Genomic DNA, 57,671 nt, shown 5'->3' with positions numbered 1-57,671 from the left:
TTGCTTTTCTAACCTTATCAACCAATTCGTGTTCAGCACTTCCCTTTGTAGAAAAAGAGAGCATTGCCACAATCGGTTCTACTCCTACAAGGGTCTTCATAGTACGTGCTGCAGCTATAGCAATAGATGCCAATTCCTCGGCTGTAGGATTAGGTATAACACCGCAATCAGAGTACAGCAAGACACCATCAGCTCCCAGATTACAATTAGGAACAATCATTATAAAGGAGCTGGACACAACAGATACACCCGGTGCTGTCTTTATGATTTGAAATGCCGGCCTTAACAGATCAGCTGTAGCGTGTATAGCACCTGACACTAATCCATCAGCATCGTCTTCTTTTACCATCATACAACCATAATACATTGGATCTTTTACGATTTCCCTGGCTTTTTCAATAGTCATGCCTTTGTGTTTTCTAAGCTCATAAAATGCCTGGGCATACTCCTCACTCTTGGGGGAATTAGCAGGATCAATTATCTCTGCCCCCGATATATTTAATCCTTTCGCAGCAGCTTTTATTTCCGCTTCGTTCCCTAATAATACGATGTCAGCAATCCTTTCTTTTAAAGCAATCTCAGCAGCCTTCAAATTTCTGGCCTCTGAACCTTCTGCCAGAACGATTTTTTTAATGTTGCTCTTGGCTTTCTCAATAATATTGCCAATAACATCCATTTTATTGGCCCCTTTCACCACCAACATAATGTATACAGAATATCGAATTTATTTTATCACATTATAAAAATTTTTTCAAAACGCTTTTACTATATTTTTTGCAATTCATTTTTGCTATTTAAAAAATAATGAGATAAAATATATGCAAAAACATTCTGGGAGTGATATCTATGCATGTAATGGGAATAATCGTTGAATACAATCCCTTTCACAATGGCCATTTATATCATTTAAACAAATCCAAAGAAGTTACTGATGCTACCCATGTAATCGCTGTCATGAGTGGAAATTACATACAAAGGGGAGAACCCGCTCTTGTAGATAAATGGGCGAGAGCAAAAATGGCTCTATCTTGTGGCGTAGATTTGGTAATCGAATTGCCTTTTGTATATGCCGTTCAAAGCGCTGAAATCTTTGCTTATGGCGCAATAAAGCTCTTAGATAGCACTAATATCGTTGACAGCATATGCTTTGGCAGCGAATCAGGGGACATAAAGGCTCTGACAAAAATCGCAGAAATCCTGGCATATGAGCCCAATTCATTTAAAAGCAGCATAAAAAAGTACCTTAAACAAGGTCGTTCTTTCCCTGAAGCAAGGCAAATAGCAATTGCGGAGCACCTGAAAGCCTCCTCAAATATCCTGGCAACGCCAAATAACATCCTGGCTATAGAGTACATCAAAAACTTAATGAGATTAAATAGCAAGATAAAGCCGTACACTATCAAAAGAATTTCTTCAGGATACCACGATGTAGTAATAAGAGATAATATACCTAGCGCCACGGCTATAAGGAATATATTAAAAGCCAGCAATATGCATAAAATCAATGGCACTATGCCAGATATATGCTATGAGGAACTAATAAAAGAATTTAATAAAGGAAAAGGTCCTGTATTTATAGAAGACTTTGAAATGCCTATATTTTATACTTTAAGAAAAGTAAATAAAAGAGAACTTATGGAAATCCAAGATGTCAGCGAAGGGCTAGAAAACAGGCTGATAAAGTATTCCAGAGAAGCAGGAAATCTAAACGAACTTATAAGCCATGTAAAAACTAAAAGATACACAATGACTAGAATAAAAAGGATATTGATACATACCATGATAGGCATCAAAGAACAGGATTTAAAGATATTTAACGCCAATGGAGGGCCTCAATACATAAGGGTTTTAGGATTTAATGAAAAGGGCAGAAATCTTTTAAAACTTATAAAAGAACGATCTCAGTTGCCTATAATCACCAACGTAAGGAATACAGCTAAATACCCTGCGTTGATAAAATCCATGCTGGAGATCGAAGCAAGGGCTACTGATTTATACGTCCTCGGCTTTAAAAATCCACTAGAAAGAAAAGCGGGACGCGACCAGATGACGTCACCTATTGTTGTCTGATCCCCTTCTCTAATTTTAGTGTATATTCTAATTCATAATCCAGCTCTTTCTGTATATATTTATACTACAGCAATAGCATGGGGAGGATAAAAATGGGATACAAAGACAAATATGAAAATGTATTAACCACCATATTAATATTCTTGGTCACAGCAACTATCGTATTGCTTATTGTTTTTCCCAAAGAAACCCTGGGTGCTGCATCAGCAGGTGTAAAACTATGGTTAAACACCGTACTTCCTTCACTTCTACCTTTTTTTGTAGGTTCTGAACTCCTCCTCGGGTTAGGTGTCGTAAATTTTATAGGAGTTCTTCTTGAACCTATCATGCGCCCTGTGTTCAACGTTCCCGGTGCCGGTTCTTTTGCCATAGCAATGGGCTTTACATCTGGCTATCCGATGGGCGCAAAAATTATTTCAAGAATGCGAGAAGAAAAGCTGTGTACCAGAGCTGAAGCAGAAAGGTTGATGGCCTTTTGTAACAACTCAGGTCCCCTTTTTATGATAGGAGCGGTAGGAGTGGGCATGTTTAAAAGCCCTCTCCTGGGCTATGTGATCATCATATCCAATTATCTCGGAGCCCTAACCGTAGGAATTATATTCAGGTTTTATAAAAATAAAAGAGAAAAACATACCCAAATTAAAATAAATCTAAAAAAAGCCTTAAAAGAAATGATTGAAAACAGAAAAAAAGACGGAAGGCCTTTTGGTGAACTTCTCTCTGATAGCATAGTAAGCTCAGTAAATACCATACTCATGATAGGAGGATTTATAGTCTTTTTTTCTGTATTGATACATCTTTTGAACATCACCGGTTTTATATATGCCATATCAAAGGTCACGGGGATTATGCCTGCCTTTTTAAGCGGAATAGTAGAGATCACCGTAGGTGCATATAATATAAGCATATCTCAGGCGGATGAAATGTATAAAGTCGCATTAGCCGCTACCTTAATCGCATGGGGAGGGCTTTCTGCTCACGCCCAGATATTGAGTTTAATTTCAAAAACCGACATATCCTATTTCCCATTTCTACTATCAAAAATACTGCACGCCGTTTTTGCTTTCGGTTATTCGTACATCCTTTTGGCATATATAAACCCTGATATTTCAGTGTTTTATACCAATAACAATTCATGGCTAAAAAAATTCGAAGCCTCGTCAATCAATTTTATTTTTATAATTCTACTATTTTTATTTTTAGGCATCTCATACCACATGATTAAACATATAGTCCACCACACTATAAGATAAAAGGTCATTTTGCTCTTTTGATTATGATAGGTATCAACTCATCGGGAACCAGGCCTTTCAGACAACCGCCAAATTGGGCCACTTCTTTAATAAGGCTTGAACTTAAATAAGCATATTGGCTGCTGGTCATCATAAAAAGTGTCTCAATATTGTCATCTAGCTTTTTGTTCATAAGCGCCATTTGAAATTCGTACTCAAAATCCGAGATCATTCTCAAACCCTTAATAATCACACTAGCATTATTTTCCTTCATAAAATTTACTAAAAGACCTGAAAAACCCAATACCTCCACATTGGATATATCCTTCGTAACTCTTTTCAGCATATCTATGCGCTCTTCAATAGAAAACATAGGCGTTTTATTTGGATTTTTTAATACTCCCACAATGAGTTTATCAAATATTTTTGCACTTCTATTTATAATATCGATATGGCCGTTGGTGACAGGATCAAAACTACCAGGATAAACAGCAATCTTCACTATTTTCACCTCTCCTCAAATCTTTTATAAAAACTCACAGTTGTCCTTCCATATTGCTTTTGCCTGTATCTTACAAAAAAAGTAATTGTATCAGGCAAAAAATCTTTACTATCATGTTCCACGACAATGATGCCTTCTTCTTTTAACAAATTTTTCAAGCCTATATCCTCAAGAGTTGGAGTTATTAACCCCTTCAAATACGGTGGATCCATAAATATTAAATCAAATTGAGAATCCAATTTCTCCAGAGCTTTTTTGACAGGCATGCAGAGAACCGTCGCCCTATCAACTAATTTTGCCGCCATGAGATTTTTCTTTATAAACTGTACACTCTGTTTACTTTGGTCCACAAATACCGCTTTTTCAGCACCACGGCTCAATGATTCAATCCCCAATGCCCCGCTACCTGAAAATAAATCAAGCACAACTGCCCCAGGTATATATAATTGTAAGATATTAAAAATAGATTCTTTAATCCTATCTGCGGTTGGCCTCACATCAAGTCCTTCCGGGCAATACAATCTAACGCCCTTTGCTGTGCCTGATATGACTCTCATAATATTAACACCTCACATTTATTTTATCAACTATCATGTTTTTTAGCAAAATTTTTATTTTATATGTGTATAAAAGAGCATAAAATGTCAAAAATATAATTGGGAAGCAAAATTCCCCCAAAATTCTTCCTTCAATTTCTCCTCTCCCAAAAATCCAGGTGTCAGCACCTGGATTTTTAATTTTTCCCCTAAAAATTTAAAAAGGAATGATGCTCTAGAAGAGAATCATTCCTTTTTATCAGTTTAATCTATCAGCTCAATTTATCAGTTTAGCGATTTGTCTGATTAGCATTAGCTATGCTGGCTTCAGCCATTTCAATCATTTTTCTTACCATGTGTCCTCCAACAGCACCACAATCTCTAGATGTCAAATTGCCCCAGTAGCCATCAGCAGGAGGTTGAATGCCCAGCTCGTTAGCAACTTCGTATTTCCACTTGTTCATAGCAGCCTTAGCCTGACTTACTACTAAAGGATTTTTAGTTGCTGATCCTTGTGCCATTTATCTCACCTCCTTTGTGCTTGCATTATTAATATAACCATATAACTTGATATATACTCAGGAAATATATATCTGTATTTCTAATTTAATATAACGTCATCAAATGCTTTTGCAAATTTCTTTTTTAATGTATTTTTTATTAAACGATTTTCAGGTGAATTCATGGAAGGATCAACTTTTAAAAGATCCTCTACTGCTTCTCTGGCCTTCTTTAAACATTCAAAATCCCTGGAAAGGTCAGTAACCTTAAATTCAGGCATACCATGTTGTCTCACCCCGAGAAATTCCCCTGGACCTCTCAATAGCATATCCTTTTCTGCAATTTCAAAGCCGTTCTGTGATTTGACCATTATATCCATCCTTTTTCTTATATTCTCTGATGCCATATTTGATATCAAAAAACAATACGACTGGTGTTTTCCACGTCCAACCCTTCCTCTTAGCTGATGCAATTGAGCCAATCCAAATCTTTCGGCATTTTCTATCACTATGGCACTGGCATTAGGCACATCTATGCCCACTTCTATAACCGTCGTTGAAACCAGTATGTCTATATTCCCATTTGCAAAATCCCTCATAATCATTTCCTTATCTAACGGCGATACCTTGCCATGGAGCAAACCCAACCTGCAATCTTTAAAATATCTATTTTTCAAATACTCAAAATGTTCAACGGCGGATTTTGCTTCTATAACGTCTGAATCATTAATTAAAGGACATATAACATAGGCCTGTCTACCTGTTTTTACTATTTTGTGTATAAAATCATATACCTTATCGCTCATATCATCGCTTACGGCATATGTCAATACCTTTTTGCGACCCGGTGGCATCTCGTCTATAATACTCACATCCAGATCCCCATATAAAACCAGTGCTAGTGTCCTCGGTATAGGTGTGGCTGTCATTATAAGCATATCTGGATTCTGACCTTTCTGTGAAAGCATTGCCCTCTGTTTCACACCAAAACGATGCTGTTCATCTGTTATTACAAGCCCCAAATTATTAAATTTGACGCCATCCTGTATTATAGCATGAGTGCCTATCACAATATCTGTTTCACCATTTTCTATACTGAGCAAAATATCATTTTTTTGTCTGGCCGTTAAGCTGCCCGTCAAAAGAGCCACTTTTACATCACAACCGTCTAACATAGAGCATATATTCCTGTAATGTTGTTCTGCCAATACCTCTGTAGGAACCATAAATGCGGTTTGATAACCATTATAAGAGGACATCAATGAAGCAAGAACAGCTATTAAAGTTTTCCCCGAGCCTACGTCACCTAAAACCAACCTATTCATAATTCTATCACTGGCCATGTCTTCCTCCACCTGGCGCCACACCCTTTTTTGAGCATCCGTCATGGCAAAAGGCAACTTTTTGATAAAACTCTCAATTTCAGGTTTTCTGCTAAATTTTATACCTTTTTGTATTCTGTTTTCCATTTTTTTTAACATCATGCCTAATTGTAAAAAGAAGAGCTCTTCAAAAGCAAATCTATACCTTGCTTTCTCAAGTAATTCTTCACTGTCTGGAAAATGCATCTGCCTTAATCCCTCGTGGATCTCCATCAAACCATACTTTTCTCTAAATGAATCGGGAAAAAACTCTTCAACCACATCAATCTCATTGAGGGCATTTGCGATAATATTTCGCATTACTACAGGGCTTAAATCTTCTGTAAGTCTATATATTGGCACAATACCTGTACTCTTTTGAACCTCCGGTGAAAGAATCTGTACTGTTCCAAATCTTATACTTACCTTTCCCGTTAAAATGTATTCACTGCCTATTTTAAATTCATCCTTTTTATAAGGCTGATTAAACCAGACAAGGCTGGCATAACCTGTGCCATCATAAACAGGAATCTTTGTAATCGTAAGCCCTTTACGCGGTTTTATTTCCTGAGCAATACCTATAACCTTGCATTTGATGGTCTGTTTTTCACCATCGATGAGCCTAAAAATAGGTGTAACTTCCCTTAATTCATAATCTCTTGGAAAGTAATACAGGAGATCCTCTATGGAATATATATCTAATCTATTTAATAATTTTACCCTTTTAGGCCCAACTCCCTTAATATACTGTAATTCTTTCATAACTCTCACCTTGTCTTTTTCATCTATTATGTGTTAAAATAAAGGATGTTGAATTTTAAGGAGGTGTTAGAAATGGCAAGAGTATGTGATATATGTAAGAAAACGGCGATGACAGGGATGAAATACAGCCACTCCCATAGAAAAACCCACAGGAGATGGGAGGCAAATATTAAAAAAATCCGGGTGATCGTCAATGGTACACCCAGGAGACTTAACGTATGTACCAGTTGTATACGCTCTGGTAAGGTTCAGAGGGCCATATAAAAAGCGACAGCAGTCGCTTTTTATTTATTTTTTTTCGCTCTAAATATCCTCATCACCTTTTTGAAAATTTTAGTCATAGGGCATCTCATATAAAAGAATCTCAAAGCTCTCACCACCTTTGATCTAACGCTGATACAGCTCTAGACCAACACCCAAAATTACAATTCCCATCATTAAAAACCAAAGCCAGGATGGAACATTTAGTAAGATTATTAAAACCCCTATAAATATAACAGCTGCTCCAATCCATTTATTTGGGTTTTTTTTGCCTAATTTCATAGAAATCAGCTCCCAAATTCTTTTTGTAATATATTTTATTCTGCAAAATCCTATCTGTTACTAATCCCTTGCCATTATCGCCAGCAGCATACCTTCTCCTACTTTAATCCACGCTTTGTCTTCTGTAAAAACATTGCTAATACCACATGGCATATAGATATCCATGAAATCAGGCAATTGATAGTACAGGCCCTCGCTTTTAAGTCCCCTGGCATTTCCTCCAAAAGGAATGAGTGATATTATATCGCCTGGCTTTCCTTCTATTGTTTCTTCTCCCTTTATAATAAAAATCACATTGTGTTCATCTATTATCCGCCCTTTTATATTCCTGCGGCTTAATTCAGCAAGCATGTGGATATTTGCAATAGTATGATCCATTCTATACCCTATCCCGCCGATTATCACAATTTCATCACAGCCCATTTCCACAGCCATATTTACAGCCAGCTGGGTATCCGTAAAGTCCTTTTCCGCAGGATATTTTTCCACTTTAACTCCTTTATCAATATATATATTCAGCAATTCTCTGTCACATGAATCAAAATCACCTACTATTATATCGGGGCGTATATTTAGTTTGTGTGCGTATTCTATACCCCCATCAGCGCAAACACATATATCGTATTTTATATCTTTATAAAACTCAATATCATTTATCACCCCATGGGTTATTACAAGACCTTTCAAACTGCACCCCTGCCTTTTAATAATTCTACCGTTCTAGCCATATCATCGCTTTTAAAAATGCATGTACCCGCCACAATCACGTCAGCTCCTGCCTCTATGACCTTTTGAACATTTTGAGTATCAATGCCTCCATCTACCTGAATCAAAAAGTTTAAGCCTTTATTCTCTCTTAAAGCCCTTAAATCAGCTACCTTATCCAAGGTATATGGTATAAGTTTCTGCCCACCAAAACCTGGATTAACCGTCATAACGAGCACCATATCGCATAGTTCTACGACATAGTCCAAAACCGTTAAAGGTGTAGACGGATTTAATGCAATGGACGCTCTTACGCCGCTCTCTTTAATCCTATTTATCATCCTATCCAGATGAATGCAGGATTCTGCATGGACCGTAATGTTTTTTACACCCAATCTCACTAGATCATTAATGTACTCATCAGGATTGTCTACCATGAGATGAACGTCAAATGGCAAAGCACTCTTACCGACAATAGATTCTATCACAGGAATACCAAAGCTCAAATTGGGGACAAAATGACCATCCATTATATCTATATGCAGCATATCTACGCCAGCTCTTTCAGCGTTTAAAATATCGTCAAGTAGATTTGCAAAATCAGCCGCCAATATAGACGATGACAGTAAAACCATCAATCATATCTCCTTTCTTCTGCCATTCCCACTTCCTCCTGGATACGTAAATAATTATTATACCTTTCACTCCCTATTTTGCCTTCCTTTAGGGCTTCTTTCACAACACAACCAGGCTCCAAAATATGCAGACAATCTGCAAAACGGCATTTGCCTTCATAGGCTTTAAATTCAGGATAATTCTTTACCACATCTTTCCTGGTTAAAAAGTCTAAATCTATTGCTCCAAATCCAGGCGTATCCAATACATAACCCCCTGATTTTAATTGAAGCAACTCTACATGTCTTGTAGTGTGCTTTCCCCTGTTGGCTTTCACGCTTACGTCCCCTGTCTTTAAATTTAAATCGGGCTGAATTGCATTGAGTAAAGAAGACTTGCCAACCCCTGAAGGTCCAGCCAGAGCAGAAGTCTTGTCCTTCATGACATTTTCCAGCTCATCTATTCCTTTCCCATTTTTCGTCGAAGTAAATAACACTTTATATCCTGCTTTTGCGTAAATATCACCATAATAATGGCAAAGATCATTTTCATCTAGATCCACTTTGTTGATGCAAATTACAGCCTCAATATTATTAACTGCACACATAAGCAAAAGCTTATCTATATACAGTAAATTAGGATCCGGGTTGGTCACCGAAAATACCACAATAATCTGATCAACATTGGCTACAGCAGGCCTTATCATACAGTTAGACCTGGGGAGTATTTCCTTTATAAAGCCTTCCCCCTTGCCATTTATATCAATTTCTACGCGATCGCCCACCATTGGCTTTATATCATCTTTTCTGAAACGCCCTCTAGCTTTGCATTCATAAACTTCATTACCGGCTTTTACGTAATATAAGCCTCCTACGCCTTTTACAATAATACCCTTCAACGGAAATCTACCTCTCGTGAATCCTGTAATTTTCCATCGATGTAAAGCTGTAAAATCACCTTACCACTAGCCGAAACGGGTATGCTCAAAGGACTATCCGCATAGTTATTTATACCGTTATACACTACTGTAGACTGATTATTCTGCACCATGACCAGCTCTACACTCATAGGTTTGTCCGATTTAGGCAAATTTACAATAATATTCTTTGTAATCAGTTGTGGATTACTCTGTTGTCCTTGATTAGATGGCGCTTGCTGATTATTCTGTTGGCCCTGCCCTTGCGTTTGTTGCTGACCTGTTGGTTGTTGCGGCTGTGCAGGTTTTTTGCTTACAACAAGATCAATAGAAGTTCCTATATCAACCGATTGATTTGCATCAACAGATTGAGTAAGTACCACATCTTCAGGGCCGGTATCCTCTTGATATTTGACGTTACCCAGTTTCAGCTGGCTGTTTTGTAGCAAAGTCTTGGCTTCATCTAATTTTAGACCCACCAATGATGGCACAGTCACTTTATTAGGGCCTTTGCTGACCGTCAAAACAATTGTCGTGCCTTTTTTTACCGTTCCTGCATCAGGTGAAGGATACTGGGATATAACAATATTTTTAGGCCTATCATCATAGACGTATTTAATACTGCTATTTAGACCTGCATTGTCTAATCTTATCTGGGCATCCCTATAATCAATACCCGTCACATCAGGTATCGCAACCTTTTGAACCCCTTTACTTACGTATAATGTAACAACATAATTTTCTTTGACGCTGGTCCCATGCTCTGGGTCCTGCTTAAATACCACACCAGGAGAATACTGGTCATTATACATTTTAACCTCTTTCGCTTTTAAATGTTTCTTTTGTAGCAAAGATCTAGCATCCTCAGCATTTAAACCTATAAGAGAGGGAACGGTTATCTCTTTTACCCTCATTGAATTATTTAAATAATATACTCCTGCAGCTGATACCGCTCCAAGCGCAATCAACATAAGGGCCGTTATAGCAATGCTAATAAAAACTTTTCTTAATAAACTCTTACCCTTACCATTATTTTCATTTTTAGCATCACTGCTTCGCCTTTGAACCTTTTTGAGCATATCGTCATCTATCTTCATAACCCTTGTTGGATCGTCAAAAGAACTATCGTTGATCTTTACAAAATCGCCATAGGGATCTTTTAAAAAGCGACCTAAATCTGTTAAAAGTTCTTCTGCGCTTTGATATCTGGCGTTTTGGTCTTTCTGGGTGGCTTTCATTATTATCATATTCAAAGCGGGAGGTATGGACGGATTTAATTTTCTGGGCTGAATAATTTCTTCCTGAATATGTTTAAGGGCAACAGATATAGGGCTTTCACCATCAAAAGGCAACCTTCCTGTAACCATCTCGTATAACACGATACCTAGAGAATAGACATCTGATTTTGCATCTATATATCCACCTTTAGCCTGTTCAGGAGAAAAGTATTGGGCAGTCCCTATAATATTTCCAGTATATGTTAAAGTTGTATTACCTCCAGCTCTTGCTATTCCAAAATCTGTAACCTTTGCCCGACCATCATCTGTAATAAGAATATTTTGAGGCTTTACGTCCCTGTGTACAATACCTCTCTTGTGGGCATGATCCAGCGCAGAGGCTACTTGTCTCGCAATGTCAACGGCATAATCTACAGGTAGCGGTCCATTGTTCTCTTTAATAACCTTTTTTAGTGTTTTCCCGTGGACATATTCCATTACGATATAATATATCCCATCATCACATCCCACATCGTATATATTTACAATATTGGGGTGGGATAAACTGGCCGCAGCCTGTGATTCCCTTTTAAACCTTTCAATAAAATTTTCGTCGTTAGCATATTCAGGACGCAAAACTTTTATCGCCACATATCTATTAAGTAAATTGCACCTGGCTTTATAAACAATACCCATGCCGCCTTCTCCTATTTTTTCAAGCACTTCATATCTATTTCCCAGCAATCTGCCTATCACCCAACTCACCTCCCTTTTAATTGCTGTCAACTTTTGCTATTACAACAGTTATATTGTCATAACCGCCCTTATCATTGGCCGCTTTTATTAACTCATCACAAGCTCTGTCGGGTTCATTGTCATTAACGATATCCAGTATTTCCTGATCCGTTAACATATTAGTCAACCCATCTGTACAAAGCAATATAATATCGCCAGGGCTTATTTCATCAATGACTATATCTATCTCAATATCATTACAAGTACCCAAGGCTCTCGTTATTATATTTCTCTGGGGATGCACTCTGGCCTCATTTTCTGTTATACTACCCTGCCGTATCAATTCTGCCACTAACGAGTGGTCGTTGGATATCTGTTTAATTTTTTTGTCCCTGATGAGATATGCTCTGCTATCACCTATGTGACCTATAAAATACTTGCCGTTTTCGATCAATAACAAGGTGAGGGTTGTACCCATGCCGCTCATACTTTTATTTAAGGTAGCCTTTTTAAATACTTCTGAATTCCCTTCAACTATAGCCTCTTTTATAAATCTGATTATCTCGTAATCATCCTTAACCAGCTGTTTATAGTTTTTTTCAAAGTAATCTACTACCGATTTAATCGCAAGACTGCTGGCCACTTCTCCGGCATTGTGTCCACCCATTCCATCCGCCACGATAAACAACTTGAATTCATCGTCATTCTTAATATAATATCCGTCCTCGTTATTTTCTCTTGCATTTCCTACATCAGTTTTTCCCACTGCCTTCATCCTATCACCTCACTTACCTATACTGTTCATATAGCTTCTCCTGAGTTGTCCACAGGCAGCGTCTATATCGCTGCCAAGCTCTCTCCTCACAGTAGTACTGATACCTCTGTTCTGAAGAGTTTTGGCAAATTCCTGTATTCTCTCCTCACTAGGTCTCACAAACTGATTATTTACCTCATTTACCGGGATCAAGTTAACATGGCATAACATATCCCTCAATAGCCTTGCCAATTCCACAGCATGATGTATTGAATCATTAAAACCTCGTATAAGAGCGTATTCAAATGTTACCCTTCTATTCGTTCTCAACGTATAATATTTACATGCCTGCAATATGTCTGCAATACCGTATTTTTTGTTAATAGGCATTATCTGAGATCTAATTTCATCATCAGGAGCGTGAAGTGACACGGCTAAATTAACCTGCAGCCCTTCATCAGCCAATTTCATAATACCTGGCACAATACCGCAAGTTGAAATAGTAATATGCCTTTGCCCTATATTTAGACCATTATCGCTATTTATACACCTGACGAACTTCAAAACTTCGTCATAGTTATCAAAAGGCTCGCCGCTACCCATGAGAACAACCCTCGATATTTTATGCCCCAAGTCCCTCTGAGCTGCCAATATTTGTTCTATCATTTCACCCGACGAAAGATTCCGCTCCATGCCGTTTATAGTAGAAGCACAAAAAGCGCAGCCCATCCTGCATCCAACCTGCGTCGAAACACATTGGGTATAACCAAACCTGTACTTTATGACTACGGTTTCTATTACATTTTTATCTTTCAATTTCAACAGGTACTTTATAGTATTCCTATCTTTTGATAACTGCTTCTTTACAATAGACAATCTTCCTATATAGGCTTTTTCCTTTATTCTATTTTTCAAATCATTAGAAAATACTGTAATCTCTGAAATATCATTTATGCCCTTATAAAGCCAATTAATCAATTGTCTGGCCCTGTAAGCAGGTTCACCGATCTTCTCAAAAAATTTTTCTAACTCTTTCTCATTAAGATCGTAAAGGTCTATCATAATAATAATCCTCCATATTTATTTTCGCCTTAGGCAGGATATGAAGAAACCATCAAGACCATGGATATGAGGGTAAAATGATGTAGTTGATTCCAGTTCAAAATCTTTGTTTTCATGCAAAAACCTCTCTACCTGTCCCATGTTTTCTTCATAAGTAATGGTACATGTGCTATATACTACTAGACCACCACTTTTTACATACTTTGCTGCATTATTTAAGATCTGATGTTGTATACTGACGAGCTCTTTCTCATCTTCAGGCTTTCTGCTCCATTTTATATCAGGTTTTTTTCGTATAACCCCATATCCTGTGCAGGGTGCGTCAACCAAAACCCTATCAGCCTTATTTACCATATGCTGGTCCAATTCCCGAGCATCATATAACTGTGTCTTTATGATCTTTATGCCCAATCTCTCACAATTTTTCTGGATCAATGCAAGTTTATGCTCATATAGGTCTCTAGCCAGTATTATACCTTTATTTTCCATAAGTTGAGCTATATGAGTAGCCTTCCCACCAGGCGCACTGCATACGTCTACAATAAACTCACCTGGCTCAGGGTTTAAAAGATGGGATACCATCATAGAACTCTCACCCTGCACCTGAAAGAGGCCATTTTTGTATAAATCAAGTTTATCTATCCCTCTAATCCCATATACATAAAGAGCCTCTCTGGCATATTTACCTTTTTTAACCTCAATACCTTGTCCTTCCAGAGCTGTCGTAAGACCGTCTACATCCGTCTTTAACGTATTTACCCTTATAGATACGTCAGGCTTTTGATTGCTGGCTTCTAAAAAGCTTTTTACAAAATCGTAGTCATAATCTTTTAAAAATCTCTCTACCATCCACTCCGGATATGAATACTTTAAAGATAGATATTCAACGGGTTGAAGATTTTCATCAGGAAATTTTACCCCATTTCTCAAATACGTCCTTATAATCCCATTGACGAATTTAGACGGACCTATGCCGCAATATTTTTTTGTCAGCTCTACTGCCTCATCACAGGCCGCCCGAGGAGGAATTTTATCAAGATACATTATCTGATATATTCCCATCCTCAACAGATTTAAAACACGCAGATCAGGTTTCGTTCCCTTTTTAGCCAGTGAAACTATTACATAATCCAGAGTATTCTTGCGCTCAATAACCCCATAAACCAGCTCTGTCACTAGCGCCCTATCCCTTGAATCTAAACGGAATTTATCAAGATATTTTTTTAACGCCATATCTGCATAGGATTTATTTTCTTCTACATCCATTAAAACCTTAAAAGCTAATTCTCTTGCCTTCATCATTCTTCCCTGTTCCTAATAGCCAAAAGCCTCAACAGCTGTGCAATAGCCACAATTGTAGCAGCCACATAAGTCATCGCTGCTGCACTTAAAACGGCTCTAACCGGTTTTAATTCACTTTTTGTGATAAACCCCTCACCACTTAGCATGGCAAGAGCCCTATTGCTGGCATTAAATTCTACTGGCAATGTCACAATCTGAAATAATACAGCGCCGATAAAAAACAATATCCCGATATTTATAAGTGAAGGCAATCCAAATATAATACCTGCTATCACAAAAATCCACGTCAAATTAGAACCCAAATTTGCTATAGGCACCAGTGCATTTCTTACAGCCAGAGGCGCATAACCCTGCGCATGCTGAAGGGCATGACCGGTTTCATGAGCGGCAACTCCTATAGCTGCTATTGAACTACTGCCGTAGACGGCTTCAGATAACCTCAACACCTTACTTCTGGGGTCATAATGGTCTGTCAGACTACCAGGGATCATCTGAATCTCTACATCGTAAAGACCGTTTCTATCCAATAAGCTCCTTGCAACCGCAGCTCCCGTAAAGCCATAGCTGTTAGGTACTTCAAGATATCTAGCAAAAGTGCTCTGAACTTTCGCCTGTGCATAAAGTGCAAAAATAATGGCTGGAAGTACATATACCACATAGGTATAATCAATACCATAGAAAAAAGGCATAATTCACTCCTCCTTTAAAAAGAATTTAACTGCCTCTTCAACACTGCTTAAATTGACAGTGGTATTGAAACATGGACCATAAGGCCTTTCATTCAATATCCCCAACACAGGTATTACATTGACATCCTGTATTCCACTGGATAAATCCCTCTCGCACGCTATAGCCACTATAGCCATGGGTCTGTATTCCTGAACCTTTTTTCTGGCAAGAGTTCCCCCTGTAGCTATAGTCAGTTTTACACCGTATTTTTCAGAAATATCCAGCAAACCCGCTACCGCACACTTTCCGCAGCGAGCGCAATTTTTTACATCAACGGTTATCCTCCTATTACAACCCGACCACTGTAAGCAGTGGGGTGCTAATATAAGTATATCCTTTGGCTGAACATAAATTCTATTAGACCTTATAATTGTATTATTTATTTCTGCATAGGATGCCTGAACTCTCTCTATATCTAATTTTAGAAATCTGCACACAGGCATGACAACTGAAAATACCGTGCTAAGCAGCTTACTTGCAAAATTTCTAATAAACGAACTTGGCTTTTTACTAATAAGCGCGAATATTAAAATTGAGAGGGATATAAAAAGAGTAAGCATCACCGCAAAAAGCAATATAACCGCTATTGCCATAGCCGCCTTATAAATATAAATATTACCTCTGAGCAAAAGATATATTAAAGCAATTCCCGCCGCACCTAAAACAAGAGCAATCCCCAGCGCAATACCCAATAAAATTCTTTTCTTAGCTAACATCACCCAACAATTTTCCTTCCTCTATACGATGACCTCTTAAGTATTCCATGTAAGACATCTTCTTTGAATTCGGTTCCTGAAGTTCCTGTATGCTTATGCATCCTTCCCCGCAACATACCACAAGACCCTTCTTTTCGTCGGACATTATTACTTCTCCCGCTAGACCTGCCTTATGAGACTCTACCACCTGGGCCTTCCATATCTTCAACACTCGACCCTCATAATAGGTAAATGCACCCGGCCATGGATTTGTACCTCTTATCAAATTCACTATATCCTTGGCACTTTTATTCCAGTCGATTAGACCTGTATTTTTGTCCAGCATAGGTGCATAGGTACTCTCACTGTTATCCTGCGGAATCCTGTTAATTTTGCCCGATTCGATCATCTGTAATGTATCGTACAGCACCTTTGCCCCAAGCACCTTTAACTTATCATGTAGCGTGCCGGCAGTATCCTCATCTTCAATGTCCAGAGATTCCTGTAGGAGAATATCTCCCGTGTCCAATCCTGTGTCCATAAGCATGGTGGTTATGCCCGTGTTCTTTTCGCCGTTTATTATAGCCCAATTTATAGGAGCAGCACCTCTATATTTCGGAAGCAACGACGCATGAACATTGACACAACCATATACAGGGATATCCAATACTTCCTTACGTAATATTTTACCATACGCCACTACTACAATCAAATCAGGCTTTATATCCTTTAACATGCTTAAAAATTCATAGTTATCTTTAAGTTTTTCAGGTTGTATTACTTTCAAGCCATATTTCTGAGCTTCTTCTTTAACAGCAGGCGGCTTGAGCTTATGACCTCTCCCTTGAGGTCTGTCAGGTTGAGTAACTACCAGAGCCAAATCGGTATTCTCTGCTACAACTCTAAGGCACGGTACTGCAAAATCAGGTGTTCCCATAAAAACCGTCTTCATGGCCTTTTCACTTCTCTTTTACTCTTCTCATCTTTATCCACAAATCTTATCACCTTATCTATAAACAGCACTCCTTCAAGATGATCAAGTTCATGGCAAATAGCCCTCGCCATCAAATCTTCACCGGTCAATTCTATCCTATTGCCCGCCCTGTCCTGGGCTTCAACCTTTACCTTCTTAGGTCTCTTCACCTCGCCAAGGACATTGGGAATACTCAAGCACCCTTCTACGTCTACCTGTTCCCCTTCCTGTTCTACAATCACCGGGTTGATAAGTTCCACGATCCCCTCTCCGATATCTATTACTACCGCTCTTTTCAATATACCCACTTGAGGTGCAGCCAACCCGACTCCATTAGCCTGATACATAGTTTCTGCCATATCATCCAAAAGTTGCTTTAATCTGTCATCAAATTGATCCACCTTTTTGGCCTTCTTCCTCAAAATCTCATCATCGTATATTCTAATATTTCTTATCGCCAAATCCTTCTCCTCCTATATCAACGTAATATAATTTATATCATATGATATCAAAACGTCTTTGTCTAACATCGATTTTATTTTATCATAACTGCGATTTATAGTATACCTTAATATATCGCCGTTTTTGCTTTTCAATACGATATTCCACCTATATTTATCCCTCAACTTGTGGAGCATAGCTGGCATCGGTTTGAAGACCTGGATATCAGGTTCATTATATGTTTCTATTATATCATACAGCAACATGGATTTCTCCTTTACAATTTTATCATCAAATCCTGATAGTGTAAAAACAGCAAGTTCCGAAAAAGGTGGATAGTCAGATTTTTCCCGAAATGTGATTTCCCTCCTGTAAAATCCCTCGTAGTCATGGTTTTTCGCACATAAAATAGCATAATGATCGGGATAATACGTTTGTATGATAACCTTCCCTTGTCTATTACCCCTTCCCGCCCTACCAGCTACCTGAGTTATAAGCTGAAAAGTACGTTCCGAGGCATTATACTCCGGGAAATTCAAGGCTGTATCTGCCGTTATAATTCCAACAAGAGAAACTCCGGGAAAATCCAATCCTTTTGATATCATCTGAGTTCCTATAAGGATATCTGCTTCCCTGTTTTTAAATGCCGTGTAAATTTTCTCAAAAGAACCTTTTTTTCTGGTAGTATCCACATCCATCCTGAGAATTCTGGCGTCCGGAAATAGAGCTTTAACTTCTTTTTCAACCCTTTCTGTCCCCATACCAAAATATCTTATACTGTTTTGGCCGCAAGCAGGACATGATTTCGGCATATAAATGCTATACCCACAATAATGGCACTGCAATGTTCCATCGGCATGGAACGTCAAAGATATATTACAATGAGGGCATTTCATAACATAGCCACACAACCTACAGGATACAAAGGTGTAAAAACCCCTTCTGTTCAAAAATAAGATCAGCTGTTCTTTTCTCGCCAGGGTATTTTTCATCTCATCGTATAGTTCTTTGCTAAAAATCGATCTATTCCCGGACATCAATTCCTGCCTCATATCCACTATATGCACATAAGGCAGTTTTTTATTGTTAACCCTTTTCTTTAGGCGCAGAAGATTAAGATGGCCTTCAACAGCCCTATAATAGTTCAAAATCGAAGGCGTAGCCGACGCCAGTACAAGCACAGCACCTTCCAATTCGCATCTTCTTTCAGCTACCTCCCTGGCATCGTATTTGGGTCTCATGTCCGATTGCTTATACGTGCTCTCATGCTCTTCATCCACAATCACAAGACCCAGATTTTTAAACGGCGCGAACACGGCACTCCTGACTCCTACCACCACTTTCACTTTCCCATCCATTATCCTTTTCCATTGATCAATGCGTTCTCCATCAGAAAGTCTGCTATGTAAAACGGCTACATTATCACCAAATCTACCCTTAAAGCGCTCTATAGTCTGAGGTGTTAATGATATCTCTGGAACCAGCACTATGGCATCTTTTCCTTTTTTTATATTATATTCTATAGCCTGGAGGAATATCTCCGTCTTCCCGCTTCCCGTCACACCATGTATTAGGTATTTGCCCTTAGATGCGTCCATTCCCTTTTTGATCTCGTCCAACGCCTTACGCTGTTCAGCTGTTAACTCTAATCTTTCCGTTCTGCCGTAATTACAAGAGCTATATGGATTTTTTTCTGTATCTATATAGTACACATCGATAAGACCTTTTTCTTTTAAACGCTTTAAAACCCCATAATCACTGCCTGTTGCCTTTATTAACTCAGAAGCTTTTACAGGATTGTCACCTCTATTCAAAAGCTCTTTAAGAACAGCGATCTGTCTCGTATTCTTCTTATTTGAGAATATAAATTGTTCTATTTCTGCAATAGACACTTTCAATTCTACTACCATATGGGCCATTTCCATAGATTTTTTGACATCGACGGGCATAATACACCTTAAAGCTTCAACCAGATGACAAAGATATCTTTCTTTCATCCAGTAAGCCAGCACCAGTTGTTTTTCAGTTAACACAGGTTTTGAATCAATAATTCTCATAATGCTTTTAATCCTAGAACTATCAACATCACTTTTTTCCTTTACACCTACGATAAAGCCTTCAACAAGTCTTTTATTGAAGTCTACTACAACTCTGATTCCTGGCTTTACATCAATATCGTCGGGTACTGCGTAATCGTATATCTTATCCACATTGGATGAATTGATATCTATTATAACCTCCGCATACCTCAAAGCATTTCCCCCTAAGCAAAAATGGCCAGTTACCTGACCATTAGATTCGCCGCCAAATCCAATATAGCATGGGACAGATCATATTTATTCATTAACGGAAAATCCTTAATATCACCGTCTTTTGTTATTATCTTTACTATATTCGTATCCACTTCAAAACCAGCCCCTGGCTGAGTCACATCATTGATAACGATCATATCAAGATTTTTTTCCTTTATTTTTTTACTGGCATTCATCACGATGTTATCTGTCTCCGCAGCAAATCCTATAAGCACCTGTCTACCTTTTTTATCGCCTAATTCCTTTAATATATCCGGATTTTTACTCAGTCGAATTGTCATTTCGCTATCGTCTTTTTTTATCTTTACATTACTGTAGTTCATAGGTCTGTAATCAGCTACCGCTGCAGACATTATCACAGCATCTACCTCGTCAAAATATTGCAATACCTTATCTCTCATCTGTTCAGCCGTAGATACTCGCTCAAACATAACCCCTATAGGTGGATCTATTGATGTAGGTCCCGAAATCAGGATAACCTCTGCACCTCTATCTCTCGCCGCCTTTGCCAGCGCATAGCCCATTTTGCCGGAGGAATAATTTGAAATATACCTCACAGGATCTATAGGTTCTCTGGTAGGCCCTGCCGTCACCAAAATCTTTCTACCCACCAGGTCCTTTTTTACAAATAAAGATTTCACAAAATCTACAATGCTACTTATATCTGCCAGTCTGCCCTGACCAATATCTCCGCAAGCCAGCTCCCCTGACTCTGGCTGCACAAAATAATACCCATATTGCCGCAACAAATCAATATTTCTCTGAGTAATGGGATTATTATACATATTGACGTTCATAGCCGGCGCAATGACTACAGGAGCCTTTGTAGCCATCACAGTAGTCGTAAGTATATCATCAGCTATGCCCGAAGCTATTTTCCCTATAATATTAGCCGTAGCCGGCGCGATTAAAAATACATCCGCCCATTTAGCCAGGGATATATGTTCGATCTCCCAAGCCACCGGCTCCTCAAACATATCTACAGCCACTGGATTATTCGTAAGAGTCTGAAAGGTCAAAGGAGTTATAAAACGGGTGGCAGACTCAGTCATGATCACTTTGACTGAAGCACCTTCTCTAATGAGAAACCTCGCTAGTTCTGCAGCCTTATACGCTGCTATACCACCCGTAACCCCCAATACAACCTTTTTATCTTTTAGCATAATCATCATCCTTACAAAAATTTATTTAATGCCCACTTTGGTGCGTTCAAAGGTAATTTTGCCACCATTTATCTCATTTATAGCCACAACTACAGGATTGTCCGAGTCTACATCTACAAGTTTCTTATCACCTGCTACCAGCTGTCTCGCCCTCTTGGCGACCATAACCGCCAGAGTATATTTATCTTCAGATTTTTTCAGAAGATCTTTTATAGGTGGATATATCATACTAACCCCTCCCTTATATTTAGGTAATATTCTTTGTTTCTATCCACTCTGCACTTTTCTGCTATTATTATTGACTCAATTTTCTTTATTGCTTCCTCAACATCGTCGTTTACAACGACATAATTATATTTCGAAATATAATTTAACTCATCATATGCCGACTTAAACCTTTTCATTATCTCTTCTTCCGTCTCAGTTCCGCGATTTATTATTCTCTTTTTTAATTCCTCCATAGACGGGGGGAGTATAAAAATAAAAACACCCTCAGGGAATTTTTCTTTAACCTTCAAAGCGCCCTGAATATCTATCTCAAGGATAACATCATACCCTTCTTTCAGAGACTTCTCCACATATTCCCTGGGCGTACCATAATAATTATCATATACCTTTGCCCATTCTAACAGCTGGTTTTCCTCCACCATCTTTTGAAATTGTTCTAAATCCTTAAAAAAATAATTTTTCCCATCGACTTCGCCTTTTCTGGGCTTCCTGGTGGTCACCGATATACTTAATCTATACTGTTTATTTCTCTCACATAGTTCTTTGCAAATCGTGCCTTTCCCTGCACCAGAAGGACCGGATAGAACAATTAACAATCCACATTCCATTAACTTTACACCTCATTCTTCTTGATCCTCAGGTTCCTCAAGGATATTTTCATCTATATCAAAATCTTTGGAATTTAATCGATTGGCAACCGTTTCCGGCTGCACTGCTGCCAGTATAACATGGTCGCTGTCAGTGATTATAACGGCTCTCGTCCTTCTACCATAAGTAGCATCAATAAGCATGCCCCTGTCTCTGGCCTCTTGGATTATCCTCTTTATAGGTGCAGATTCAGGACTCACTATGGCTACCAATTTATTGGCTGAGATGATATTCCCAAAGCCAATGTTAATCAGCCTTATATTAGAACAATTCATAACCCAACCTGGTTCAAAAAACTTAACTGTTTTACAGTTAACGGCCTTCCCCTGACCAGGTTTTCCTCCTTTCAATAGAATTTACCCTCTCGGGCATGGAAAACAGGAAGACCTAAGCCCCGGGAGTCACTCCCGGACGTGGGAACTGCACCTTAAGGATACAGGTACAGCCTAATAGGCGGTCTGTGTTTACCTTAAGCCCCACGCGATCTATCAGATACAGCCTACCGGTTTGTCCCGATACCGGCTAAACGGGGTCATCTATATCAGTTTTTGAACACCATTCCTTACTTTCCTGCCACCTTCAGCCAGCTTCATTACTTGGAAATAGACAAAACTTATTTAGACAATTCTATTGAGCCGTCAAAAACAAACTCTGCAGGTCCATACATATAAACATTACCGTTATGAACCCATTCTATGCGCAAATCACCTGCAGCGAGATGAGCAGTTAATTTTTCAGGCGCCCTTCCACTTTTGCATGCAGCCACCGCACTAGCGCATGTCCCCGTACCACAGGCAAGCGTAAGCCCTACTCCTCTTTCCCATGTCCTTACGTATATATCGTCACGATTTCCTATCTTAACAAAATTCACATTGGTACCATGAGGAAATAATTTATGATGCTCTATAATAGGCCCATACTTTAATATATCTTCTACATTTATTTCCTCCATAAATACTACCACATGGGGCACACCCATATTTACATATGTAATATTAAAATGTCTATCACCCGCCTCTATTGGTAAATCTTCTATTGCATCATCAAATACAGGTTTGCCCATATCCACCATAACAGAATCTACTATGCCATTTTTAATATAAAGAGTAGGAATAATTACGCCTGCCAGTGTCTCAACTTCAAATTTATCCTTCTTTAAAATACCTCTCTCATATACGTATTTTGCAAAACACCTTATGCCGTTGCCACACATTTCGGCTTCACTGCCGTCTGCATTGAATATGCGCATTTTGATATCAGCAATCTGCGATTTTGCTACGATAAGAAGTCCATCAGCTCCTATACCAAAGTGCCTATCACATAACTTTTGAGCGAGAACAGTATAATCACTATATTTGCCTGTTTGTTCTTCTTCTATTATGATAAAATCGTTACCCAGTCCATGCATCTTTGTAAATTTCACGAAGCACACCTAACTTTCTTCAGTATTATATACTCGTTGGTCAAAATCTTCAAGTACCTTTCCCTTTTCTTAAGTATACTCTCTACTTTCTCTTTTTTTCTAGCTTCAACCACTTTTTTCACATTATTAAACCAATTATATAGTTTCTCCAGTCCATTAATCGTTATGATTCATCGCTATATTTATTTTATCTTTAAAGTCATATCATTGTCAATGAAATGATTTTAATATATAATTTGTTTTATACAAGGGAGGTGATATTGTGGCATTAGATGGCCTAACGCTTTATTGTTTAAAAAGTGAATTACGCCAGTTAATAGGCGGCAAAATCGAAAAGATTTATCAACCTGAGAATGAGATGATATCGATTTCCATTAGAAACAACAGAAAAAATTATAAACTAGTCATGTCTGCAGGCGCCAGCAACGCTAGAATTCACCTGACGGATCAAAACTTTGAAAACCCTGCAACTCCGCCTCCTTTTTGCATGGCTTTAAGGAAGCACCTGATATCAGGCATTATAAAAGATATTCGCCAGGAAGGCTTTGACAGAATCCTCCATATCGATGTGTTTACAAAGACAGAACTGGAAGATCCCGTTATTCTGACATTAACTATAGAAATCATGGGTAAGCACAGCAATATAATTCTATACGATCAGAATATGACCATACTTACATGTATAAAAAATGTCACTCCCGACATGAGCAAAAGACCTGTATTACCCGGCATTCAGTACCAGTCCCCACCTACTGTAAAAAAGCTATCACCTGACGATATTGACATAGACAAGTTTGCTGAACTTCTGGCGTCCACAAAAAAGATATCCGCATTTTTTACCGAAAACTTTGAAGGTATAAGCCCCTTGATCTCAAAAGAGATCCTCTTTAGAGCTGGAGTAGATGGTACTTCTCAAAAAGATGCTGCCATTTTATACAGCAAATTTAAAAGTATAATAGATAGTGTAAAAAATAAGGAATATGACCCCACATTAGCAATTGATATAAATACAGGAATGTACAGGGATTTTTCCTGTGTGAAATTAACTCATATGGCCCAGGAATGTACCATCAAAAAATTCGACAGCCTGAACGAGCTTTTAGACGAGTATTATACGGTTCATGAAAAACAATCCAGAATGTTGCAATTGTCCTCAGAACTTACAAGAATCATCAATACCAACCTTGATAGGTGCTATAAAAAGTTAAAAATCCAGCAAACAGATCTGTCAGAAGCTGAGGACCGAGAAAAATACAGATTATATGGCGAGCTCATTATAGCCAATATATACAATCTTCAAAAAGGCCAGGAATCTGCTGAATTGTACAATTATTACAATAATACCACTATAACCGTACCTCTAGACCCGGCATTAAGCCCTGCTGAAAATGCACAGAGGTATTATAAGCGATATAATAAACTAAAAAATGCGTACAGCGTAGTCTCTGCACAGATTGAAGAAACCGAAAAAGAAATTAATTACCTCGAAAGTCTGCTGACAAATATAGAACAGGCTGAAGATGAATCAGATTTAATGGATATAAAGGCCGAGTTGATAAAAGAAGGCTATATAAAAAGCAATACAAAGAAAAAGGAAATAGAATATAAGTCAAAACCCAGGCATTACAAACATGGCGATTTTGACATTTATGTAGGCAAAAACAACCTGCAAAATGATTATCTAACGCTTAAGTTCGCCAGAGCAGAAGATTTATGGCTGCACACCAGTAAAATACACGGCTCCCATGTTATCATAAAAGCATATGGGCGCAAAATCCCTGATGAAACGCTGGAAGCTGCGGCAAGGCTGGCAGCCTATTATAGCAAAGCACGACAATCCAGCAAAGTACCCGTAGATTATACTATAAGAAAAAATGTAAAAAAACCTAATGGTGCAAAACCCGGCATGGTTATATACGAAAACTATAAAACCATATATGTAAATCCTGACATAAAGGATATACAGGAGGCCTAATGCTTTTCCAGGCCTCTTTCCTTTTTCATGACGTATATAATTACAGCCATAAGAATGGCAAGTAATGCCATAACCCCAATAGTGACGGCGCTATAGCCCATAGCTTCATAAAGGGTGATAAATCCAAATAGTATGAAAATACTTGCAGAAACGATCTTTATTAAACCTTCAGATACTCTTTTAGAGAGGTAATCTCCTATTACTATACCAAGGCCATCTGCTATAAGCATGCCAAGTGTTGTACCTATCAGCACATAGACAGGACTATGGTATCTAGCTGCAAGGGCAACTGTAGCAAGCTGGGTTTTATCGCCCATCTCTGCCATAAAAAAGGCCACTGCGACGGTAAAAACGGGACCATACCTTGTATTTACCCTGTCTTCGCCTTCCAATTTATCGCCTCGTAATGTCCATAATCCAAAAAACATAAAAGACAGCGCTGCAGCTATCTGGACGACAGAAATAGGTATTACTTGGGCAAGATATGTACCTACAACAACAGCTAGAGCGTGGTTTAAGACCGTAGCGATAAATACACCTATCAGCACGCTCAAAGCGTTAAATCTGGTAGCAAAAGCCATTGATAACAGCTGGGTTTTGTCTCCCATCTCAGCCACCACTACCATAAACAATGCGGTCAAAAAAGCATTCATGTAATACATCCCTCCCATCGTTATTCTCTGCAAAATTAAAAGACCTATGTATAGCACATCAGCTATACATAGGTCTCGCTATTTATGACAAAGCCAGGTTTTAATTACCAGTATGTTGACTTTGTCGCGTTTCCGCTAGCTACTCCCCTATGTTTACATACATTATATCAAATGCATCAAAGCCCGTCAATATTTTATCTCATCGTCCTTCATTTTTACAGGCCGCACAGCAACAAAAAGCATTAGAAAACTACATTTTTGATCCATCTAGCAAACTATTTCAATACACTTTATATCCCTCTGTTTTTAATATTTCTATCAGCCTCTGACAATGTTCTTTATTTTTAGTTTCAAGGATCAACTCTATCTTAGCATATCCAACAGGGGCTTCATTGGTTAAACGGTTATGCATTACAGAAAGAACATTAGCGCCATTATCTGCAATTAAGTGAAGAAGCGTATAAAGTGTACCCGGTCTATCCTGAATAACGGTTCCAACAAACATTTTTCTTCCTTGCCTCACAAGCCCTTTGTCCATTACTTGCGATAAAATATTCACATCAATATTACCACCGCTTATAATTGAAACTACATTTTTATTCCTCACATCAATAAGACCGTTTAACAGCGCCGCGATGGATACAGCCCCGGCTCCTTCAGCAACAACTTTTGCCTTTTCTAAAAGCGTAAGTATCGCTTCAGCAATCTGATCTTCATCCACTATGACAATGTCGTCAACATAACTTTTGATTATTTCAAAAGTCAATTGTCCAGGAGCTTTAACTGCAATACCATCTGCAATAGATGTGATACACGCAGTTTTGGTTATGCTCCCGCTTTTAAAGGATTCATACATCGAAGGAGCGTTTTTAGCCTGCACACCTATTATTTTTACATCTGGCTTTATACTTTTCGCTGCAATAGCTATTCCAGATACAAGGCCGCCACCTCCTATTGGAACCACTATTACATCAGTGTCATAGAGATCCTCTAGAATCTCAAGGCCTATAGTTCCCTGACCTGCTATCACCATAGGATCATCAAAGGGATGGATAAAAACTGCTCCTGTTTGGCTCCGGATTTCTTCAGCTTTTTGAGCTGCTTCATCATAAATTTCACCATACAATATTACGTTTGCCCCGTAGCTTTCTGTGGCAGCCACTTTGGATATAGGAGCATGTTTTGGCATCACGATTGTAGAACTTATAGAAAAATTGCGTGCAGCAAACGCAACACCTTGTGCATGGTTACCAGCAGAAGATGCTATTACTCCTTTCCTTTTTTCCGAATCGTCGAGATGGGCAATTTTATTGTATGCCCCTCTCAGTTTAAATGAGCCGGTTTTTTGAAGATTTTCCATCTTCAAATATACAGAAGCACCTATGACATCACTAAAAGTTTTATTGTACACAAGTCCTGTTTTTGATATTATATTTTTTAAAACATCTCTCGCTTCTAAAATATCTTTTAATGTTACCATATTTTCTCCTTTATCAACTCGTTAATAAAATTTTTGATATTATCTGCGCGCTATCAATTCGATTTCCACCAGTGCATTTCTCGGCAACCTGCTCACTTCTACACAGGAACGGGCCGGGGGATTTTCACCGAAATACTTTCCGTATATTTCGTTTACTTTCTGAAAATCATCCATATTTGTAATAAATACTGTCGTTTTAATAACATTGTCAAATCCCATCCCTGCCGCTTCCAGAATAGCTTTTAAATTTTCCATGACCCTTACTGTTTGTTCTTCAATACCGCCATCGACCATCTTGCCTGTCTCCGGGTCTAAAGCTATCTGGCCGGATGTATAAAGAATATTATCAATCATAATTGCCTGTGAATAGGGTCCTATTGCCTGTGGAGCTAAACTGGTCTTTATTATCTCTTTCATAGTCAATTCCTCCTTTTACCATATATAAGTGTCTTTCGTCACAATATTGCAGACCTGATTCATGCCTTATATAAGAGATCTTCCATAATTTGCCCATCTTCGTCTATTATCCTGAAATTAAACCCAAATTCTCTGCCGCTGTAAGGTTTTTCGGCATAAAGAGAGCACTTTATCATAACTGTATTCCATCCCTGGTCTAACTCAACAGGATTTGATACCTCATTAATCAATATGTCTTTTGAGGACAACACTTCTTTACCATTGAGCCACACCTTCACACCCTTTTCTGAAGATATCTGTATATAACCTTTTTGAGCTTTAGGCGACCAAATCTTGCATTTCGCGTACGCTACGCCTTCTGTTATTCCATTTGAAACGTTTGTGCCACATTTTCTTAAATCTACATAGCCGAAGCAGTTAAATTCTCCGTCAAGTCGCTGCCATGCGAGATGCCTATCCTTATATGTATAAAACGGTGCATCTGGATTGGATTCTACTTCATATGTGATGTCCAGTCCTTTGTCTTCTATATTGTCAAAACTCCCAACTACGCTCCATCTTGTAGCGTATCCACTTCCTATATTCAGTGGTATGCTAGCTGCTTTGCCATCAATTTCAATATTTAGCGACCCTCTGCTTATAAGCGGAAGAGCATCCACCACGGCCTTTAGATACCACTTTGCTTCTGCAAAACCAGCAAAATTATCTTCAACCGACTTTTCTCCCTTTATAACTGTCCATCCGTATGGCTCTGTCAATTCTACTTTGTAGCTGTGTTCTGTATTGCTATGTATATCGTACATTGCCAATGTGACCATAGCAACCCCGTCTTCAGTTGTGTCTATATCTGCGCTGATTTTCACATCTTGTTTGCCCATAGATGGTATAGCTTGTGTGTCAGAGGGTATTACGCGAACATTTAACCCCTCATAAACTGAGACGCTACCAACCTGTATTTTTAATGTCATATCTTCCTCACAATAGTCCCATGTATCAACCGATAAGTCATTAACCTCGACTTTTAAGGGCTTATTCGAATGGTGAAGTATTATTTCATAATCTCTTATGTCTTTCATGCCTTTATAGCTTCCTTTTGCAGGCATTATTGTTATCTTTATCTCATCATCTTTTTCACACTTAATGGTAGTCTTGGCGTACTGGCCTTTTTCGTAATCGTATGTCTTTCCATCGTCTTCATACAATTCAAATTCAGCCGAAGGGCCTGGATATATGTGTAATATCAGCTTGTTTGTGTTTCCTTCTCCCACGTGCTGCTTCGCAGATTCCATTGGTATTATACTCCCGCTCTTTACAAACAGCGGTATGACATCCAATGGTGCGGGCACGGTAACCGTAGTTTTGCCTTGATACAGTTTCCCGCTCCAGAAATCGTACCACTGGCCCTCGGGCAGATAAACTTCCCATTTCCTTGCACCTCTTTCGAGTACAGGGCTTACCAAGATGCTCGGACCGAACATAAACTGGTGAGTCATTTCTACTGCTTTGGGATCGTCGGGAAAATCCATACACATAGCCCTCATAATCGGCCTACCCTCTTCTGTTACCTTTCTGGCGCAGCTGTATATGTACGGCATAAGCCTATATCGCAGCTTGATGTAATCTGTGCAGATCTTTTCTACGTGTTCCCCAAAGGACCATGGTTCATTTCCCGGCCTGGTGCCATGGGTCCTGAAAAGTGGGCAGAAAGCGCCCCACTCAAACCACCTTATATAGAGTTCAGGAGTAAATTCTTTGCCGGTGAAAAACCCGCCTACGTCTGTGGTCCAGTACTGCTGCCCTGACAGACATACTCCTTGCCCTATGACCACCTGATCTTTTAAGACTTCCCACGATGCGTCAATATCGCCAGACCACATTCCAGCGCCGTATTTCTGTATACCAGCGTAAACCGTTCTGGGCAGTGAAAATACCCTTTCGTTAAAATCGGAACGCTGTCCCTCGTATAAGCCTTTTGTCCACATGAGGGAATAGATGTTGTGGACCTTTTCTCGAGGACCTAAAAAGCTCATGGTACCAGGAAGGTGCTGTTCTATCTCGCCCATATCGGTCCAGTATCCCCTTATACCCTGTTGATAAAGCCTTTTAATCTCATTCCACCAGGCTTTTCGGGCCTCAGGGTTGGTGTGATCGAAAGTAGGTCTTGCACCTTCGGGCACATCGTTTAAAAAACCTGCTTCCTTAAATTTCTCATACTTTAAAGAGTTTTTTTCTACAAACGGATGTTGGGCTTGTAGCACCTTAAATCCCATATCGGCTAACTGTTTCAACATCCCCTCTGGATCAGGCCAATCCTTTTTAAACCACTCCAGATCGCCAAACTCTTTAAACCACAACCAGTCTATGATCAACACATCGCATGGAATCTTTCTTTCCCTGAAAGTTCTGGCAATAGAAAGAAGCTCTTGCTGGGAACGATACCTGTTTTTACACTGCATAAATCCCAGAGCCCACTTAGGCAACATGGGAGCATATCCCGTAAGCTGTGCGTATCCTTTTAGAAGATCATCTAATCTAGGACGACATATTATGAACAAATCTAAATCCCCGCCGTCCAGAAGTATCATCGTTTTATCGGGGGCAGTTTCCTGGATTTTTTCCCATGGCCATGGAGCAGGAGCCCAACTATCTGCCAGCTCATCGCGCTCGGCAATTTCAGCCTCTCCTACCGCAAATCGTGAAGGCCAGGGACTGTTGAGCAAAACCGCGTAGCCCTCAGAGGACATCATAAAGGGTATACCGCCATTTCCGCTTCTCCTGCCATGTCCCCATTGCTGCCACATCCTGCGTTCTCTATTTCGTTGATTAAGATTGGCCATAGGATCCTGTCCGAGGCCATATATTCTCTCTGTAGGACGTAAATTAAATCTGACAATTTTGCGAATACCATCTGACGTTAGAAAATTTGAGGTAGATGATAGGAGTTCGTTTCCATACATATCTTTAATCTTAAAAGTAAATGGGTCTAAAGTCACTTCTACTGTAATTTTCTCACTGGACAACTTAAACCGGTTATCGCTCTTTTCTAATGTAAACGATTTTTTGTCAGGCTCACCGTTTAATATGAAAGCCTCATCTGGTTGAAAGATATCTTTATCTGTATAGCGTATCCTCAATATGTCATCATCGGCAAAGGATATTTCCAGCAATCCCCCTGATTGGGGTATCAGGGTGAGAACGTTTTTACCTTCTATCCAGCTTTTCATAATTCCGATATCCATAAAATAAACACCTCTTTACATTTTTTATAACTTGTCTTTATAAGAAAAAACCCACCCTTATACCTGATCATTACCCATATTATAAAAAATCCTATATTATCAAGAGACAAATGCTTCACCCCTGGCAAAGTTAATAGAAGTGAGCACCTGTCTCTACCTTAAATCTCGTACCACCAATCAGAAATAGCTTTTCCTTCTGCAAAAATATCAGTTTCATTACTCATCTATTTCAATCTCATATTCCAGCGGATCTTTTAAACCCGCTTCTTTAAATCCCTTTAGCCTGAGTCTACAGCTATCGCATACCCCGCAGGCCTTCTCACCGCCCTTATAACAGGTAGTAGTCAGATGAAGCGGTGCACCATTCTGGTACGCCAACTTGATGGTCTCCGCTTTTGACAGGTTGATTAGCGGCGTAATTATTTTTATAGGCCTGCCTTCAACCCCTGCTTTTGTACCTACGTCAATCACCCTTTGAAATGCCTCTATAAATTCAGGCCTGCAATCAGGATATCCACTGTAATCCACAGAGCTGACACCTATATATATAGCCTCAGCCCCCACAACCTCAGCATACCCTACAGCATAGCTAAGAAAAATAATATTTCTGGCAGGAACGTATGTCACCGGTATTTCAGTGCTATCGCCTTTATAGTCAGGGACATCAATAGAATAATCCGTAAGAGCACTTCCTCCAACATTATCCATTCTGATTATTTTGTGGGATTTTACCCCATAATACTCCGCTACCTTTATTGCCGACTGCAATTCTCTAGAGTGCCTCTGACCATAATCAAAAGACAAAGGATACAGCTCGTATCCATCGCGGTATGCCACTGACATACATGTGGTACTATCCAATCCACCTGACAATAATACAACTGCTTTTTTCACCCTAAACACCTCGAATCCCAGGATCCCATATGTATTTATGCAATTGAAGCTGAAATCTGACATTATCAAGTTTATCCTCTATCATCCAATTGACTATCTCCACTGGCTCTATAACTCCATATACCGGCGAAAAAGTAATAATCCCTCTTTTGTAATACTTCTTTATAACATCTTTAGCCCAATAATAGTCGCTTTTATTTCCTATAACAAACTTTATCTCGTCATGGCTTCTTAAGTAGTTAAAATTCTCGTAATTCATGGAATTAGAAGAACCCGATGATGGTACCTTCATGTCCATTACAAATCTATGTCTATCATACAATTTAAACTGCGACAGGTCCACAGAGCCGTTGGTTTCAATAGATACTTCATAATCCTCCAACATATCTATAAGCCTCTGAACATCAGGCTGCAACAGCGGTTCACCACCTGTTATGCATACTCTTTTAATGCCTCTTCTCGCTATATCACTGTAAACCTGTCCTACCGTCATGAGCTGGCCTTCATCATATGCATACCTCGTATCACAATAAGAGCATCTGAGATTGCATCCTGTAAGCCTTACAAAAACCGTCAAATATCCCGTTGATGTGCTCTCACCCTGTATGCTTGTAAAAATCTCATTAACTTTCAACATCACCCATATCCTCTTTCGTCACCGTAGCATAGCTGGTAGGTGTTTCCCATAATGTCAATTGATACAGCTCAAACCTATCAGTCTTTAATCTGCCGTAAAGCTGATTCCACATCCATACGAGAATATTTTCACAGGTGGTATTAAAATCAAAAAGCTCATTTAAGTATTGATGGTCCAGCTTTTCAATTATGCACTCATTCACAATAGACTTCAAAAGAGTAAAGTCTATAACAAGGCCATTTATATCCGGTACCCCACTTACAGTTACTTCTAACTTATAAGTATGCCCATGAAGTTTTTCACACTTACCATTATAATTGATGAGATTATGGGCGCTGTCAAACTCAAAAACTTTTGTAACCTTCATATTCATCACCTTATTTAAGAATATCACGTAATAAATAATTAATCAATACTATTGATTTCACAATTGTATCCTATCAATAGGGCGGACTGCTTATACTAAAACACTATTGATTCTTTATCAATATAAAGCTCATTGCTATCACTGATATCACCATTGATATGAGCGGGATTACCTACTGTTTCTATTCTATACATACTCGAGCAATACCATATATTAGAAGGTTTTCGCTGCATAAAAGGCAAATCATTGCTCACATTCTCAAGGAGGTAATTCCAGTTTACATAACGATTAAAGTCATGAATAATATCAGTTATAACCACATTGCATTCAGCCAGCAGTGCACTTTGAAACTTATACCATTTATTGAGAGAAGCCTCTGCCGACGTTACACCAAAATAACCAGCGCAACCTTCACCTTTTAAAGATGTAATCCCCCGTCTTACAAAAAGCTTTAAAGCTTCCAATGTATCCGGAGGATCGGTAAGAAATGTATCAAATCGACCTACATATTCATCGGGAAGTTTTTTGCTCAGATCATGTAATCTTGCTTCTATAGAAAGATTGTGTTTTGAAGCTACATCATTTATAAACCTCACTATTCTCTCATCCACTTCCAAAACCATTATTCGATTAGGCAGTCCTGATAATGCAGCAGCTATACTTGTAAGGTCATCATCACCTAAAATTATTATATCTTTCCCATGCAGATCTCCTCTGTCGGCCATTAGTGCTATTCTCGCTACAGCAGTTTCTTCAGTAACATATGCCTGATCATATTTTAATACAGGCTCTGGTCTGCCGTCGGTTATATCCTTGAATTTCGAAAGCAGCGACTCAAAACCGTCAATCCGTACTCCTCGCCCACAGCAATATGGACATACATATTCAACCCTTGGCTTTATATTATGCTCCTCCAAAAAATTTACACCGCTTTCAGTAAGAGTTATGGTACCTTCTTTTTTTAACTCAACAAACCCCTCGTCTACAAGAATTTTTATAGTTTCCATAACCACAACAAAGGGTTTATTCGATAGACGGATCAGCTCCCAAAACTCAGATGTAGAACGTAGAGCAGATAAAATATTCTCAATATCTCTAGTCGTCGTACTTATTCCTGTACATTCTTTAACTTTTTGAGCTATATACTGCATCGAACACCTCCTACCTCATTTCCCAACAATCGATCAATAAATTTAGTTCATAAAAAGCTTATACAGTCCGCCCTAAATCCAAATTATAGACCCATGAATTATAATATAAAGATAAATAAAGGTAATGTCAAGCTGCCATAGAATTATCTAAAACACATTCAAATTACAAATTGAAGTTCATAACTCAATATACTTGCATTTAACATAAAGGGTTGATACAATAAAATCAGTCGATAAACATGGTAAAAATATGTAAAAGCGCTAAACATTTATGGCATGGTCGGTTTGTTATATAATGCTTTAGAAGAGGAAAATTAAAATGAGGGGGAATGTAATATGGAGAAAAACGCTTACCAGAAGCTCTTTGAAGTGCCTTTTACTAATGTAAAAATAGAAGATAAGTTTTGGGCTCCTAAACTAAAAAAACATAGGGAAACCACATTAAAAGTTTGTTTGGATAAATGCGAAGAAACGGGGAGGATTTCAAATTTTGCAAAAGCAGGGGGCACAATGAAAGGAGAATTTGAAGGAATATTCTTTAACGATTCCGATGTGTATAAGGTCCTGGAGGGTATTGCCTATTCACTGATGAATCATCCTGATCCTGAACTGGAGAAAAAAGCCGATGAAATCATTGACCTTATAGCTTCTGCTCAGCAACAAGACGGATATCTCATGACCTATTTTACCCTGGTAGAACCAGATAAAAGATGGACTGATATGAGTAAACACGAGATGTATTGTGGCGGCCACCTTATTGAAGCTGCCGTAGCCTATAAACAGGCCACCGGGAAAGAAAAATTGCTGAATGTAGCACGCCGGTTAGCAGACCACTATGATTCAATGTTTGGCCCAGGTAAAAGGCACTGGGTACCAGGACATGAGGAAATAGAACTAGCTTTAGTAAAACTATACCGTGAAACAGGCCAGGAAAAATATTTAAAATTGGCCTACTGGCTTTTAGAAGAAAGAGGTCATGGATACGGCAAAGGAGAAATTTGGGACAAACCCGATTGGGGCCCTAAATATTGTCAGGATGACAAACCTATACGAGAGATGACGGATGTCAGCGGCCACGCTGTCCGCGCTATGTATCTTTACACAGGAGTTGCAGACGTCGCTGCCCTGATAGGAGAAAAGGAATATGTCAAGGCACTTGATAGGCTCTGGGAAAGTGTAGCATTAAGAAACATGTACATAACTGGAGGTATAGGACCATCAAAATATAACGAAGGCTTCACTCACGATTATGATTTACCCAACGATACAGCTTATTGTGAGACCTGTGCTTCTGTAGGAATGGTGTACTGGAACCACAGGATGAATATGTTGCATGGAGATAGCAAATACGCAGATATTGTTGAAAGAGCCATGTACAACGGTGCACTGGCGGGGGTTTCGTTAAATGGTGATAGGTTTTTTTATGTAAATCCGCTGGAATCTGATGGGAACCATCATCGCCAAGAATGGTATGATTGCTCATGTTGTCCAACTCAAATCGCTCGGTTTATACCTTCTATAGGAAACTACGTATATTGTACCTCCGAAGAAGGAATATGGATAAATCTCTATATTGCCAGCAAAAGCACAGTGAAATTCAATAACAATACCGTAAACTTAACTCAGATCACAGACTATCCATGGGATGGCAAAATAGACATAATCGTAGAACCAGAAAAGGAAAACAAATTTGAGATCAATATGCGCTTTCCTGGCTGGTGTAAACATGCAAAAATCAGCGTAAACGGAACAACAGTTGAAAATCTGATCATCAATGCAGGTTATATAAAGCTTATGAAAAAGTGGCGCAGAGGGGATCTCATAACCATCGATCTGGATATGCCGGTTGAAAGAGTATACTCAAATTCAAAGGTGAAAGCCAATACAGGAAAAGTGGCATTGCAGAGAGGACCTCTGGTTTATTGCGTCGAAGAAGTTGACAATAAAGATTGGTCAAAGGTTTATGTGTCAACCGAAGCAAAATTTATTACCGAGCACATGGAAACCTTACTGGGTGGTGCTACGATAATAAAGATTTACAACCCCGGATATGAAAAACCAGTAATCGCCGTTCCCTATTATGCCTGGGACAATAGAGAACCGGGGAGAATGAAAGTATGGCTAGATGAAAAGCGCGATAATAGCGATGCGCTGTATATAAACGTTTCTCATTAATAAAGATTGGGGAGGTCAACAAAGATGATTGATAAAAAGGCCAGGATGATCCTGGATAAGGATTATAGGATTGGTGATGTCGACAATCGTATATACGGTTCTTTCATTGAGCATTTAGGGCGGGCGGTATACGGAGGTATTTATCAGCCAGACCATCCTGATGCAGATGATATGGGATTCCGCAAGGACGTAATTGAATTGGTCAAAGAATTAAAAGTCCCAATTGTTCGCTATCCCGGCGGAAATTTTGTTTCCGGTTACAATTGGGAAGATGGTATAGGGTCAAAGGAGAAAAGACCAAGACGGTTGGAATTGGCATGGCAGTCCATCGAGACTAATGAAGTAGGTGTAAACGAATTTGTGCAATGGACAAAACGTGTTAACGCTGATGTGATGATGGCAGTCAATCTGGGCACTCGTGGGGCAGATGAGGCACGAAATCTGGTTGAGTATTGCAATCACCCTGGCGGAACATACTGGAGTGACCTTCGAAAAGCTCACGGATACGCTGAACCTCATAAAATAAAGGTATGGTGCCTGGGCAACGAAATGGATGGGCCGTGGCAGATAGGGCACAAGACCGCACAGGAATATGGCCGCATCGCATGTGAGACCGCAAAGGTTATGAAGATGGTCGATCCTTCTATTGAGCTGGTAGTTTGTGGCAGTTCAAGCAGCAAGATGCCGACCTTTGGGGAATGGGAAGCTACCGTTCTCGATCATACATATGAATATGTCGATTACGTATCACTGCATACCTACTACGGCAATCAAGAAGATGATATAGGCAATTTTTTAGCTAAATCACTGGATATGGACGAATTTATAACATCGGTGGTGTCCATCTGTGATTATATAAAAGCTAAAAAGAGAAGTAAGAAAACCATTAATTTGTCCTTTGACGAGTGGAATGTATGGTTCCATTCCCATGATGCAGACAAAAAAATACAGCCCTGGACTGTAGCTCCGCCACTGCTGGAGGATGTCTATACCTTTGAAGATGCACTTCTTGTCGGTTGTATGCTCATTACTTTATTGAAACACGCAGATCGGATAAAAATAGCCTGCCTGGCTCAGCTTGTAAATGTAATTGCACCTATTATGACGGATAATAACGGTGGCGCATGGCGTCAGACAATTTACTATCCTTTTTTGCATGCATCAAATTATGGCAGGGGTTGCTCGCTAAAAGCAATCGTCTCATCTCCAGTTTACAATAGCAAAGATTTTAGTGAAGTTCCCCTACTGGAAGCTGCGGCTGTGCTAAACGAGGACCACGGTGAACTTACGATATTCGCAGTAAACAGAGATCAGCAGGATTCATTGCTTTTGGAGTGTGAGATGAGAGGATTTGAAGGTTATAAAGTTATAGAGCATATTATACTTGAAAATCAGGATCTAAAAGCTATGAACACTAAAGAAAATCCTTTTAATGTTGTACCTCACAATGATGGCAAAGCAGCAGTTGAGGATGGAGTAGTAAAAGCAATTTTACCCAAATTATCCTGGAATGTCATTCGCCTGGCAAATCGCAAAGGAACAGCTTTATAATAAAATAAGTCTTGAATATAAATTTTAATGGGGGGAAATCTTATATGGATATGAGCAGGAAAGAGCGCACTAAATGGTTTATGGAAGCTCGTTTTGGCATGTTTATACACTGGGGATTATATGCTATTCCCGCCAGAGGAGAATGGGTGCGTAGTCATGAAAAAATGTCAATAGAAGAATACCAGCCGTTTTTTGAAGAATTCAACCCTGTAAACTACGATCCACACAAATGGGCAAAAGCAGCTAAAGAAGCTGGCATGCAATATGCCGTAATGACCACCAAGCATCATGATGGTTTCTGCTTATTTGATAGCAAATTAACGGATTACAAAGCCACAAATACGCCGGCTGGCAGGGACCTGATAAAAGAATATGTAGAGGCATTTCGCAAAGAAGGCTTGCGGGTAGGTTTTTATTACTCGTTGTTAGACTGGCATCACGAGGACTACCCCGCTTATGGTGACAGATACCATCCCATGAGGGATAACGAAGCATATAAGTATAAAAAACATGATTTTTCAAAATACGTAGATTATTTACATGGCCAGGTAAAAGAATTATTGACCAATTACGGTAAAATCGATATCATATGGTTTGATTTCTCTTATGACGATAAGGTAGGAGAAGCCTGGAGGGCTACTGAACTGGTCAAAATGGTGCGTTCACTTCAGCCCCATATCATAATAGATAATCGCCTGGGTGGAAATATAAAATCAGTTAACCCTGAAATATACGCGGGTGATTTTGCGTCACCGGAACAAATAATTCCTCCTGAAGGAATTTTAGATGAAGCAGGCAATCCTATCCCATGGGAAGCATGTATTACTATGAACAATCACTGGGGATACTGCGCTGAGGACAAAGATTTTAAAACGCCCAAGCAACTTATCAGAGCCCTGGTAGAGTGCGTCAGTAAAGGCGGCAATTTGCTTTTAAATGTAGGTCCCGATGCAAAAGGAGAAATACCTGAGGAATCACTACAGATCCTCTCAGAAATAGGCAAATGGATGAGAAAAAACGGCGATAGTATCTATGGCTGTGGGCGAGCCGAGCTGCCAAAACCTGAATGGGGTAGATATACAAAAAAAGGAAATAAACTGTACGCACACATTTTTGACAGGGGTATAGGTCCTATCAGCTTAAAAGGTCTCAATGGCAAGATCAAAAAGGCTCGCCTATTATCTGATGGCTCTGAAGTAAATGTAAATGAACCATGGAATGCTACAGAATACAAAGATTACGCTTTTATAAACTTTGCCGGATCAAGGCTTCCTGATGACATCGATACGGTGGTAGAACTGGAACTTAAAGATTAGAGGTGATATTTTATGAGCTCACATGACATAGAAATCTTAAGCACATACTCTCCTGTGCTATTGTTTGACAGGAAAGAACCTTTTTTGCCTGTAAAAGTCGGCTATACTATATTCGAAGAATCCGGCAAATCTCCCTCTACGCCTCTATTTGTAGCTTTAACTGATGAAGAAAAATATGCTATAGAGTACGCAATATATTGGGACTACGATATTCAGCATCTATATGAGTTAGAACATGTGTGGATATACGTTGGCAAAGATGATAATGTATCAAGGGTTAAAGCCAGCTGGCATGGCATATACAATGAATTTCCCAATGACATCTTAAAATTCGATAGCAAGCACGTGTACCTTTATTCCCAGCCTGGCAAACATGCATTTTCTCCTGTTGTCGATACATTTTTCCATTTTCCGGGCGTAATAGAATCCTGCTCGGTTCTGGCAGGCACGGAGGGGTTACTGCTTACATCTGTTTTTCAAGGTGTTTACCAAAAAAGCGCTTTAAAAGATTATCTCGCTCGAAAGTATTTAGAAAAGTTTGCCTTTATCCCCTCTCTCGAATTTGACAAAGAGTACCGTTTTTCTGAGGATATGTTCGTCCGCTGGGAAGAATTGTATGAGTGGATACCAAAGCGCATAAAAGAATGTTTGTACAACATCTTTGATGAATTAATAAAATTATAAAGAAAGGAGATCTAATTTGAACCGCTTCTATTTAATTTTATTTTTGATCTTCACATCAATATTCACTCTCACTGCGTGCTCCCCTGGAAACCCAAAATATAATGTTTATACCGGAACAATTGAAGCCACAACAATAAATATCCAATCTGAAATTTCCGGACGAATAATCATTGTATATGTAAAAGAAGGCGACAAAGTAAAAAAAGGCGATAAAATTGCGCAACTCGATGTAAGGCAATATGAAGAGCAAGCAAAAGCCGCAAAGGCAGCGCTGGAAATAGCTCGGCTAAAATACGATAAAATAAAAACTATGAACACAACAGAATCTGACATAGCAAAATTAAATGTAGAACAGGCTCAGGCAGAATATTCCCTGACAAATTTAGCAGTAGAAAAAGGCACTATAATCTCTCCAATAGATGGTACCATAACTGCCGTATACTCAAACCCAGGAGAAATAGCTTCACCAGGAGGAAATATTGCACAATTATCTGACCTAAATAATTTATGGGTTAAAATATACATCCCTGAAAGGTATATTTACAAGGTTTCGCTAAACAAAGAAGTTCTCCTAAAAGTAGATTCATTGAACAGCTATATAAAAGGCAAAATCGTACATATTTCTTCTGAAGGTGAATTCACTCCAAAAAATACAGTGACAAAATCTGCAAAAGAAGACGTAGTTCATGAAGTGAAAATACTTATTGCTGTTGATAACCTTTCTATAAAAGTACCTGCGGGTAAAATATTTGGTCTCTTGGGACCTAATGGCTCTGGAAAATCAACTACGATAAGAATGTTGTGTGGCATTATAAAACCAACATCAGGTACTGGAACTGTCATAGGATATGATATCATAAAAGAAAGTGAAAAAATCAAAAAATCAATTGGATACATGTCACAAAAATTCAGCCTCTATGAAGACCTGACTGTAAAAGAAAACCTTGATTTTTATTCGAGTATCTATGGACTCAATAAAAAACAAAGAATTATAAAAGAAAAAGAAGTAATTGAAATGGCTGGTCTAAACGGAAAGGAAAAACAGTTGGTGTCGACATTATCTGGCGGCTGGAAACAACGCCTTGCTCTTGGATGTGCTTTATTACACAACCCAAAACTCCTCATACTCGATGAACCAACGTCAGGTGTTGACCCTTTATCCCGTAGAATGTTTTGGAATACCATCAGAAAATTGGCACAGGAAGGGCTATCGGTCTTGGTGACCACACATTACATGGATGAAGCTGAAATATGTGATTTTGTAGCATTTATGTTTGACGGCAAACTCATGACATTTGGAACTCCCGCTGATATAAAAAGTTCAAATAAATTAAATAGCCTTGAAGATATTTTTGTAAAATTTGTGAAGGGATGACAATGCATGGACATACATAGACTTTATGCCATTATCAAAAAAGAATTCATACAAATAAAAAGAGACAAACCAAGCCTGATCATATCGCTGGTGATGCCTGTAGTCATGTTATTTCTTTTTGGGTATGCGGTAGCAACAGAAGTAGAACATATACCTATGGCCGTTTTAGATCAAAGCAAGACCCAGGAAAGCAGAGATCTAATAAGGGCATATAAAAATTCACTTTATTTTGATCCAGATTACTATGTTGATAACATAAAAGATCTCGATATGCTGCTTGCCGAAGGAAAAGTGCGGGCTGCTTTAATCATCCCATCGGACTTCTCTCTATATAAAAGCAAGCCAACGCCTGTGCTCTTGAAAATAGACGGCTCAGACCCTACAACTGCAAGAACAGCACTATCAAGCGGGGTAATGGTTGCCCAATCATTCTCTAATAAGAATATAATTAATGATTTATCAAAAAAAGGTGTGCGCTTTCTGCCATCTGGAATAGATTTAAGAACCAAAGTTGAATACAATCCCAACTTAAATACATTGGATTTTACAATACCTGGTTTATTAGGACTTGTCATGCAAAACATCACTATAATCCTAACAGCATTTGCTCTTGTTAGAGAAAAAGAAAGGGGTACAATGGAACAACTTATCGTTACGCCAGTGAAATCCGCCGAACTGATGGTAGGCAAACTTATACCCTATATAATCATAGGGTATGCAGATTTTTTGATGGTGTTGGCATTGAGCGTGTACTGGTTCCACATACCTATTAACGGCAACATATACCTACTGTTAATTTTGGGATTTGATTTTATCATTTGTTCATTGGCAATAGGCATTTTAATATCCACAGTTGCAAAAACTCAGACACAGGCAATGCAAGGAGCTTTTTTGACTTTATTACCTACTATCATTCTCTCTGGATTTATTTTTCCTCGCGAACAAATGCCTGTTGCTATAAGGGCAATAAGCGATATTTTCCCTTTGACGTATTTTCTCGTTATATTAAGGGGAATCATCATTAAAGGCATAGATGCTAACATTCTTTCGCAGCAAATTCTCATAATGACTATCATTGGTGTGGTTCTTCTAATAGCTGCCGTGTTAAGGTTTAGGAAGAGACTTGATTAGGAACACAATTATCGCCCTTAATTATTGGCGTTCAATTGAAAATCAATTGAACGCCAACCAATATTCCATATTGCTAATATTTAACTGTAACAATCCGCTCTACTGTTATGATATTTAGAAACTTAGCGGTCTCTTTCTAATCCTCTTTAGAGTAACTTCACCATGTTTTTCTGAAGAAAAATCTTTTATTTCTATAATGGCGTTACTTATCAAATCAATGATGGCCATATCTGCGATGTGATGAACCTTTGAGCAGAATTTCAAATAATCTCCTTGCGCTGTTTCATCAGAAACCTCTGTAATCCAGTCTACCGTTGTGACGTTAGGATAGCGATGAGCAGCATGCCTGCTGGATTGTTCAGGTTTACATGCAACCCAATAAAATATATAGTTCTTATAATAATCTGCCGGAAACATTTTAGGCATCCAGCTGCTTGCATACTTTTCAAATCTATCCTTCCAGTCCAGTTGCCACTTTACAACTTCTCCATCTTCATTAAGCCGCTCGGCTACTTTTCTTTGCATCTGCTCAAATACTTCTTTTTGGTATTCGAAACCAGGTTTATCCAAATAGTAAAAATATCCATAAAATATTCCTCTGGGAAGCCAGAACCCCCTAAACCACGGCGCTACATATCCAGAAAATTGCTGATCCCATTCATGAGAAGGAACTCCATGGTTATCGACCAACACATCGGGTAACCACTTTCTCCAGACTCGTGGTACTGCTTCGCTTTCTCCGTACTTTGTCTCCTTCCAGTAGTCATTAGCAATCTCTTTACCCACCGAGTTATATCTTGCCACGTGAAGTTTCCATTTAGGATTTTGCTTTTGCAGTTGGTAGTGAATATAGCTTCCGTCGGGATTTTCCATAGGAATAATAGTAAGATTTATTTTTTTAAGGTACTCTCTATAGCGCTCATCTGTTATAAATTTTTGAATCAACATAAACGATGAATTCGTACTCGACACTTCATTAGCATGATGCCTGTTGACTATCATATAGGTAGGTTTATAGTTTATTAATTTAGTCCTGGAACAAAGGCTTACATTAAACTCAGAGGTTATGTCTACAGCGTAAATGCTCCTTCCTTGATAAGACCTGCTGACCTCCCATATATTCACTTCAGGGATATTTTTAAGCTGATTTATAATTTCAATATAATCCTCATAACCTATAACTTTATCTTGTGGGATATTTAATCGACTTTCTGAAAGCTTCGGATACTCATAACAACCTTTGTCATCTCCTCCTTTTACATTTATTTCATATAGTAAAGTGCGTCGAGTTGTATCATATAAATTGATCTTAATTTTATTTAACGAGCGCGCCGCTGCCTTTAAAGTTCTGGTTCTCAAGCCACTGTTGTAAAGCTCACAAAAAGTCTCTAGCAGCAGAGAGATCCTTTCAAAATTATCCTCAGCAAAAACATCTACTTCCAGTTCTTGTATTTCTCCATTTTTCATACCAATTCTATCAACTCTGATAGAATAACTGTCTAGCTTTTTTATTTGATATAAATCATCTTCAATATAGAACCTTGGACCTGGATATTTTTCTGAAGATAAACTAACTTTTATACTAGAAGGTTGACCATTTCTCTTCTCAATATATGGCAGTATCAGTCCCGGCTCTGACAAAGCCTTCCCTATACTTCTTTCCCCAAAGGTTTTAAAAAAATCTAGTGCCACAAAGTACATATCTTCATGCAGTGCATCCAAAGCAGATATCCTGTCTTCTCGAATATTAAGGTCATAGTCCGGCTCGCTTGCATAAATCTCCATTTTTAACTCCTTAAAAAATGGTTGTTTCTCTACTGCAGGTTGTCCATTGGTCCTTTCCAGTACGTAATTCTTGCATCTGTTTAAAATCTCCCGCTGGTATATATCCCATATATGTTCCAGGTCAGTCTTTATATTTTCATCGACTATTACTTTTCCATTGACGCGCACTGTAATCCATCCCGTTGAAGGATGAACCTTTCCTATTTTAGGATACTCATCTAGGTAAGGCCTTTCCGAATATTTTACCTTATAACAATCTCCTAAGATTATTTCCCCTTCAAAATTTTTTACTATTATTTCATAAGTGGCATCATCATCCTCAAAAGTTTCAAAACGGATTTTTTCTCTATCTATATTCAATTCCTTTGCAAGTAAATCGTCAACAGGATAGATTTCCTGCAACCATCTTATTGGTAAGTCAAACCACTTTTCATCATCGCCATTATAGGAATCATAACTAGGCAGGGCTCCCTCAATGCTGCCCCAATCATCCTTGCCTTCTCTTAAAAATCGCTTGAATCTTATAAGGATTTCTCCAATCTTGTCTTGCACATTCATTTCCTTTATTTTAGGTACAATTTTCTCCATTATCCAGCTGAGACCCTGCTTATAAGAACAATAGATATCAATCTTTTCTAAATGCGCGCCTTTCTCTTCTAGCCTTTGACGTATTTCGTCTTCCAATTTATTCCTTACCTCTTTTTCCTCACTCAAAAGCCCTTCTATTACAACTCTGTCACCCTCACCAATTCTCGGGTATACTTTTTGTTCCAAGATTTCCTTAAACTTATCAACTTCCCAAGGTATATCATAATACTTTTGCCATACTATCTGTTCATCCTTATATGAATTAAACTCAATATTTTTTAAGTTGAATTTGTGCTTAAAATATGCTCTAACGTCAAAATATGATTTGCTATCAAGACCACTATCACTTTTCTCAAAATAGCACTTGACTTCTTTCCCGGCAACCTTCCCTTCAAGAGATCTTAATTCTGCTGCCAATGCCGTTATCTGGCCATCTAAAGTTGTCCCACTTAGCACCTCATTGATTGTCTGCTTTAAGTCATTTATTGCCAAATCTTTATTCTTATCCAAATAAGGAAGTACTTCAGAAAAACAAATCGATGTATCAAGCAAGTCTTGCTTTTCCCCGCATATTAATACAACATCACTACCGTCGTCATGCAAAACCTTGATTTGACTAGTATAATCATTTTTCCCTTCGCTATCACTGCCATTTATGTACCGCTCCGCAGTCCGACCTATAAAAATGGAAGTCTTACATCCTTTTTTAAACTCTTTTTCACAGCACACTAAAGGAAGTGTGATGCCCACAGTTTCAATTCCAAGTCTCGCTGCCACATTGCTGGCGGCAATAACCTCATAATCATCAGCTTCATCGGGAATGACGATTTTACAAGAAACGCTATCAGGTATAAAATCTCCATCGGTATCTTCCAGTAAACCACCAATTTCATACAAATTGCAAACGTCAATATAGGATTTTGAAGTGTTAAAACAACTTTCTATTCTGCAACATTCAAAATCTCTACTATTGCTTAATTCATGCCCCTTAATAACCACGCTCCTCTCTTTAACTCCGTCACTCAATAAAAGCTCCGTTTCACCCACAAAATTCCACATAAATTCCTTTAAATTTTGTTTTATGCAATCCATGGCATAATCTATATTTTCAGCGACTAAAAGAAACTTGCAGCTGTAAATTCCTTCATACCTGTTATCAATAACCAGCTTTATGAGTTCAGCCTTTTTTACAGGCAATTTTCTTAAAATACTCGCTTTTACCTCATCGAATTTTAAAGCCCCTTCCTTGACCTGCCATACATAAGGAAATCTAGCATATAAATAACTGCCCCCATATTCTAGGGCTTTTTCCGAAGAAGACTTTATTAGCACTGAACTTTCTGTTTCATCCCTAACCAATTCTATTGTAACTATATTATCAGCCCATTCATCGTCGCTGTTCTCAAGTTTAATATAGATATTGACGCCTGGTAGCTTTGATATTGCAGTCACTTTCACAACTGGCAAATTTAATCCTGTTGTTTCAAATCCTATTCTTGCAGCGAGATTTGCTGCTACCTTCTTTGCTGAAATACTTGAATTCTCATCTAAAATAATGCAACCTTTCATACTATCCGCAAGACCATCTTTATTAAAATCGTTGAATATACCATTTATCGTAAATAATTCTTCCAAACTTTGCATCAAAATACCTCCAGTCTATATCATTAATTTATTTATTTTAATATATCCTCTATCCTATGAAATATCAAGCACTTCAAATTGCAATATTAAATGCAAAACTTTTTAAAGATTAATAAAACTATAATTTGCTAAACATGGTTTAATATAGATAGGATACGCGTAAAAAAACATAACATGATGTATCCAAATAAGATGCTTCCCAAAAAAGTATCCTTAAATGTCTCTTCCCCTCTATGAATTTTTTTAATTATACTTATCGTGTTAAAATATAAAGCCATTGCTGATACCACTAAACTTACCAAAATAAAATAATCCCAAACCATAGTTTTATCCCCCCCTCTTTCCCATTAGGTATTATCAAAGAGGAAAAAGGCACTCAAATGTAGAAAAAAATCTCACCGCAAAAAAATAAAAATACAAAGGAGTATAAAGTCTTATGTTAAATATTCGACACATAGTAGGTGCAGTCCTTCTTTTTTGTAACGGATTAATAAAAATAATCAATGAAAGCAAAGATTTTTATGAACTCGAAAAAGGAGTATATAAACTCTGCCAAAATGCCTGTAACCAAATTTTCGTATATAGGTGTTGACAAAATGCTTTTTGTTTGATAGAATATAGAACTGTCAGGGCGAGAGTTGCTGAATGCTTGATTAAGCGCCATTAGCTCAGTTGGTAGAGCAGCTGACTCTTAATCAGCGGGTCTGGGGTTCGAGTCCCTAATGGCGCACTACTATTTATGCGGGTTGGAAGGTTTTAAAAAAAATAATAAAAGGTCGAATTTCTGCCATTTTCCTACTTAAGTTTATTGAGAGCGGAAATTTTGTTAATTGCTACAAAATTTCCGCTACTTTCATTTTCTCTTATACTACAACCCGTTCCAAAAAACTTACAAGTTCATTGAACGTTGTCACTTGATAAAAGCCATCTATGTGCGGTTTGTACCTGCTCATTATTGTCGACTGTATCCCATTTGCTTTGCTTTACGTGATTTAGCCACGTTTATCATTCTAAAAAGTCAAGCTATTATAGTTTATTGTTTTTGCAATCATTTGCTTTACTTCATTATCATTAGGCCATCCAATTAAATCTTTCAAATCATGTTCAATCGCATACAAATCTAACCTCTTACCTAAATTCTTAAATTCAAATAGTTCAGGATAAAATTCATGAAACCATTCTAAAAGTTTTGCATAATCTTCTTTTTTGGCAAATTTTCTAAATTCTTTAGACATATATTTTTTTGGATACTCAGCCATTCTTCTTATAGTATCCAAAGCGAAATCAATAGAAGATAAGTTTGTTCTTTCAAAATCCAAAATTCCGACAATTATGTTACCCTGAATCAGGATGTTGTCAAAATGCGCATCCCAATAAACTAAAGCGATTTTTTGTTCAGTTAAGACATTATGATTTTCTTTTATAAAGTTCTTGATTGCTTGTACAAATTCCGTCGATATAATTTTCTTATCTTCAATTTTCTTCAAGGAATTCTGGATTTGATCAAGTATTCTGTCATGCCAATTGACCGAAGAATTTAATTTAAATCTTTTTGTGAACTCTTCATAAGAAGATTTGTTAATTACTCTTAAAATTTCACATAGTTGTCTTATTATATCCCTTCTCTCGGAATTACTCATCAAATGCCATTTTGAATACAAATTATCTCCCTGAATTTTGGGATATATCATGAAAAATTTGTTATAAACCTTCTTAGAATTGTCATATACACTGATTTGTGGAACAGGGATTTTATCCTTGAAGAAATCATAGAAAAAAACCTCTTTCTCAAAATTATCTTCGTTTTCTTCATCCTCACAAACTTTAAGAATAAACTCGTTATTTATTAAATATACTTTGTTTGTGAAACCAATTTCGATTTTTTTGATTGATTTAACTTCTCCTAAGTTATTTTGAAGAAAAATTTGTTTTACGATTTTCTCATCCATATGAATTCCTCCCTCATATCCATACTGGATAAGCAGTTTCAGTAATTTTACAAATTGGGCGCCATCATCTCCTGTAACCTTATCTTTGTAATTCAAAATATCATCAGTTACTTCAGTGTGCTTTAATAGCTGGGCATTTTTCATCGTTCGAGGCTTTCTCTCTAATTCATCGAGATGCTCTATTTGTATCTTATCTCATTACAGCTATAAGCTCTTTCATAGCCCTGACCTCAGTACTTTATTTGGCTCAATTTTATTTTAGCATATATATGAATAAAAGATAAAAAAATAAGAGCCATAAGGCTCATTAACGCATCAACAAACAAAATGAAAAGCTCCATCTTCACTTTCACTGAAAAAATCTCCATAAGTTAAACTAAAGACACTATCCCATCTGCCTTGATGCAATTTGCGCGAAATGTCACACCTGTTCTGTATGAGCTTACCCAACACACCCGCTCCTGCTATATCTCCCTGTATTATAGCTCCATAGATAATATTTCCCTTATACACCACCTTGTAATAATACCCGGGGCCATCACATACCGCGACATCGTAGCTACTATCAGGCGGTTCAGCATAACCATAGCTTATGGTGGGCAGGCCAAAAAACTTCATGGAATTTTTAAAAGCAAAGTTATCTTCAAGGACCTTATTTATCCCTACCATATTGTATGCCGCCACCTCCCCTTGCCTTACAGCCACAGGCCAAATCGGCGTTAGTGTGTATTGCCTTATAAACATCTCATAAGACTGACATACGTCACCAGCTGCATAAACATCCTCTATAGAGCTTCTCTGATGTTCGTCTACCAAAATGCCTTTTTGAGTTTTAAGCTGTCCCCCTTCCACCTCGGGAAAACTGGGCTTTACACCTACCGCCACGATTATCATATCGGCATCAATTGTGCTGCCGTCGGATAAGGCAACTCCCTTCACGTCCCCTGTAGCGCTATAAATTATTTTTGAAATCGCCTTACCCGTCATGATTTCTATCCCTTTTTCTCCAAAAAGCTCCTCGTAATTCTGAGCCGCTTTTTGGTCCAGTTGCTGAGGCAATATATGCTCTTTCATCTCCACCACAGTCACTTTAACTCCGCGTCTATTAAGGCTTACTGCTACGTCCAACCCTATAAGGCCTCCACCGATCACTACAGCGCGTTTGCACGCCTTAGAGGCTTCTTTGATCCTCTGGGCATCGCCTATGTTTTTTAACGTAAAGATGTACCTGCCTTTTTCCATTCCTTCATGTAACCCTTCCAAAGGCGGAACAATAGGTGTAGAACCGGTAGCTATAAGGAGCTTATCGTATGTATACTCTCTTCCATCAGAAGCAATAACGCGTTTTTCATAAGGCTGAACCTTTACTATCTCGGTGCCCTTTATCCACTGTATCTTGTTCCTCTCAAAAAAATCATCTTCCACAAATGTCATTTCATCCAAAGACCTGTCGCCGCTGATAAAAAGGTGAAGCATACAACGGGAATATACCATCTGATCCTTTGAAATTAAAGTTATATCTCCTTCCCTGTCTAATTTCCTAAGATTTCTCGCGCAACTCATTCCAGCAGCGCTGGCACCTATAATCACATACCTCATGAATATCCCCTCACTTTAAAACTACATCGATAAGTTGAATGGCCTCTGTAGGACAGCTTTCCACGCAGGCAGGGGCTTCCTCTCCCACGCACATATCGCACTTTACAGCAGCAGTCCCATCCCAGTTAGGCTTGATCATGCCATAAGGGCACGACATAACACACATAAAGCAACCAGCGCATATTTCTTGATCGCAGATTACATATCCCGTTTTCTCATCCTTCTTCAAGGCGCCGGACATACACGCCTTTACGCATTCCGGATCATCACAATGTCGGCAGAAAATAGGTATAACCCTTCCCTGGTTATCTAAAACAATCTGGTTGGTAAACTCATTGACCTCATCCAAAAGATCCAGCTCCAACACCGAGCGTACGCCTGCATGATGGGCCATACATGCCAGGACGCAGTTCATACAACCCTGGCATGCATCTGGCTGTACATATATCCTCTTCATCTCCAACACCTCTTTACAGTCCCAGCTGTTTCCTGCGCTCCAATATAATAACTTCAAGCTTATCGGCAGAGGACTTTACATCTCCATCCACTATCAGTCTTCCTCCGGTAATGTCGGGTAATTGCTCTGTCAAAATCTCTGTCACCAGCTTGCTTCCCGCTATAAAAGGAGGAAGTGCTAGATGCAAAGGCAATCCCAGCGCCAACCCGAAAGCGCCGTCTGCCAACGCCTGCTCTTCTAACCATTGAGGAGCTGATAACACCAGTGGCAACTGTGGAATATCTATATTCAGCATTTGAGCCAGCTCCGCTGCCACCATCTCCAACCTACCTATAGCCAGACACGGCCCGAAATTCAATACAGGAGGAATACCCAAAGACCTGCAAACATCTTTTAGACTATCACCAGCGAGCTCTACCGCGTCAGGCGACATAAGCCCGCAATTTTCCAGGCCTCCACTGGTGCATCCTGCAGACAACACCAGTATATCTCGCTTTATAAGCTCCTTGGTCAGCTCTACTGTGAAGACATCGTGGCCTATGGCGGTCAAATTAGAACACCCTACGATTCCCGCTATCCCCTTAATCCTGCCGGAGGCGACGAGATCCATAAGGGGCTTATAGCTACCACCTAAAAATTCTTTAAGCGACATCTCGCTTACCCCTGTCAGGGAGTTTTCATAACCGTGATCAGCAGGCACATCTATACTTACTCTGCCTCTCCTGGACTTGTAACTGGCCACGGCTTCTTTGATAATCTTATCAGCTATTTCCTGCGCCTTTTCGGGACTGTACTGAATCAGATCTGCATTGGCTTTTTTAGTCACGTCGTCTATGCATATCTGCTTTACCATGTACTTATCAGCAACGGTCTCAAGGCCTGGAATAGTACAGTTAAACTCGGACACCACTAGGTCTATCGCTCCTGTAGCCAACACTGCTTCGCTGGTAAAGTTGTTACCGACGTGCCCTGCAAATATTTCCTCAGCGTGCTCACCCCTTAACTGGAAGTCCTGGCCCACACACGTGCAACCTATAAGCCTGAAACCTTTAGCCCCGGCCTCCGCAGCCATTTTCTTTACATCTTCATCGCCCAATCGTTTCAGCAAAACACCAAAGAGCGACTGTTGATGGCCTGTAGGCATTATGTTTATGTAATCAGGATCTATAACCCTGAATCCTACAGCTGCCGACCTCAATACAGGTTCTCCCATCATTATATCGTTAAGCTTATTGGTCAGCGCTAAACCATAAATCCCTGTCGCTATGCCCAACCTCAGCACATGCATCAGCATATCCACAGGATCGCTGGACAGATTGGTGCTGCTCTTGACCACAGCGTCAAAGACCTCTGACTTAGCACCGCCAGGCAGAATGCCCAGCTTACTCCACTTCTCATACCTCATCTCAGGTGCCATATACTTTAGCATTTCCATTTCTTGCTCCCTGGGCTTATAGAGATCTGACATCACCATATCTGCCAGCCTTGATGCCCTTTCACTTTCACTTTGAGCTTCTATTCCTAGCTTTTCCGAAAGCATTTGCAGCGTTCTGACTCCTTTTAATTCCATATCCATCTGCCCTGTAGCTATCTTTTTGAGGTTGTTGGCCGCATTTTCTACCACATGTAGATAACATCCTGCACCTGCAGCTACCGCCCTCAGGAAATTGCGCGCTACGATAGTATCTGCGTCAGCCCCGCATACTCCTCTCTGGTGTTTAGGCGTAATCCTACAAGGTCCGTTGGCACACAGCCTGCAACATACCCCTTGAAGACCAAACCCGCACTTTACATTCTGGCGCGGCTTTCGATGAAACGATGTCTCTAAGTCCTTTTTACTCCTGATAAATTCGCCTAACCTTTCATCAGCTGTTTCACAAAGTGTGCAAATTTCCATATATATCTCCTCCTACATTGATATTAAAGTATACTATTTTAGTATACTATTATTGACAAATAAAGACAGAAACTGAAATCAGTTTCCATCCATCTTCGCTAGCGTAGCAAAATCATATTTTTCAAACTCTCTAGACACCACATCCATAACCGAGCAAAAAGCCCTGTGTACCGCGCAGTAACCTGTAGCGTTTTTATTACAGGCAGCAGGATCTATCTGACACCGGGTCAGCGCCATGGTACCTTCTACCGCTAGTATTACGTCTTTCATGGTAATACTTTCAGGGCTTTTTGCCAGACTGTAACCTCCGTTTTTACCGCGAGAAGACTCAATAATACCTGCCTTTATTAAGTCCCTGCATATCTTGAGCAAAAACCTTTTTGGTATTTTCTCCGCCTCTGAAATGGCGTCAGCTTCTACCATCTCGCCTTTTTTCCTCGAAAGGTGAAGGACAATTCTCAATGCGTAATCCGATGCCTGCGTAAGCCTCATCTGCTCACCCTTATCTATTTATAAAGTATACCAATTTGGTACACAATTATTTTATATCATCGTTTTTTATTTGTCAACATCTTAGTATACATCAGCCAATATAGCCCTATTTTCTGAGATGTAAAACATCGGCTACACGCCTTATCACCATGAGGTACTGGAAAATCTTTTCCCACACAATGGTCATCAGGCTCTGTAGCCATGCTGACTCAAACCACAAAACAAAAGTTTGTGATAAAATATATAGAAGAACTTTTAAGAAAGGAGATATATCCCTATGAAAATTGGTATTATAAGTGATACTCATGGAGATTATAGATCATGGGAAAAAGCGTGGAACTTTTTAAATAATGCAGATGTTATTTTTCATGCAGGCGATGTACTATACCATGGGCCACGTAATCCAATTCCTGAAGGATACGATCCAAAAAAACTTTCTAATGCATTAAATACCTGTTCTATTCCTTTGCTCATTGCTCAAGGAAATTGTGATGCCCATGTAGACCAAATGATGCTTGATATTCCTATACAAACACCCTATGTTTTCTCTATAATTTATGGGAAAAGATTCATGATTCAACATGGGCACAACATTTCCGATGAAGATATACATAATCTAGTTCGCAGGTATAAATTAGATTTTTTTATAACAGGCCATACGCATATTCCTCTATTGAAAAAAATTGATAGCTGTATATTGATTAATCCTGGTTCAACCTCTCTTAGCAAACGCGAAGATAAAATCAATTCGCTAGGACTTATTGAAGATGGAACTGTTAGAATAATAGACGTAGAAACAGGAGAAAATATTCTTTCTTTGAATTTCAATGTGACACCTCATATCCCCTGAAGGAGATAGGCTTATTTCTGGCCTAGCTCTCCAGGATCATCGGTTTTCGCTAGCAAACTCCTCCATATATGCTTACGCGCCATATGCCATCGCAAAGATATTTTGCGGCTATACCGGTGCTACCGCACGGTATGCTTTATTCCTCGTTCTGCTTGTTTCGGCAGAGATGGTACCTGCCGTACCTACGTAATAGGTGTCCCCACAAACATTCATTTCTCGTTGTATTTTGATAATTACCTGCCGAATTTAAGTTAAAATATCTGTTTTTTTAAAGAGGTATTGAAGCTTTTTGCTTCAATACCTCTTTGTGTTTTGCATTTTCTCTTTTTGTGCCGTAAGCGTTGGATGCAATCACTTGTAAGCTTAAACGGACTGTAAGCTTTAAAATGTTTTAGCGACTTCCTGAGCTCGCTTTATTGCCTCTGACACTATTTTTTCCACATCTTCTCCTATTATATCCAGCTTCTCTGCTACGATGGTTTCTACTTCAATTCCCATAAAACCAAATATTGTCTTTATATATCTGTTTGCCATTTCAAACCCTGCAAAAGGTCCATGAGTGTATTCTCCGCCAGTGGCCATGATGTGAATGGCTTTTTTGCCCTTCATCAACCCTACAGGCCCTTGCTCTGTGTACTTGAACGTTATACCTGATACTGTTATGTAGTCGATGTAGGCCTTTAAAATGGAGGGAATACCCAAGTTCCACATAGGAGCAGCTATAACGTACTTATCAGCTTCTGCAAACTGATATGCGTATTTTAATATTGGATGGTCTTTTGAGCTGTCAGTTTTTGGCCCAAATATGCTGTTGATGTCATCCAGCGTCAAAAAGTGTATTTTTTCTTTGTACAGATCTAAAGTGATGATCTCATCTTGAGGATTGTATTCTCTATAGGTTTCTATAAATTTTTCAGATACCCTGAATGTCCTTGATACATCGTCATTTTTGGGGTTTGCTTTGATGTACAACAATTTGCTCATATTTGTTCTCCTTTCGAAAAATCTTTGGTTTAAAAATTGACTTTTTTAAGCACTTTACCAGATATGTCGAATAAAAATCCTTCTCCGTGCTCTATATAAAACACCTCAAAGGTTGGATTATCCGCTGATTTATAAATAGCTTTTATACTTGGGTTTTTATCTAGCACTGCCTGTTTTAAACTTAAGTCATCAGTAAACACTACTTTGCCTGATAATCTGACACTGATCATGTCACTGGATGTACTTGTAAATTCAGCATAGGGGTTTTTTTGCAGCTCTCTATATACATTTTTAGTATTAGATGTACAAAAATAAAATTTACCATCTTGTTCAAATTGAAACTGCCATGGCCTTACCTTGGGCTTTCCATTGTCTACAGTAGCAAAAGCGCCATTGGGGTTTTGAGTCAAAAACTTAACTATTTCCTCCATTATTATTCGCCTCCACTTATTGATATTCTTTTGATTTTCTAATAAAATGATAACGAATAATATTATTTTTTACAAGTACGACAATTTTTTATTCGTAGTATAAAAAAACGTACTATAAAGAGGTGTAAAAATGGAATTAAGAAAAGAATTGTTAAATGTAAAATGCCCTATAGCTGTAACTCAATGCATAGTTGCTGGCAAATGGAAGCTTGTCATAATATGGCAGCTTAGAGAAGGGCCCAAGCGTTTCAATGAGTTAAAAAGGCTTTTGCCCGATATAAGGCAAGGGTACTTGACGCAGCAGTTGAGGGAATTGGAGAGGGATGGCCTTATACACAGGAAAGTGTATAACGTGGTACCGCCGAAAGTGGAATATTCGCTGACCCAAATAGGTATTAAATTTCTAAAGGTCATGGATCAAATGTATGAATGGGGTAATGAATACATCGAATTTTTAGAAAAAGAAATCAACTTTAGCAATAGACCAGTTTAACTTGTTTTTTCTCAGGAATTATTTCCCGTCGTTTGACAACTTGCCGCCTATGTTAACATAATAATAAGATTTCGCCTTTTTCTTATTTGCTGAATGGCTTCGATAGCTTTTTGCACATCCTTTTCTGATATCTGCTGTGACTTTTCCCTGCCTCTAAAGGATAAGGCTTCTACAATAAGAAGCAAAAACCTTACTCCTTTAGAGGTAGGTTTTCCTGTCCACAAGAGCTTTACTAAAAAATTTCTAAAGTGATTATTCAAAACGCACCTCATATGGTCTCATCATTTCGTGGTCTTCATGTTCTAATATATGGCAGTGCCACGGATATATGCCGGTATAATCGCCAAAGCGTGCAATTATTCTTGTGATCTCCCCGGGATTGGCTCTTACAGTATCTTTCCACCCCCGCTCATTTAAATCCGGTTTTACTCTTGGACCAGTAAACACAACTTCACCGGTAGCCTTATAGTGATCCACATTCATCGACACTTTCTACTAATTTCTGATCTCTCACTTTAACAGCAGAACTCTCTGACAGCCATTCAATACGGCATAAGTGGTGGGGTATTCTGGAATTATCATGCACAAAATAAGGATATCCAACTCTAAACTGCATAATCTGGCCTGTGGTATCCGGATCTGGGGGATTACCGTCTGGAAACGGTGTTGGAGCATCATTGAGCAGTAGTATTTTTTCTCCTTCATATCCTGAGAAATCTACAATGACATCTGCCCGCTCAGCCGGCGCTAGAGTAATAGTGGTTACCTCAACAGACCTTTCTAATAAACCGACATCTGTTCCTATTTGATAGAAAGACTGACCTGTGGAAAATCTTAATCTATAAAACCTAGAATTAGAGCCGTTTAAAATTCGCAAACGGTATTTGCGGGGTTCTACATTTAAATAAGGCCAAACTTTGCCATTTACTAAAATTGTATTGCCAAAAAATTCCGGGACAATCGAGGGGTCAACTCCTGGCACAGGGGGCTCTGGCTGACTCGGGTAAAAAAGCGAACCATCTTTATTGAACGATCTATCCTGTATTACAAGAGGAATTTCGTGCTTTCCCCTTGGTAAATTCAAAGATCTCTCATGTTTATCCCTTATATAATACAATCCTGCCAAACCAGCGTATACATTAAGACGCGTAATTCCCAACGCATGATCATGATACCATAGCATAGCAGCTTCCTGGTTATTGGGATAGTAATAAACACCAGTAGAAAAAGCTGGCCCAGTTTCTCTGTATTTTCTTGTAAACCATGCCTCAGGATGGCCATCACATACCGCAGGCACATTTCCTCCGTGCAGGTGCACAACAGTCCTAACTTCAGGTGTATTCATACACCCATGAACCGTATGATCTACAGGCAGTAGATGCTTGTTAGGAAGGCTATTTATCCATTTCACTGCGATTGGCCTATTCCTCTCTGCCTCTATTATAGGACCAGGGTAAGATCCCTCATATCCCCATACAGTGGTTTCAGGAAAATACCTATGGAGCCTCTGTTTAATTTGTTTCATCCGAATTTCATAGTATGGTATATGCCAATTTTAACTCCAAGATTTTAGTCCTCTTTTGAAAGCAGGATAATTTTATCAAAGGGAAAATGAAGATAAAAAGTCCTGTTTTTTAAATTCTTTAGTTCCTGGCTTTTCTCCTTAGGCAATTCTACCTGAAACATCCATTTGCCACATTTTACTAAAAAAGTCTCTGAGAAAACCCCTTTAATTATGTCCACAACAGCGCACTCACAGGAGTTTTCCACAGGAGATGTAAAGACCTGCAGGTGATCATTCCTTATGCACGCTATTATATCACGATCAATGTACTCTCTTCTTTTAATTGCCCGCAGCTGAAAGAGTCCAGTGCTTATCACATAATAGCTCTGGGTTTCTTTTAATATCCTCGCTGTGAACTACATCGCCAATGAATTGGCGAGCTTCGTGCTCCCGATGAAACCTCGATGAAAGTCCCATCGGTACGCAACTGGGGTGTCCAACCCCACTACTGCCGTGATAGGTCTCCCTA

Annotated in this window: 56 protein-coding genes, 1 tRNA gene and 1 pseudogene (1 of these 58 running past the window's edge); 14 read left to right on the top strand and 44 right to left on the bottom strand. The window is 38.8% G+C overall.

What is annotated here, in order from left to right; translation table 11 throughout:
* Positions 1-676, bottom strand: partial view of a phosphate acetyltransferase gene (gene pta, locus BUB87_RS07335; protein ID WP_073343481.1) — the 5' portion only. Its footprint begins 317 nt before the window's first position; only the first 676 of its 993 coding nucleotides appear in the window; it begins with the start codon at positions 674-676; the stop codon falls past the left edge of the window.
* A gap of 170 nt (positions 677-846) precedes the next feature.
* Here pta and BUB87_RS07330 point away from each other — a divergent pair, with 170 nt between their 5' ends.
* Together BUB87_RS07330 and ylbJ are read left to right on the top strand one after the other, a co-directional pair.
* The gene (locus BUB87_RS07330; protein WP_073343479.1) at positions 847-2,070 is read left to right on the top strand and encodes a nucleotidyltransferase; all 1,224 of its coding nucleotides are present in this window, start codon (positions 847-849) and stop codon (positions 2,068-2,070) included.
* A 92-nt stretch (positions 2,071-2,162) separates the two neighbouring features.
* Positions 2,163-3,323: a sporulation integral membrane protein YlbJ gene (gene ylbJ / locus BUB87_RS07325; RefSeq protein WP_073343476.1), complete on the top strand. Its 1,161-nt coding sequence runs from the start codon at positions 2,163-2,165 to the stop codon at positions 3,321-3,323.
* A gap of 4 nt (positions 3,324-3,327) precedes the next feature.
* On the opposite strand, the gene coaD is transcribed toward ylbJ, so the two are convergent.
* The 4 genes from coaD to recG form a co-directional block, all read right to left on the bottom strand.
* Complete coding sequence (gene coaD, locus BUB87_RS07320) at positions 3,328-3,804, bottom strand: pantetheine-phosphate adenylyltransferase (protein WP_073343472.1); 477 nt, start codon at positions 3,802-3,804, stop codon at positions 3,328-3,330.
* 5 nt (positions 3,805-3,809) lie between these two features.
* Positions 3,810-4,361 (bottom strand): 16S rRNA (guanine(966)-N(2))-methyltransferase RsmD, encoded by a 552-nt coding sequence (gene rsmD, locus BUB87_RS07315; RefSeq protein WP_073343470.1) that lies wholly within the window; start codon positions 4,359-4,361, stop codon positions 3,810-3,812.
* 269 nt (positions 4,362-4,630) lie between these two features.
* Positions 4,631-4,861: an alpha/beta-type small acid-soluble spore protein gene (locus BUB87_RS07310; RefSeq protein WP_073343467.1), complete on the bottom strand. Its 231-nt coding sequence runs from the start codon at positions 4,859-4,861 to the stop codon at positions 4,631-4,633.
* Between the two features lie 80 nt (positions 4,862-4,941).
* Positions 4,942-6,963 carry an ATP-dependent DNA helicase RecG gene (gene recG / locus BUB87_RS07305; RefSeq protein ID WP_234945988.1) on the bottom strand — a complete coding sequence of 674 codons (2,022 nt, stop codon included), beginning with the start codon at positions 6,961-6,963 and terminating at the stop codon, positions 4,942-4,944.
* A gap of 72 nt (positions 6,964-7,035) precedes the next feature.
* Here recG and rpmB point away from each other — a divergent pair, with 72 nt between their 5' ends.
* Positions 7,036-7,227 carry a 50S ribosomal protein L28 gene (rpmB, locus tag BUB87_RS07300; protein ID WP_073343462.1) on the top strand — a complete coding sequence of 64 codons (192 nt, stop codon included), beginning with the start codon at positions 7,036-7,038 and terminating at the stop codon, positions 7,225-7,227.
* Positions 7,228-7,350: 123 nt separating this feature from the next.
* Here rpmB and BUB87_RS14365 read toward each other — a convergent pair whose 3' ends face one another.
* The 18 genes from BUB87_RS14365 to dapF form a co-directional block, all read right to left on the bottom strand.
* Positions 7,351-7,506 carry a hypothetical protein gene (locus tag BUB87_RS14365; protein WP_159432377.1) on the bottom strand — a complete coding sequence of 52 codons (156 nt, stop codon included), beginning with the start codon at positions 7,504-7,506 and terminating at the stop codon, positions 7,351-7,353.
* A gap of 60 nt (positions 7,507-7,566) precedes the next feature.
* Positions 7,567-8,193 carry a thiamine diphosphokinase gene (locus BUB87_RS07295; RefSeq protein WP_073343460.1) on the bottom strand — a complete coding sequence of 209 codons (627 nt, stop codon included), beginning with the start codon at positions 8,191-8,193 and terminating at the stop codon, positions 7,567-7,569.
* On the bottom strand, positions 8,190-8,846 hold the full coding sequence (gene rpe, locus BUB87_RS07290) for a ribulose-phosphate 3-epimerase (RefSeq protein ID WP_073343457.1): 657 nt from the start codon (positions 8,844-8,846) through the stop codon (positions 8,190-8,192). The genes BUB87_RS07295 and rpe overlap by 4 nt, the downstream gene beginning before the upstream one ends.
* Positions 8,846-9,724 carry a ribosome small subunit-dependent GTPase A gene (rsgA, locus tag BUB87_RS07285; RefSeq protein WP_073343455.1) on the bottom strand — a complete coding sequence of 293 codons (879 nt, stop codon included), beginning with the start codon at positions 9,722-9,724 and terminating at the stop codon, positions 8,846-8,848. The genes rpe and rsgA overlap by 1 nt, the downstream gene beginning before the upstream one ends.
* Positions 9,721-11,715, bottom strand: coding sequence for a Stk1 family PASTA domain-containing Ser/Thr kinase (pknB, locus tag BUB87_RS07280; protein WP_073343452.1), 1,995 nt, complete (start codon positions 11,713-11,715; stop codon positions 9,721-9,723). The genes rsgA and pknB overlap by 4 nt, the downstream gene beginning before the upstream one ends.
* A 16-nt stretch (positions 11,716-11,731) precedes the next feature.
* Positions 11,732-12,469, bottom strand: a complete 738-nt coding sequence (locus BUB87_RS07275) for a Stp1/IreP family PP2C-type Ser/Thr phosphatase (RefSeq protein ID WP_073343450.1) — start codon at positions 12,467-12,469, stop codon at positions 11,732-11,734.
* 9 nt (positions 12,470-12,478) lie between these two features.
* Positions 12,479-13,510 carry a dual-specificity RNA methyltransferase RlmN gene (rlmN, locus tag BUB87_RS07270; protein ID WP_073343447.1) on the bottom strand — a complete coding sequence of 344 codons (1,032 nt, stop codon included), beginning with the start codon at positions 13,508-13,510 and terminating at the stop codon, positions 12,479-12,481.
* Positions 13,511-13,528: 18 nt separating this feature from the next.
* The gene (gene rsmB, locus BUB87_RS07265) at positions 13,529-14,809 is read right to left on the bottom strand and encodes a 16S rRNA (cytosine(967)-C(5))-methyltransferase RsmB (protein WP_073343445.1); all 1,281 of its coding nucleotides are present in this window, start codon (positions 14,807-14,809) and stop codon (positions 13,529-13,531) included.
* The gene (locus tag BUB87_RS07260; RefSeq protein ID WP_073343442.1) at positions 14,809-15,501 is read right to left on the bottom strand and encodes a zinc metallopeptidase; all 693 of its coding nucleotides are present in this window, start codon (positions 15,499-15,501) and stop codon (positions 14,809-14,811) included. Before BUB87_RS07260 ends, rsmB begins: the two co-directional genes overlap by 1 nt.
* 3 nt (positions 15,502-15,504) lie before the next feature.
* Positions 15,505-16,257, bottom strand: coding sequence for a DUF116 domain-containing protein (locus BUB87_RS07255; RefSeq protein ID WP_073343440.1), 753 nt, complete (start codon positions 16,255-16,257; stop codon positions 15,505-15,507).
* On the bottom strand, positions 16,247-17,188 hold the full coding sequence (gene fmt / locus BUB87_RS07250) for a methionyl-tRNA formyltransferase (protein ID WP_073343438.1): 942 nt from the start codon (positions 17,186-17,188) through the stop codon (positions 16,247-16,249). The genes BUB87_RS07255 and fmt overlap by 11 nt, the downstream gene beginning before the upstream one ends.
* A complete protein-coding gene (gene def / locus BUB87_RS07245; protein WP_073343435.1) occupies positions 17,185-17,670 on the bottom strand; it encodes a peptide deformylase in 486 nt (161 codons plus the stop codon). Before def ends, fmt begins: the two co-directional genes overlap by 4 nt.
* 12 nt (positions 17,671-17,682) lie before the next feature.
* A complete protein-coding gene (gene priA / locus BUB87_RS07240; protein WP_073343433.1) occupies positions 17,683-19,902 on the bottom strand; it encodes a primosomal protein N' in 2,220 nt (739 codons plus the stop codon).
* A gap of 29 nt (positions 19,903-19,931) precedes the next feature.
* Positions 19,932-21,128, bottom strand: a complete 1,197-nt coding sequence (gene coaBC / locus BUB87_RS07235; RefSeq protein WP_407641829.1) for a bifunctional phosphopantothenoylcysteine decarboxylase/phosphopantothenate--cysteine ligase CoaBC — start codon at positions 21,126-21,128, stop codon at positions 19,932-19,934.
* Between the two features lie 18 nt (positions 21,129-21,146).
* Positions 21,147-21,353: a DNA-directed RNA polymerase subunit omega gene (gene rpoZ, locus BUB87_RS07230; RefSeq protein ID WP_073343427.1), complete on the bottom strand. Its 207-nt coding sequence runs from the start codon at positions 21,351-21,353 to the stop codon at positions 21,147-21,149.
* Positions 21,350-21,961, bottom strand: a complete 612-nt coding sequence (gmk, locus tag BUB87_RS07225; protein ID WP_073343424.1) for a guanylate kinase — start codon at positions 21,959-21,961, stop codon at positions 21,350-21,352. Before gmk ends, rpoZ begins: the two co-directional genes overlap by 4 nt.
* Before the next feature lie 12 nt (positions 21,962-21,973).
* Complete coding sequence (remA, locus tag BUB87_RS07220; protein WP_073343499.1) at positions 21,974-22,276, bottom strand: extracellular matrix/biofilm regulator RemA; 303 nt, start codon at positions 22,274-22,276, stop codon at positions 21,974-21,976.
* Between the two features lie 338 nt (positions 22,277-22,614).
* Positions 22,615-23,424 (bottom strand): diaminopimelate epimerase, encoded by an 810-nt coding sequence (gene dapF, locus BUB87_RS07215; RefSeq protein WP_073343422.1) that lies wholly within the window; start codon positions 23,422-23,424, stop codon positions 22,615-22,617.
* Between the two features lie 262 nt (positions 23,425-23,686).
* Here dapF and BUB87_RS07210 point away from each other — a divergent pair, with 262 nt between their 5' ends.
* Entirely contained in the window at positions 23,687-25,399 is a 1,713-nt protein-coding gene (locus BUB87_RS07210; RefSeq protein WP_073343419.1) for an Rqc2 family fibronectin-binding protein, read from the top strand.
* Here BUB87_RS07210 and BUB87_RS07205 read toward each other — a convergent pair.
* The 8 genes from BUB87_RS07205 to BUB87_RS07170 all read right to left on the bottom strand — a co-directional run bounded on the left by BUB87_RS07205 (position 25,396) and on the right by BUB87_RS07170 (position 34,237).
* The gene (locus tag BUB87_RS07205) at positions 25,396-26,052 is read right to left on the bottom strand and encodes a TMEM165/GDT1 family protein (protein WP_073343416.1); all 657 of its coding nucleotides are present in this window, start codon (positions 26,050-26,052) and stop codon (positions 25,396-25,398) included. The two genes, BUB87_RS07210 and BUB87_RS07205, sit on opposite strands and share 4 nt — an antisense overlap.
* 280 nt (positions 26,053-26,332) lie before the next feature.
* Entirely contained in the window at positions 26,333-27,532 is a 1,200-nt protein-coding gene (gene ilvA / locus BUB87_RS07200) for a threonine ammonia-lyase (RefSeq protein ID WP_073343413.1), read from the bottom strand.
* Between the two features lie 39 nt (positions 27,533-27,571).
* A complete protein-coding gene (locus tag BUB87_RS07195) occupies positions 27,572-27,949 on the bottom strand; it encodes a RidA family protein (RefSeq protein ID WP_073343410.1) in 378 nt (125 codons plus the stop codon).
* Positions 27,950-28,008: 59 nt separating this feature from the next.
* On the bottom strand, positions 28,009-31,188 hold the full coding sequence (locus BUB87_RS07190) for a glycoside hydrolase family 31 protein (RefSeq protein ID WP_073343408.1): 3,180 nt from the start codon (positions 31,186-31,188) through the stop codon (positions 28,009-28,011).
* Between the two features lie 216 nt (positions 31,189-31,404).
* Complete coding sequence (gene queC / locus BUB87_RS07185; RefSeq protein WP_073343405.1) at positions 31,405-32,082, bottom strand: 7-cyano-7-deazaguanine synthase QueC; 678 nt, start codon at positions 32,080-32,082, stop codon at positions 31,405-31,407.
* A 1-nt stretch (position 32,083) separates the two neighbouring features.
* A complete protein-coding gene (locus BUB87_RS07180) occupies positions 32,084-32,719 on the bottom strand; it encodes a radical SAM protein (RefSeq protein WP_200792778.1) in 636 nt (211 codons plus the stop codon).
* A complete protein-coding gene (gene queD, locus BUB87_RS07175) occupies positions 32,706-33,086 on the bottom strand; it encodes a 6-carboxytetrahydropterin synthase QueD (RefSeq protein WP_073343402.1) in 381 nt (126 codons plus the stop codon). Before queD ends, BUB87_RS07180 begins: the two co-directional genes overlap by 14 nt.
* A 95-nt stretch (positions 33,087-33,181) precedes the next feature.
* On the bottom strand, positions 33,182-34,237 hold the full coding sequence (locus tag BUB87_RS07170) for a bis-aminopropyl spermidine synthase family protein (RefSeq protein WP_073343399.1): 1,056 nt from the start codon (positions 34,235-34,237) through the stop codon (positions 33,182-33,184).
* 336 nt (positions 34,238-34,573) lie between these two features.
* Here BUB87_RS07170 and BUB87_RS07165 point away from each other — a divergent pair, with 336 nt between their 5' ends.
* From BUB87_RS07165 to BUB87_RS07135, 6 genes are read left to right on the top strand one after another with little or no spacing between them, the layout of a single operon-like run.
* The gene (locus tag BUB87_RS07165) at positions 34,574-36,412 is read left to right on the top strand and encodes a glycoside hydrolase family 127 protein (protein ID WP_073343396.1); all 1,839 of its coding nucleotides are present in this window, start codon (positions 34,574-34,576) and stop codon (positions 36,410-36,412) included.
* Between the two features lie 24 nt (positions 36,413-36,436).
* The gene (gene arfA, locus BUB87_RS07160) at positions 36,437-37,963 is read left to right on the top strand and encodes an arabinosylfuranosidase ArfA (RefSeq protein WP_073343394.1); all 1,527 of its coding nucleotides are present in this window, start codon (positions 36,437-36,439) and stop codon (positions 37,961-37,963) included.
* Positions 37,964-38,007: 44 nt separating this feature from the next.
* Entirely contained in the window at positions 38,008-39,279 is a 1,272-nt protein-coding gene (locus BUB87_RS07155) for an alpha-L-fucosidase (protein ID WP_073343391.1), read from the top strand.
* A gap of 12 nt (positions 39,280-39,291) precedes the next feature.
* On the top strand, positions 39,292-39,963 hold the full coding sequence (locus BUB87_RS07150; RefSeq protein WP_073343388.1) for a hypothetical protein: 672 nt from the start codon (positions 39,292-39,294) through the stop codon (positions 39,961-39,963).
* 16 nt (positions 39,964-39,979) lie between these two features.
* Positions 39,980-41,338 (top strand): efflux RND transporter periplasmic adaptor subunit, encoded by a 1,359-nt coding sequence (locus tag BUB87_RS15180; RefSeq protein ID WP_084111003.1) that lies wholly within the window; start codon positions 39,980-39,982, stop codon positions 41,336-41,338.
* Between the two features lie 6 nt (positions 41,339-41,344).
* Positions 41,345-42,469, top strand: coding sequence for an ABC transporter permease (locus tag BUB87_RS07135; protein WP_073343385.1), 1,125 nt, complete (start codon positions 41,345-41,347; stop codon positions 42,467-42,469).
* Between the two features lie 114 nt (positions 42,470-42,583).
* Here BUB87_RS07135 and BUB87_RS07130 read toward each other — a convergent pair whose 3' ends face one another.
* The gene (locus BUB87_RS07130) at positions 42,584-46,486 is read right to left on the bottom strand and encodes a M14 family metallopeptidase (RefSeq protein WP_073343382.1); all 3,903 of its coding nucleotides are present in this window, start codon (positions 46,484-46,486) and stop codon (positions 42,584-42,586) included.
* Between the two features lie 436 nt (positions 46,487-46,922).
* On the opposite strand from BUB87_RS07130, the pseudogene BUB87_RS14705 reads away from it, so the two are divergent.
* Positions 46,923-47,069, top strand: a pseudogene (locus BUB87_RS14705) (ISLre2 family transposase); the annotation flags it as partial.
* Between the two features lie 74 nt (positions 47,070-47,143).
* Positions 47,144-47,216: transfer RNA gene (locus BUB87_RS07120), tRNA-Lys, on the top strand.
* A gap of 280 nt (positions 47,217-47,496) precedes the next feature.
* Here the strand turns inward: BUB87_RS07120 and BUB87_RS07115 are convergent.
* The 5 genes from BUB87_RS07115 to BUB87_RS07095 form a co-directional block, all read right to left on the bottom strand.
* A complete protein-coding gene (locus BUB87_RS07115) occupies positions 47,497-48,579 on the bottom strand; it encodes an aminoglycoside phosphotransferase family protein (RefSeq protein ID WP_073343376.1) in 1,083 nt (360 codons plus the stop codon).
* A 171-nt stretch (positions 48,580-48,750) separates the two neighbouring features.
* A complete protein-coding gene (locus tag BUB87_RS07110; protein WP_073343374.1) occupies positions 48,751-50,034 on the bottom strand; it encodes an NAD(P)/FAD-dependent oxidoreductase in 1,284 nt (427 codons plus the stop codon).
* 10 nt (positions 50,035-50,044) lie between these two features.
* Complete coding sequence (locus BUB87_RS07105) at positions 50,045-50,491, bottom strand: 4Fe-4S dicluster domain-containing protein (protein WP_073343371.1); 447 nt, start codon at positions 50,489-50,491, stop codon at positions 50,045-50,047.
* A 13-nt stretch (positions 50,492-50,504) separates the two neighbouring features.
* Positions 50,505-52,388 (bottom strand): anaerobic carbon-monoxide dehydrogenase catalytic subunit, encoded by a 1,884-nt coding sequence (gene cooS, locus BUB87_RS07100; protein ID WP_073343368.1) that lies wholly within the window; start codon positions 52,386-52,388, stop codon positions 50,505-50,507.
* Positions 52,389-52,466: 78 nt separating this feature from the next.
* Entirely contained in the window at positions 52,467-52,880 is a 414-nt protein-coding gene (locus BUB87_RS07095; RefSeq protein WP_073343365.1) for an RrF2 family transcriptional regulator, read from the bottom strand.
* 277 nt (positions 52,881-53,157) lie between these two features.
* Here BUB87_RS07095 and yfcE point away from each other — a divergent pair, with 277 nt between their 5' ends.
* Complete coding sequence (gene yfcE / locus BUB87_RS07090) at positions 53,158-53,730, top strand: phosphodiesterase (RefSeq protein WP_073343362.1); 573 nt, start codon at positions 53,158-53,160, stop codon at positions 53,728-53,730.
* A 381-nt stretch (positions 53,731-54,111) separates the two neighbouring features.
* Here yfcE and BUB87_RS07085 read toward each other — a convergent pair whose 3' ends face one another.
* Complete coding sequence (locus BUB87_RS07085) at positions 54,112-54,714, bottom strand: FMN-dependent NADH-azoreductase (protein WP_073343360.1); 603 nt, start codon at positions 54,712-54,714, stop codon at positions 54,112-54,114.
* Positions 54,715-54,743: 29 nt separating this feature from the next.
* Positions 54,744-55,145 (bottom strand): pyridoxamine 5'-phosphate oxidase family protein, encoded by a 402-nt coding sequence (locus BUB87_RS07080; protein ID WP_073343358.1) that lies wholly within the window; start codon positions 55,143-55,145, stop codon positions 54,744-54,746.
* Positions 55,146-55,275: 130 nt separating this feature from the next.
* Between BUB87_RS07080 and BUB87_RS07075 the strand changes: the two genes are divergently transcribed.
* Complete coding sequence (locus BUB87_RS07075; RefSeq protein ID WP_073343355.1) at positions 55,276-55,638, top strand: winged helix-turn-helix transcriptional regulator; 363 nt, start codon at positions 55,276-55,278, stop codon at positions 55,636-55,638.
* A gap of 47 nt (positions 55,639-55,685) precedes the next feature.
* Here the strand turns inward: BUB87_RS07075 and BUB87_RS14360 are convergent, their stop codons facing one another.
* The 5 genes from BUB87_RS14360 to BUB87_RS14700 form a co-directional block, all read right to left on the bottom strand.
* Positions 55,686-55,823: a hypothetical protein gene (locus tag BUB87_RS14360; RefSeq protein ID WP_159432376.1), complete on the bottom strand. Its 138-nt coding sequence runs from the start codon at positions 55,821-55,823 to the stop codon at positions 55,686-55,688.
* Positions 55,824-55,890: 67 nt separating this feature from the next.
* Complete coding sequence (locus BUB87_RS15175) at positions 55,891-56,121, bottom strand: multicopper oxidase domain-containing protein (RefSeq protein ID WP_200792777.1); 231 nt, start codon at positions 56,119-56,121, stop codon at positions 55,891-55,893.
* Positions 56,102-57,163 (bottom strand): multicopper oxidase family protein, encoded by a 1,062-nt coding sequence (locus tag BUB87_RS07065; RefSeq protein WP_200792776.1) that lies wholly within the window; start codon positions 57,161-57,163, stop codon positions 56,102-56,104. Before BUB87_RS07065 ends, BUB87_RS15175 begins: the two co-directional genes overlap by 20 nt.
* A 44-nt stretch (positions 57,164-57,207) precedes the next feature.
* Positions 57,208-57,519, bottom strand: a complete 312-nt coding sequence (locus BUB87_RS07060) for a hypothetical protein (protein ID WP_073343350.1) — start codon at positions 57,517-57,519, stop codon at positions 57,208-57,210.
* The coding region (locus BUB87_RS14700; RefSeq protein WP_234945987.1) for a hypothetical protein at positions 57,482-57,671 on the bottom strand (190 nt) is incomplete at its 5' end. The genes BUB87_RS07060 and BUB87_RS14700, both read right to left, overlap by 38 nt.

This window comes from Caldanaerobius fijiensis DSM 17918 (genome assembly GCF_900129075.1).
Lineage (GTDB): Bacteria > Bacillota > Thermoanaerobacteria > Thermoanaerobacterales > Caldanaerobiaceae > Caldanaerobius > Caldanaerobius fijiensis.
Note: the sequence above shows the minus strand (reverse complement) of the source record. Positions and strands in the feature narration are given on the sequence as shown.

Bases quoted from the DNA above. Each gene is read 5' to 3' on its own strand.
- BUB87_RS07205 (WP_073343416.1), bottom strand. From the start codon at position 26,052: ATGAATGCTTTTTTGACCGCATTGTTTATGGTAGTGGTGGCTGAGATG.
- rsmD (WP_073343470.1), bottom strand. From the start codon at position 4,361: ATGAGAGTCATATCAGGCACAGCAAAGGGCGTTAGATTGTATTGCCCG.
- BUB87_RS07260 (WP_073343442.1), bottom strand. From the start codon at position 15,501: ATGCCTTTTTTCTATGGTATTGATTATACCTATGTGGTATATGTACTT.
- BUB87_RS07310 (WP_073343467.1), bottom strand. From the start codon at position 4,861: ATGGCACAAGGATCAGCAACTAAAAATCCTTTAGTAGTAAGTCAGGCT.
- BUB87_RS07065 (WP_200792776.1), bottom strand. From the start codon at position 57,163: ATGAAACAAATTAAACAGAGGCTCCATAGGTATTTTCCTGAAACCACT.
- BUB87_RS07195 (WP_073343410.1), bottom strand. From the start codon at position 27,949: ATGAAAGAGATAATAAAGACCAGTTTAGCTCCACAGGCAATAGGACCC.
- rsmB (WP_073343445.1), bottom strand. From the start codon at position 14,809: ATGAAGGCAAGAGAATTAGCTTTTAAGGTTTTAATGGATGTAGAAGAA.
- BUB87_RS07105 (WP_073343371.1), bottom strand. From the start codon at position 50,491: ATGAAGAGGATATATGTACAGCCAGATGCATGCCAGGGTTGTATGAAC.
- gmk (WP_073343424.1), bottom strand. From the start codon at position 21,961: ATGGAATGTGGATTGTTAATTGTTCTATCCGGTCCTTCTGGTGCAGGG.
- arfA (WP_073343394.1), top strand. From the start codon at position 36,437: ATGATTGATAAAAAGGCCAGGATGATCCTGGATAAGGATTATAGGATT.
- BUB87_RS07180 (WP_200792778.1), bottom strand. From the start codon at position 32,719: ATGTTGAAAGTTAATGAGATTTTTACAAGCATACAGGGTGAGAGCACA.
- queD (WP_073343402.1), bottom strand. From the start codon at position 33,086: ATGAAGGTTACAAAAGTTTTTGAGTTTGACAGCGCCCATAATCTCATC.
- BUB87_RS07095 (WP_073343365.1), bottom strand. From the start codon at position 52,880: ATGAGGCTTACGCAGGCATCGGATTACGCATTGAGAATTGTCCTTCAC.
- remA (WP_073343499.1), bottom strand. From the start codon at position 22,276: ATGAATTGTTCTAATATAAGGCTGATTAACATTGGCTTTGGGAATATC.
- fmt (WP_073343438.1), bottom strand. From the start codon at position 17,188: ATGAAGACGGTTTTTATGGGAACACCTGATTTTGCAGTACCGTGCCTT.
- rpoZ (WP_073343427.1), bottom strand. From the start codon at position 21,353: ATGATATATCCACCTATAAAAGATCTTCTGAAAAAATCTGAAGATAAA.
- BUB87_RS07165 (WP_073343396.1), top strand. From the start codon at position 34,574: ATGGAGAAAAACGCTTACCAGAAGCTCTTTGAAGTGCCTTTTACTAAT.
- rpmB (WP_073343462.1), top strand. From the start codon at position 7,036: ATGGCAAGAGTATGTGATATATGTAAGAAAACGGCGATGACAGGGATG.
- rlmN (WP_073343447.1), bottom strand. From the start codon at position 13,510: ATGATAGACCTTTACGATCTTAATGAGAAAGAGTTAGAAAAATTTTTT.
- BUB87_RS07330 (WP_073343479.1), top strand. From the start codon at position 847: ATGCATGTAATGGGAATAATCGTTGAATACAATCCCTTTCACAATGGC.
- BUB87_RS07275 (WP_073343450.1), bottom strand. From the start codon at position 12,469: ATGAAGGCAGTGGGAAAAACTGATGTAGGAAATGCAAGAGAAAATAAC.
- BUB87_RS07135 (WP_073343385.1), top strand. From the start codon at position 41,345: ATGGACATACATAGACTTTATGCCATTATCAAAAAAGAATTCATACAA.
- BUB87_RS15175 (WP_200792777.1), bottom strand. From the start codon at position 56,121: ATGAATGTGGATCACTATAAGGCTACCGGTGAAGTTGTGTTTACTGGT.
- BUB87_RS07190 (WP_073343408.1), bottom strand. From the start codon at position 31,188: ATGGATATCGGAATTATGAAAAGCTGGATAGAAGGTAAAAACGTTCTC.
- yfcE (WP_073343362.1), top strand. From the start codon at position 53,158: ATGAAAATTGGTATTATAAGTGATACTCATGGAGATTATAGATCATGG.
- BUB87_RS07115 (WP_073343376.1), bottom strand. From the start codon at position 48,579: ATGAAAAATGCCCAGCTATTAAAGCACACTGAAGTAACTGATGATATT.
- BUB87_RS07255 (WP_073343440.1), bottom strand. From the start codon at position 16,257: ATGTTAGCTAAGAAAAGAATTTTATTGGGTATTGCGCTGGGGATTGCT.
- cooS (WP_073343368.1), bottom strand. From the start codon at position 52,388: ATGGAAATTTGCACACTTTGTGAAACAGCTGATGAAAGGTTAGGCGAA.
- BUB87_RS07130 (WP_073343382.1), bottom strand. From the start codon at position 46,486: ATGCAAAGTTTGGAAGAATTATTTACGATAAATGGTATATTCAACGAT.
- ylbJ (WP_073343476.1), top strand. From the start codon at position 2,163: ATGGGATACAAAGACAAATATGAAAATGTATTAACCACCATATTAATA.
- BUB87_RS07085 (WP_073343360.1), bottom strand. From the start codon at position 54,714: ATGAGCAAATTGTTGTACATCAAAGCAAACCCCAAAAATGACGATGTA.
- BUB87_RS07110 (WP_073343374.1), bottom strand. From the start codon at position 50,034: ATGAGGTATGTGATTATAGGTGCCAGCGCTGCTGGAATGAGTTGCGCG.
- BUB87_RS07150 (WP_073343388.1), top strand. From the start codon at position 39,292: ATGAGCTCACATGACATAGAAATCTTAAGCACATACTCTCCTGTGCTA.
- BUB87_RS07080 (WP_073343358.1), bottom strand. From the start codon at position 55,145: ATGGAGGAAATAGTTAAGTTTTTGACTCAAAACCCCAATGGCGCTTTT.
- BUB87_RS07075 (WP_073343355.1), top strand. From the start codon at position 55,276: ATGGAATTAAGAAAAGAATTGTTAAATGTAAAATGCCCTATAGCTGTA.
- BUB87_RS07155 (WP_073343391.1), top strand. From the start codon at position 38,008: ATGGATATGAGCAGGAAAGAGCGCACTAAATGGTTTATGGAAGCTCGT.
- ilvA (WP_073343413.1), bottom strand. From the start codon at position 27,532: ATGGTAACATTAAAAGATATTTTAGAAGCGAGAGATGTTTTAAAAAAT.
- recG (WP_234945988.1), bottom strand. From the start codon at position 6,963: ATGAAAGAATTACAGTATATTAAGGGAGTTGGGCCTAAAAGGGTAAAA.
- BUB87_RS14365 (WP_159432377.1), bottom strand. From the start codon at position 7,506: ATGAAATTAGGCAAAAAAAACCCAAATAAATGGATTGGAGCAGCTGTT.
- BUB87_RS07170 (WP_073343399.1), bottom strand. From the start codon at position 34,237: ATGCAGTATATAGCTCAAAAAGTTAAAGAATGTACAGGAATAAGTACG.
- rpe (WP_073343457.1), bottom strand. From the start codon at position 8,846: ATGGTTTTACTGTCATCGTCTATATTGGCGGCTGATTTTGCAAATCTA.